The sequence below is a fragment of the Pseudomonas sp. NPDC008258 genome (assembly GCF_042956345.1).
In the GTDB taxonomy this organism is placed as follows: domain Bacteria; phylum Pseudomonadota; class Gammaproteobacteria; order Pseudomonadales; family Pseudomonadaceae; genus Aquipseudomonas.
The window spans coordinates 172816-228474 of sequence record NZ_JBIBGE010000003.1 but is presented as its reverse complement, the minus strand read 5'-3'; the positions used below and the strand labels follow the sequence as shown (position 1 = coordinate 228474).

The 55659-nt window shown below is 59.3% G+C and carries 53 protein-coding genes and 4 pseudogenes (1 of these 57 only partly in view); 44 read left to right on the top strand and 13 right to left on the bottom strand.

Going from position 1 to position 55659, the window contains the following annotated elements; all coding sequences use genetic code 11:
• Positions 1–116: 116 nt before the first annotated feature.
• The 3 genes and pseudogenes from ACFY9W_RS03930 to ACFY9W_RS03920 all read left to right on the top strand — a co-directional run.
• Positions 117–1073: pseudogene (locus ACFY9W_RS03930) on the top strand (dicarboxylate/amino acid:cation symporter); the annotation flags it as partial.
• 118 nt (positions 1074–1191) lie between these two features.
• The gene (locus tag ACFY9W_RS03925) at positions 1192–2115 is read left to right on the top strand and encodes a LysR substrate-binding domain-containing protein (protein ID WP_391126030.1); all 924 of its coding nucleotides are present in this window, start codon (positions 1192–1194) and stop codon (positions 2113–2115) included.
• A 277-nt stretch (positions 2116–2392) separates the two neighbouring features.
• Entirely contained in the window at positions 2393–3763 is a 1371-nt protein-coding gene (locus ACFY9W_RS03920; protein ID WP_391126027.1) for an MFS family transporter, read from the top strand.
• A 446-nt stretch (positions 3764–4209) separates the two neighbouring features.
• Here ACFY9W_RS03920 and ACFY9W_RS03915 read toward each other — a convergent pair whose 3' ends face one another.
• Positions 4210–4551 (bottom strand): hypothetical protein, encoded by a 342-nt coding sequence (locus ACFY9W_RS03915; protein ID WP_391126025.1) that lies wholly within the window; start codon positions 4549–4551, stop codon positions 4210–4212.
• A gap of 157 nt (positions 4552–4708) precedes the next feature.
• On the opposite strand from ACFY9W_RS03915, the gene ACFY9W_RS03910 reads away from it, so the two are divergent.
• Entirely contained in the window at positions 4709–4942 is a 234-nt protein-coding gene (locus ACFY9W_RS03910) for a hypothetical protein (RefSeq protein ID WP_391126022.1), read from the top strand.
• A gap of 14 nt (positions 4943–4956) precedes the next feature.
• Here ACFY9W_RS03910 and ACFY9W_RS03905 read toward each other — a convergent pair whose 3' ends face one another.
• Both ACFY9W_RS03905 and ACFY9W_RS03900 read right to left on the bottom strand, forming a co-directional pair.
• Positions 4957–5337 carry a helix-turn-helix domain-containing protein gene (locus ACFY9W_RS03905; protein ID WP_391126147.1) on the bottom strand — a complete coding sequence of 127 codons (381 nt, stop codon included), beginning with the start codon at positions 5335–5337 and terminating at the stop codon, positions 4957–4959.
• Positions 5338–5502: 165 nt separating this feature from the next.
• Positions 5503–5814 (bottom strand): annotated as a pseudogene (locus ACFY9W_RS03900) (isochorismatase family protein); the annotation flags it as partial.
• Positions 5815–6094: 280 nt separating this feature from the next.
• On the opposite strand from ACFY9W_RS03900, the gene ACFY9W_RS03895 reads away from it, so the two are divergent.
• Positions 6095–6556: a Rid family hydrolase gene (locus ACFY9W_RS03895; protein ID WP_391126019.1), complete on the top strand. Its 462-nt coding sequence runs from the start codon at positions 6095–6097 to the stop codon at positions 6554–6556.
• A 19-nt stretch (positions 6557–6575) separates the two neighbouring features.
• On the opposite strand, the gene ACFY9W_RS03890 is transcribed toward ACFY9W_RS03895, so the two are convergent.
• Positions 6576–7562, bottom strand: a complete 987-nt coding sequence (locus ACFY9W_RS03890; protein WP_391126016.1) for a LysR substrate-binding domain-containing protein — start codon at positions 7560–7562, stop codon at positions 6576–6578.
• Between the two features lie 215 nt (positions 7563–7777).
• On the opposite strand from ACFY9W_RS03890, the gene ACFY9W_RS03885 reads away from it, so the two are divergent.
• The 6 genes from ACFY9W_RS03885 (at position 7778) to ACFY9W_RS03860 (ending at position 14681) form a co-directional block, all read left to right on the top strand.
• Positions 7778–8143 carry a hypothetical protein gene (locus ACFY9W_RS03885; protein WP_391126013.1) on the top strand — a complete coding sequence of 122 codons (366 nt, stop codon included), beginning with the start codon at positions 7778–7780 and terminating at the stop codon, positions 8141–8143.
• A gap of 911 nt (positions 8144–9054) precedes the next feature.
• Positions 9055–10983, top strand: a complete 1929-nt coding sequence (locus ACFY9W_RS03880; RefSeq protein ID WP_391126010.1) for a Mu transposase C-terminal domain-containing protein — start codon at positions 9055–9057, stop codon at positions 10981–10983.
• Between the two features lie 436 nt (positions 10984–11419).
• Positions 11420–12322, top strand: coding sequence for a TniB family NTP-binding protein (locus tag ACFY9W_RS03875; protein WP_391126007.1), 903 nt, complete (start codon positions 11420–11422; stop codon positions 12320–12322).
• Positions 12322–13188 carry a hypothetical protein gene (locus ACFY9W_RS03870; RefSeq protein ID WP_391126004.1) on the top strand — a complete coding sequence of 289 codons (867 nt, stop codon included), beginning with the start codon at positions 12322–12324 and terminating at the stop codon, positions 13186–13188. Before ACFY9W_RS03875 ends, ACFY9W_RS03870 begins: the two co-directional genes overlap by 1 nt.
• A complete protein-coding gene (locus tag ACFY9W_RS03865) occupies positions 13163–14164 on the top strand; it encodes a hypothetical protein (protein WP_391126002.1) in 1002 nt (333 codons plus the stop codon). The genes ACFY9W_RS03870 and ACFY9W_RS03865 overlap by 26 nt, the downstream gene beginning before the upstream one ends.
• 118 nt (positions 14165–14282) lie before the next feature.
• Positions 14283–14681, top strand: coding sequence for a hypothetical protein (locus ACFY9W_RS03860; protein ID WP_391125999.1), 399 nt, complete (start codon positions 14283–14285; stop codon positions 14679–14681).
• A 123-nt stretch (positions 14682–14804) separates the two neighbouring features.
• Here ACFY9W_RS03860 and ACFY9W_RS03855 read toward each other — a convergent pair whose 3' ends face one another.
• Positions 14805–15194 (bottom strand): helix-turn-helix domain-containing protein, encoded by a 390-nt coding sequence (locus ACFY9W_RS03855; RefSeq protein ID WP_391125996.1) that lies wholly within the window; start codon positions 15192–15194, stop codon positions 14805–14807.
• A 315-nt stretch (positions 15195–15509) separates the two neighbouring features.
• On the opposite strand from ACFY9W_RS03855, the gene ACFY9W_RS03850 reads away from it, so the two are divergent.
• From ACFY9W_RS03850 to ACFY9W_RS03805, 10 genes are all read left to right on the top strand, one after another.
• The gene (locus tag ACFY9W_RS03850; protein ID WP_391125993.1) at positions 15510–16244 is read left to right on the top strand and encodes a metallophosphoesterase; all 735 of its coding nucleotides are present in this window, start codon (positions 15510–15512) and stop codon (positions 16242–16244) included.
• On the top strand, positions 16244–16567 hold the full coding sequence (locus ACFY9W_RS03845) for a hypothetical protein (protein WP_391125990.1): 324 nt from the start codon (positions 16244–16246) through the stop codon (positions 16565–16567). The genes ACFY9W_RS03850 and ACFY9W_RS03845 overlap by 1 nt, the downstream gene beginning before the upstream one ends.
• Positions 16568–16744: 177 nt before the next feature.
• Positions 16745–17239, top strand: coding sequence for a hypothetical protein (locus ACFY9W_RS03840; RefSeq protein WP_391125987.1), 495 nt, complete (start codon positions 16745–16747; stop codon positions 17237–17239).
• Positions 17240–17308: 69 nt separating this feature from the next.
• On the top strand, positions 17309–17938 hold the full coding sequence (locus tag ACFY9W_RS03835) for an HAD-IA family hydrolase (protein ID WP_391125984.1): 630 nt from the start codon (positions 17309–17311) through the stop codon (positions 17936–17938).
• Between the two features lie 435 nt (positions 17939–18373).
• Complete coding sequence (locus ACFY9W_RS03830; RefSeq protein WP_391125981.1) at positions 18374–20461, top strand: AAA family ATPase; 2088 nt, start codon at positions 18374–18376, stop codon at positions 20459–20461.
• The gene (locus ACFY9W_RS03825; RefSeq protein ID WP_391125978.1) at positions 20461–22449 is read left to right on the top strand and encodes a UvrD-helicase domain-containing protein; all 1989 of its coding nucleotides are present in this window, start codon (positions 20461–20463) and stop codon (positions 22447–22449) included. The genes ACFY9W_RS03830 and ACFY9W_RS03825 overlap by 1 nt, the downstream gene beginning before the upstream one ends.
• 151 nt (positions 22450–22600) lie before the next feature.
• Positions 22601–22864 (top strand): IS66-like element accessory protein TnpA, encoded by a 264-nt coding sequence (gene tnpA / locus ACFY9W_RS03820; RefSeq protein WP_391125975.1) that lies wholly within the window; start codon positions 22601–22603, stop codon positions 22862–22864.
• A 141-nt stretch (positions 22865–23005) separates the two neighbouring features.
• Positions 23006–23536, top strand: a complete 531-nt coding sequence (locus tag ACFY9W_RS03815) for a DMT family transporter (RefSeq protein ID WP_391125972.1) — start codon at positions 23006–23008, stop codon at positions 23534–23536.
• Positions 23537–23679: 143 nt separating this feature from the next.
• The gene (locus ACFY9W_RS03810) at positions 23680–24399 is read left to right on the top strand and encodes a hypothetical protein (protein WP_391125969.1); all 720 of its coding nucleotides are present in this window, start codon (positions 23680–23682) and stop codon (positions 24397–24399) included.
• A 62-nt stretch (positions 24400–24461) separates the two neighbouring features.
• Positions 24462–24884, top strand: coding sequence for a VOC family protein (locus ACFY9W_RS03805; RefSeq protein ID WP_391125966.1), 423 nt, complete (start codon positions 24462–24464; stop codon positions 24882–24884).
• A gap of 7 nt (positions 24885–24891) precedes the next feature.
• Here the strand turns inward: ACFY9W_RS03805 and ACFY9W_RS03800 are convergent, their stop codons facing one another.
• Positions 24892–25797: a LysR substrate-binding domain-containing protein gene (locus tag ACFY9W_RS03800; RefSeq protein WP_391126144.1), complete on the bottom strand. Its 906-nt coding sequence runs from the start codon at positions 25795–25797 to the stop codon at positions 24892–24894.
• Between the two features lie 601 nt (positions 25798–26398).
• On the opposite strand from ACFY9W_RS03800, the gene ACFY9W_RS03795 reads away from it, so the two are divergent.
• The 5 genes from ACFY9W_RS03795 (at position 26399) to ACFY9W_RS03775 (ending at position 29244) form a co-directional block, all read left to right on the top strand.
• A complete protein-coding gene (locus ACFY9W_RS03795) occupies positions 26399–26944 on the top strand; it encodes a hypothetical protein (protein ID WP_391125963.1) in 546 nt (181 codons plus the stop codon).
• 172 nt (positions 26945–27116) lie between these two features.
• Positions 27117–27581, top strand: a complete 465-nt coding sequence (locus ACFY9W_RS03790; RefSeq protein WP_391125960.1) for a hypothetical protein — start codon at positions 27117–27119, stop codon at positions 27579–27581.
• 361 nt (positions 27582–27942) lie between these two features.
• On the top strand, positions 27943–28083 hold the full coding sequence (locus tag ACFY9W_RS03785; RefSeq protein ID WP_391125957.1) for a hypothetical protein: 141 nt from the start codon (positions 27943–27945) through the stop codon (positions 28081–28083).
• Positions 28084–28246: 163 nt separating this feature from the next.
• Positions 28247–28615, top strand: a complete 369-nt coding sequence (locus tag ACFY9W_RS03780) for a hypothetical protein (RefSeq protein ID WP_391125954.1) — start codon at positions 28247–28249, stop codon at positions 28613–28615.
• A 320-nt stretch (positions 28616–28935) separates the two neighbouring features.
• Positions 28936–29244 (top strand): hypothetical protein, encoded by a 309-nt coding sequence (locus ACFY9W_RS03775; protein ID WP_391126141.1) that lies wholly within the window; start codon positions 28936–28938, stop codon positions 29242–29244.
• Between the two features lie 252 nt (positions 29245–29496).
• Here the strand turns inward: ACFY9W_RS03775 and ACFY9W_RS03770 are convergent, their stop codons facing one another.
• From ACFY9W_RS03770 to ACFY9W_RS03760, 3 genes are all read right to left on the bottom strand, one after another.
• Positions 29497–29718, bottom strand: a complete 222-nt coding sequence (locus ACFY9W_RS03770) for a hypothetical protein (RefSeq protein WP_391125951.1) — start codon at positions 29716–29718, stop codon at positions 29497–29499.
• 90 nt (positions 29719–29808) lie between these two features.
• On the bottom strand, positions 29809–30627 hold the full coding sequence (locus ACFY9W_RS03765; RefSeq protein ID WP_391125948.1) for a phosphatase PAP2 family protein: 819 nt from the start codon (positions 30625–30627) through the stop codon (positions 29809–29811).
• Positions 30628–30629: 2 nt separating this feature from the next.
• The gene (locus tag ACFY9W_RS03760) at positions 30630–31319 is read right to left on the bottom strand and encodes a histidine phosphatase family protein (RefSeq protein ID WP_391125945.1); all 690 of its coding nucleotides are present in this window, start codon (positions 31317–31319) and stop codon (positions 30630–30632) included.
• Positions 31320–31615: 296 nt separating this feature from the next.
• On the opposite strand from ACFY9W_RS03760, the gene ACFY9W_RS03755 reads away from it, so the two are divergent.
• The 5 genes from ACFY9W_RS03755 (at position 31616) to ACFY9W_RS03735 (ending at position 36759) form a co-directional block, all read left to right on the top strand.
• Positions 31616–32635 carry a substrate-binding domain-containing protein gene (locus tag ACFY9W_RS03755; protein WP_391125942.1) on the top strand — a complete coding sequence of 340 codons (1020 nt, stop codon included), beginning with the start codon at positions 31616–31618 and terminating at the stop codon, positions 32633–32635.
• Positions 32636–32702: 67 nt separating this feature from the next.
• Positions 32703–33482 carry an AP endonuclease gene (locus ACFY9W_RS03750; RefSeq protein ID WP_391125939.1) on the top strand — a complete coding sequence of 260 codons (780 nt, stop codon included), beginning with the start codon at positions 32703–32705 and terminating at the stop codon, positions 33480–33482.
• Positions 33475–34425 carry a PfkB family carbohydrate kinase gene (locus ACFY9W_RS03745; protein ID WP_391125936.1) on the top strand — a complete coding sequence of 317 codons (951 nt, stop codon included), beginning with the start codon at positions 33475–33477 and terminating at the stop codon, positions 34423–34425. Before ACFY9W_RS03750 ends, ACFY9W_RS03745 begins: the two co-directional genes overlap by 8 nt.
• 56 nt (positions 34426–34481) lie before the next feature.
• The gene (locus ACFY9W_RS03740) at positions 34482–35774 is read left to right on the top strand and encodes an MFS transporter (protein WP_391125933.1); all 1293 of its coding nucleotides are present in this window, start codon (positions 34482–34484) and stop codon (positions 35772–35774) included.
• 10 nt (positions 35775–35784) lie between these two features.
• Entirely contained in the window at positions 35785–36759 is a 975-nt protein-coding gene (locus ACFY9W_RS03735) for an NAD(P)-dependent oxidoreductase (protein WP_391125930.1), read from the top strand.
• 34 nt (positions 36760–36793) lie between these two features.
• On the opposite strand, the gene ACFY9W_RS03730 is transcribed toward ACFY9W_RS03735, so the two are convergent.
• Positions 36794–39310 carry an excinuclease ABC subunit A gene (locus ACFY9W_RS03730; RefSeq protein ID WP_391125928.1) on the bottom strand — a complete coding sequence of 839 codons (2517 nt, stop codon included), beginning with the start codon at positions 39308–39310 and terminating at the stop codon, positions 36794–36796.
• Between the two features lie 154 nt (positions 39311–39464).
• On the opposite strand from ACFY9W_RS03730, the gene ACFY9W_RS03725 reads away from it, so the two are divergent.
• The 5 genes from ACFY9W_RS03725 (at position 39465) to ACFY9W_RS03705 (ending at position 45305) form a co-directional block, all read left to right on the top strand.
• Positions 39465–40286 (top strand): RHS repeat-associated core domain-containing protein, encoded by an 822-nt coding sequence (locus tag ACFY9W_RS03725; RefSeq protein WP_391125925.1) that lies wholly within the window; start codon positions 39465–39467, stop codon positions 40284–40286.
• Between the two features lie 161 nt (positions 40287–40447).
• Positions 40448–41623, top strand: a complete 1176-nt coding sequence (locus ACFY9W_RS03720) for an amidohydrolase (protein ID WP_391125922.1) — start codon at positions 40448–40450, stop codon at positions 41621–41623.
• Between the two features lie 81 nt (positions 41624–41704).
• Positions 41705–43015 carry an MFS transporter gene (locus tag ACFY9W_RS03715; protein WP_391125919.1) on the top strand — a complete coding sequence of 437 codons (1311 nt, stop codon included), beginning with the start codon at positions 41705–41707 and terminating at the stop codon, positions 43013–43015.
• Positions 43015–44469 carry an amidase gene (locus tag ACFY9W_RS03710; protein ID WP_391125916.1) on the top strand — a complete coding sequence of 485 codons (1455 nt, stop codon included), beginning with the start codon at positions 43015–43017 and terminating at the stop codon, positions 44467–44469. Before ACFY9W_RS03715 ends, ACFY9W_RS03710 begins: the two co-directional genes overlap by 1 nt.
• A gap of 65 nt (positions 44470–44534) precedes the next feature.
• Positions 44535–45305, top strand: a complete 771-nt coding sequence (locus tag ACFY9W_RS03705) for a helix-turn-helix domain-containing protein (RefSeq protein ID WP_391125914.1) — start codon at positions 44535–44537, stop codon at positions 45303–45305.
• Between the two features lie 107 nt (positions 45306–45412).
• On the opposite strand, the gene ACFY9W_RS03700 is transcribed toward ACFY9W_RS03705, so the two are convergent.
• Positions 45413–46285 (bottom strand): helix-turn-helix domain-containing protein, encoded by an 873-nt coding sequence (locus tag ACFY9W_RS03700; RefSeq protein WP_391125911.1) that lies wholly within the window; start codon positions 46283–46285, stop codon positions 45413–45415.
• 177 nt (positions 46286–46462) lie between these two features.
• Here ACFY9W_RS03700 and ACFY9W_RS03695 point away from each other — a divergent pair, with 177 nt between their 5' ends.
• The 4 genes and pseudogenes from ACFY9W_RS03695 to ACFY9W_RS03680 form a co-directional block, all read left to right on the top strand.
• Positions 46463–47290 carry an SDR family oxidoreductase gene (locus ACFY9W_RS03695; protein WP_391125908.1) on the top strand — a complete coding sequence of 276 codons (828 nt, stop codon included), beginning with the start codon at positions 46463–46465 and terminating at the stop codon, positions 47288–47290.
• Positions 47287–49006: pseudogene (locus ACFY9W_RS03690) on the top strand (FAD-dependent oxidoreductase). Before ACFY9W_RS03695 ends, ACFY9W_RS03690 begins: the two are co-directional and overlap by 4 nt.
• Positions 49006–49329 (top strand): NIPSNAP family protein, encoded by a 324-nt coding sequence (locus ACFY9W_RS03685; protein WP_391125905.1) that lies wholly within the window; start codon positions 49006–49008, stop codon positions 49327–49329. Before ACFY9W_RS03690 ends, ACFY9W_RS03685 begins: the two are co-directional and overlap by 1 nt.
• A gap of 57 nt (positions 49330–49386) precedes the next feature.
• A pseudogene (locus tag ACFY9W_RS03680) lies at positions 49387–50769 on the top strand (MFS transporter); the annotation flags it as partial.
• On the opposite strand, the gene ACFY9W_RS03675 reads toward ACFY9W_RS03680, so the two are convergent.
• Both ACFY9W_RS03675 and ACFY9W_RS03670 read right to left on the bottom strand, forming a co-directional pair.
• Entirely contained in the window at positions 50705–51616 is a 912-nt protein-coding gene (locus tag ACFY9W_RS03675) for a LysR substrate-binding domain-containing protein (protein WP_391125902.1), read from the bottom strand. The pseudogene ACFY9W_RS03680 and the gene ACFY9W_RS03675 overlap by 65 nt on opposite strands.
• 281 nt (positions 51617–51897) lie before the next feature.
• The gene (locus ACFY9W_RS03670; RefSeq protein ID WP_391125899.1) at positions 51898–52554 is read right to left on the bottom strand and encodes an HAD-IA family hydrolase; all 657 of its coding nucleotides are present in this window, start codon (positions 52552–52554) and stop codon (positions 51898–51900) included.
• A 92-nt stretch (positions 52555–52646) separates the two neighbouring features.
• On the opposite strand from ACFY9W_RS03670, the gene lexA reads away from it, so the two are divergent.
• The 4 genes in view from lexA to ACFY9W_RS03650 are tightly spaced (at most 6 nt apart) and all read left to right on the top strand, a layout consistent with a single transcriptional unit that may run on beyond the window.
• Positions 52647–53264: a transcriptional repressor LexA gene (gene lexA / locus ACFY9W_RS03665; RefSeq protein WP_391125896.1), complete on the top strand. Its 618-nt coding sequence runs from the start codon at positions 52647–52649 to the stop codon at positions 53262–53264.
• Positions 53264–53884, top strand: coding sequence for a translesion DNA synthesis-associated protein ImuA (gene imuA / locus ACFY9W_RS03660; RefSeq protein WP_391125893.1), 621 nt, complete (start codon positions 53264–53266; stop codon positions 53882–53884). The genes lexA and imuA overlap by 1 nt, the downstream gene beginning before the upstream one ends.
• 6 nt (positions 53885–53890) lie before the next feature.
• Positions 53891–55309 (top strand): Y-family DNA polymerase, encoded by a 1419-nt coding sequence (locus ACFY9W_RS03655; protein WP_391125890.1) that lies wholly within the window; start codon positions 53891–53893, stop codon positions 55307–55309.
• Positions 55306–55659, top strand: the beginning of a protein-coding gene (locus tag ACFY9W_RS03650; RefSeq protein ID WP_391125887.1) for an error-prone DNA polymerase. The gene runs 2724 nt beyond the window's last position; 354 of the gene's 3078 nt are visible here — the first part of the coding sequence; the start codon lies at positions 55306–55308; its stop codon lies off the right edge, out of view. Before ACFY9W_RS03655 ends, ACFY9W_RS03650 begins: the two co-directional genes overlap by 4 nt.

The window sequence follows — 55659 nt, the reverse complement described above, 5'->3', positions numbered from 1 at the left end:
GCTGCCTCTATAGAAAGCGGGCATAGCTGATAGACACATGCAGCGCTTATGGGCCGGTGGCGAAGCCGTTAGGTTGTGCACTCGGTTGCGGCGGTGCCGCTGTCGAATCAAAACAACTGGCGCTGCCTTTGCCGGACGTGAGTGAAACCACTTCGCTGCAGACCTCGGCCTTTACCCTCAAGGCCTTTGTCACCCACCTGGTACCCAGGTCGTTCGCCGAGGCCCTGGCCAACAACGAAATCCTGCAAATCGTGGTGTTCTCGCTGTTCTTCGGGGTGGCCCTGGCGGCACTGGGGGAAAAAGCCAAAGGCCTGGTGCGCCTGGCCGATGAACTGGCGCAGGCCATGCTGCTCATCACCGGCTACGTCATGAAGCTGGCGCCGTTGGCTGTGATGGCGGCGATGGCTGCCACGGTGGCAGTCAATGGCTTGTCGATCCTGGCCACGTTCGCCGTGTTCATGCGCGACTTCTATCTGGGCCTTGTCTTGTTGTGGGTGTTGCTGGTGCTGGCCGGGGCGATGTTCCTGGGCCGACGGGTATTCGCCTTGCTGGCACTCATCAAGGAGGCATTTCTGCTGGCGTTCGCCACGGCCAGCTCCGAATCGGCCTACCCGAAACTCCTCGCGGCTCTGGACCGCTTTGGCGTCAGCCGCAAGATTTCCAGTTTCGTGATGCCCATGGGCTACTCCTTCAACCTCGACGGCTCGATGATGTACTGCACCTTTGCCGTGCTGTTCATTGCCCAGGCGTACGGTATCGAGATGACACTCGGCACGCAGATCCTGATGCTGCTGACCTTGATGCTGACCTCCAAGGGGCTGGCAGGGGTGCCTCGGGCATCGTTGGTGGTGATTGCCGCGACGCTTGTTCAGTTCGATATTCCCGAGGCGGGGCTACTGCTGATTCTGGGCATCGACACCTTCCTCGACATGGGGCGCTCGGCCACCAATGCCGTGGGTAACTCGATCGCCACTGCGGTGGTGGCCAAATGGGAAGGGGAGTTGCAGGAACCGGGCGTGGAGCAGGCAACGCCGCGCGCTCCTCAACCGCAAGCAGATAAGTCAATGGCTTGAGCCAGGCGCGCAGGTTCTAACTGCTATGCTCAAATGCTATAGCTGCTGCCGGACGCTGTCTTTAGACTGCCTGATACGCCGCTCCAGCGGCTTCCCTTTCCCTGCCAGTGGTTGATCAATGGACGTAACGCAACTTAAAACCCTGATCCACGTGGCGGAACTTGGCAGCTTGAGCAAGGCATCGGACCGGCTGCATGTAGCGCAACCGGCATTGAGCAGGCAGATTCGGCAGCTGGAAAAGGAACTGGGCGTTTATCTGTTCGAGCGCCATGGGCGTGGGATGGAAATCACCGCGGCGGGGCTGGAGGTACTTGAGCGGGCCACCCGCATCATGAACGAGCTGGAGTCCATTCGTACTTCGGTAGCCGGCGGGCGGGCGGCCTTTCGCGGCATGGTCGCCATCGGTACCACGCCGACAATCGCCGAGATCGTCACGGTGCCGCTGGTCAAGCGCATCAGTGACACCCACCCGGACCTCTCCATCCGCTTTTCATCGGCCTTCAGCGGCTATCTGCTGGACTGGTTGCAGCGGGGCGAACTGGAACTCGCCATCTCCTACGACCCGCAACCGCTACATACCCTGCGCATCGAACCGGTGATGATGGAGAACCTGGTACTGGTTGGCCCTGCCGATTCGGGGCTCAACCTCGATACAGCGATCCCTTTCGCACAGTTGGCCAGTGAACCGATGGTTTTGCCCAGCCCCCGTCATGGGCTGCGCAAGATCATGGACCAATGTGCCCTGGAGCGCGGCTTCAAGATCACCACCAGCGTCGAGGCGGATTCGTTCGGCGCAATGATCGACCTGGTGCGCAATGGCTTTGGCTACACCGCGTTGCCCTTGGCGTCGATCTACTCGCGCTTGAACGACGGCACATTGTGCGCGGCACCGCTGGTCGACCCCACGCCCATGCGGAAACTGGTGCTGGTGCTGCCGGCCGATCGCCAGGTGAGCCCGGCAACCCGCTACGTTGGCCAAACCTTCGTCGACATTGCCTCGGAGCTTGTGGCCGAAGGTATCTGGGCCGGGCACATGCTCTGATGCAGCAGCCAAGCTATTCAATCCCGGCATAGCTGCTAGAGGTTAGCGTGTCTGGCCGCTATCCAGGGGAGGGCGTAGTTTTCTCGGGAATAAAAGCCAGTGCGCTTTCGCTGACTTGTAAAATAATAGATCCCAGAAGGTACCCCCCATGATGCGCGTTTCATCGCCTTGCGTTTTGCCGCCTGCTTTTTCCCACCACGACTCCAAACCGATCAAGCGAACGTAAACCGACGCTGTCGTTCCTGCCTTGCGTTTGCCTTAGATCTGGAGTTGCCCCATGCACGCCAACAATAACAATCCCGCTGCGCCTGATATCCATAACCTGACCAACCGCCAACGGATCCGCGCCATTCTCGGTGCCTGCTCCGGCAACCTGGTGGAGTGGTACGACTTCTTCATCTATGCCTACACCTCGATCTACTTCGCGGCCCTGTTCTTCCCCCAGGGCGACCAGACCACACAGTTGCTGGCCACCGCCGGGATCTTCGCCGTGGGCTTCTTCATGCGCCCCTTGGGCGGGTGGATCTTTGGCTACCTGGCCGACACCCGTGGTCGCAAGTTCTCCATGATCATCTCTGTGTTCCTGATGTGTGGCGGCTCGCTGATGATCGCCGTACTGCCCACTTATGAGTCCATCGGCATGGCAGCTCCGGTCCTGCTGTTGGTAGCCCGCCTGATGCAGGGGCTTTCCGTCGGTGCTGAATACGGCACCGGGGCCACCTACATCAGCGAGATTTCCCGCAAGGGCAAGCGCTGCTTCTTTGGCTCGTTCCAGTACTTCACCATCATCGCCGGCCAGTTGCTCGCGCTGCTGACGGTGGTGGTGCTGCAAAATGTGCTGCCAATCGAGGAGCTCAAGGCCTGGGGCTGGCGGATTCCGTTCTTCATCGGTGCGGTCAGCGCACTGGTAGTGGTGTACCTGCGCCGCTCGATGCTTGAGACCGCCCATGCCCAAGGCGCGAAACACAAGGAAGCCGGCTCGATCAAGGCACTGATGAAACACAAGAAAGCCGTGCTGCTGACCATTGCCATCACGGCCGGTTGCTCGCTGCACTTCTACACCTTCTCCACCTACATGCAGAAGTATCTGGTGGTGTCGGCTGGCTTCGACCCCTCGACGGTCAGCTTCATCATGACAGCCGCCTTGGTGGTGTTCATGTGCCTGCAGCCGGTGTTCGGGATGATGGCTGACCGGATCGGCTCTCGTAACAGCATGATTGCTTTCGGCCTGCTGTCGAGCGTGTTGATCGTGCCGTTACTCACGGGCCTGAAAAGCGTTAGCAACCCGTACGAGGCCTTTGCGCTGGTGATGCTCGGGCTGCTGATTGCAGCGTTCTACACGCCCGTGACCGGCGTGCTCAAGGCTGACCTGTATCCCGCCACTGTGCGCGCGCTGGGGGTAGGCTTACCTTATGCTCTGGGCAATGCGCTGTGCGGGGGCACGGCCGAGTACGTCGCGCTGTCATTGCGGGGCGCGGGAGTGGAGTCGTACTTCTACTACTATGTGGCGGCCATGAGCGCCATCACCTTGTTGGCTGCCGTGCTTATGCCTGACTTGCGTAAGCATGGCTACCTTGACGGCACCGGCGCGGTTGAGGAGAACACCGGCCTGCGCGGCGGCCAAGCCTACTCAAGCGCAAGCGGCTGAGCCAATGCCTGGGCAGCCGCTGCCGGCTGCCCAGATATCTTCACGATCACACTACCCGGTACTGCATGTGCTGCCAGGTCAGCTGCGGGTTCGCATGAAGAAGCCTTCGCTTCGTGTCCTGGTGAGTCAATGACTGGAGCCCTGGCGTGGGGTGTGCTTGATGCCTTGCGACCAATCAGCAGTCTGCTGTACAGCAGTTAGCGTAACGCTTGGTCTAAGCAGTTGGTAGCGGCGACTTACTGGCCGCCCCCAGGTGATTCCAGTCGCTATACGCCGACTTCAACACTTGTGGAAGGCGGTGAAGCTCATACGTGATTTCGCTCAACGCTTCAGGGCTTCGAATCCATTCAGTTAGCCATGCGATCAGCAGCGGTCGAGTAGTGGGGCAAGGCGCTACCTGCTGTTCAAGCTCGTCGGCTATCTTGGCAAGGAGCTCCAGGTGCGCATCAAGCTCTGAAATCTGATTTGTCATGGACATCACCCTCTTTCAGCTTCTGGCGGGAGCTTGCATCGCTGCCCTTTTTGCCGATATCAGCCAGGGAGCGTCCTCTGTCTGCTCCCCATACCATCGCCCGCGTGACCGTCTCTCCAGGCCGCTTGGCGTAAGCTTCTTCAATCCGGGCTAAGCCAGAGCGCTCATAAATCCCAATGAACAACTGTGTGTCGCCGGTACGGGAAAGCCTTACCTGGACATCCAGCCGTGCTACGTCCACGAGTATTTCCTCATGGGAATGGTGTAGCAGGCTTGGATCGGCCCATGCCCAAAATACAGCTCCGCGATGTCGCATCCTTGCCTCCTTATTACATCTCCATCAGGACAGCCTAGACCGTTTCGTCTGTACGGGAGCTTTCGACATCCCGGGACATTTCAAGCCCAATCCACTACGAGTTGCCTTGATGCTTTCACAGGGTGGGACTAATACTAAAGGACTGCTACGAAGAGGGATGGTCATGCAGACACGCTTTGTTGTAATCCCCGCCATGCCCCAAGAGAGAGAGCGTTTCCCTCGCCGCATAGGTGTCCCGGCTGCCATCGGTGCTGGCTATGACCTCTACGATACGCATGGCAAAACACGGCTGGTCTTGAACTACCCCACTCGGGCGGAAGCGGAGTACGCCTGTGCAAGTCGGAATAGCCAGGAAGGTGCTTGCGGCGCTTGCTTAGTAGTACAGGGATAGCAAAGCTGACCCTGCTAAATGGCCTGCTGCTGCCATGCCTGAGGTGTCATCCCTACAGATCTCATAAACGTCCGACAGAAATGCGGCTGGTCGTAGAAACCACACTCCAGGGCGATCTCGGCGAGCATCAGCGTCGAAGCCTCCAGCAATTCTTTGCTCTTCCTGAGCCGCTGCTCACGCAACCACTGCTGCGGAGAGACCTGTGTGGATTCCTTGAACATTCGCGAGAAATGGCTGCGCGACAGTCCGCATGCTTCGGCAAGTGCGGTGACCGATATGCCGGTATTCAGATGAGCCAACATTATCTGTTTGGCTGTTGTGACTTGCCAGGGTTTGAGCCGCCCCGTCGACTTAATCGCGACGGTGGCTATAACGATGCCGTTAGCACTGTTCATGGGGATCAATTCATCCTGAAAAACCTGAATACGGTTTGATCCGGGCAGCACGGTTCGCTGAAGCCTCTTCTGAGGCTTCAGAAACATTCCCGTCACGATTGGTCACCCGGGTCAGATTGTGCCAGCCCCCGCTTGTTGATCAGAAACCAAGGCTGGGCTGATGCCTCAGATAGATGCGGCCACAGGGGCCAGGGTGGGGCCGTGCTGAACGCGCTCTGGTGCTTTGTGCACCATGGTGTAGGCATAGTCGACGCCCATGCCGTAGGCACCCGAATGCTCTTTGACCAGTTCCATGACTGCATCGTAGGTGTCGCGGTTTTTCCAGTCGCGCTGCCACTCCAGCAGCACCTGTTGCCAGGTTACTGGCACCACCCCTGCCTGGATCATGCGCTGCATGGCGTAGTCGTGAGCCTCCTTGGTCGTGCCACCGGAAGCGTCGGCAACCATGTAGATCTCATAGCCTGCATTGTGCATGGCAGAGGCGGTTGCTGATCGATAAAGATCAGTTGGCTGTTGAGCGGGGTCAGGACTTCAGTGTGTGGATTGCTCATTGTTCTTCCCTATTGCTGAACGGTGGCGAGAGTTTTCGGCGGTTCGTCGCCGAGTGCCAGCACAAGATAGCGAAACACTGAGCGAAGCGGTGGCGCACTTTTGCGCCCTTGGAGTCGCATTAATGCGCCGCAGATGGCGTCCGATCCGGTGCTAGGATCTCGGCCAGTCGGATCACGTCGATCCATTTTTCGCCAAGGAGAATCCAATGGCCGCTTCACGACCTTTCAACGACGACACCGCCTACTGGGGCGTTTCATGGGAGGAGGGCTATGGCTACCCGCAATCGCGGCGAGTTGGGAGCGAGATCTTCATCTCGGGCCAGTTCAACCATGACGAGGATGGCAATCTGGTGGCGCCGGCGCCACTGGATGCTGACGGTCGTCCGAGCGATTTCTCGTCGATGGGGGAACAGATGCGGGTTTCCTACGACAACATTGCCAAGTTGTTGGCCCTGCATGGCGCCACGATGCAGGATGTCGTTGAAGAGACGCTGTATGTGTTGGACATGGACGCGGCCTTTGCCGTTGTCGGCAAGGTGCGCAAGGAGGCCTATGGCACCGAGCGCCCGCAGGCGGCCAGCAACATCATCGGTGTGTCGCGGCTCGCCCAGCGTCCACAGCTGATCGAGATCGTGTGCCGTGCTGTGGTCGGCGCCCAAACCAAGTGACCGGCTTTCCCGGTTTCGACTAAGAAGCCGGGTTGGGCTGCTGACCTTCGACCAGCGGTTTGAGGTCGGCCACGGCAGCCGCGCAGAATGTCATGAATGCTTTCACCCGCCAAGACTTTCTGATGTCCTGGTGGGTAAGCAGCCACAGCTCATCTTGGAGCTCCTGCACCACTGGCCCGACCCGAACCAACCCTGGGGTAATATCGCCCAGCATGCAGGGGAGGAAGCCATAACCGAGGCCCGCCGCAATAGCGGCGCTGGCTGCCGCCACGGAATCGGTGCGGTAAGAAATATTTTCTGGGGGCACCCGACATTCGACGTAGCTCGTTGCCTTCAAACCGGACAGGCCTCCCGAGTAGGATACCCACGACCGCCCCTCAGCGAAGGGGTCGGCAATCGCCGCCTGCCTGACACTGCCATATGGCGCCCAGGCGATGTTGGCGAGCTTGCGACCCACAAGCGTATCTGCCGGTTTTGTGGTCGCACGTATCGCGATGTCCGACTCGTCCCTGGCCAGGCTCAACGTCTGGTTGCCAACCAGCACCTCAATGGTGACTCCCTCATTGAGAGATTTGAAGTCTGCAATGATCGGCGTCAGGAAGTACAGCAACAGCGAATCGCTGGTGGTGATTCGCAGTTTCCCCAGCGGGCCTTGGCCGGCACGGGAAACCCTGCGAGTTACACTGACGATGTCCAGCTCGACTCGCTCGGCCAGAGCTCGCAGCTCAGCACCTTCGGCAGTCAGCAGATACCCCGCCTTGCGATGATCGAAAAGTGCAACGCCAAGCGTCTTCTCAACCTGCGCTACACGGCGCGAGACCGTGGACACATTGATGTCGAGCTTCTTCGCGGTGGCGGCACGGTTGCTACAGTCACTAAGTGTCTTGATGATCCGCAAGTCGTCCCAGGACAGCTGACTGACAGCTTCGCCGACATCCCACTTCGGGCCGTTGGCATTTTCAGGGATGGGCTGTGCACTTCCAGGTGACGGCTTCACGAAAATCATTCCAGGTTGGGAGGGCTGATGATACGAGAAGGTGCTTAGCCAACCAAGGTGTGGTTTGGCGCATGCCAGGAGTGCGGGCAAAAGAAAGCCCGCTGCTAGGCGGGCGAGGTATATCACGTGCTGAAATGCCCTTGCATTGCCGGGTGGGAAGAGCAGGGGTCACCTGATAATTGGCTCCACCAGGGCGCGCGGAGTATCAAGAGGATGCGCAGGCGTTGGTTTCTCAACTTTGTCGCCTGATCGTGCGTCCGAAGAAATTTGATGCGCTTGATGCTCTCAGGCAGTGGAGAGCCAAAAACGCTTATAGTAGACAGAGAAAAATGAAGAGTAAAACCATGAGGATTATCGATACGGATCGCAGAAGCTATATCCCACTGAGAATTGCCTATTTGCTCGTAACGGCCGTGATACTGGTGGGTTCTGCGATGCTGCTGCTTGGCAAAGGAGCGTGGGGTATATTGGCATTTTTCTGCTTGAACACGCCTTTTGTAGTGGTGTCCGTTTACTTGAAGGACGGCAGGCTGAAGCGTTTCAATGATGGCGTTTCTGACTTGGCTGAATTTTTTCGACCCTTCAACTAACTCCGAATTGAAAAGGCGTGAGGATGGACGCCCGCGAGGGCCGCAACGTACCAGGTACTCATGAACGGCTGGCACTCAGTCTTGAGTTCGCTCAGGCGTTCGGAGACTTGGAGGTTGCCAGCGAAACTGGTTGCGCTTTTTGGGCGCTAGTGATGGTAGGGAGGAAAGATCGGGGATGGCATTAACCGCCGCGTCGTGCATCTGCGTTTAGCAGAGATAAGGAAGGGAACCGGCGATCGCTGAATGTGACCTTCGCGAATCGTGGACACTCCCCGCAAGCCCCGAAATCCATGGCCTCCAGCATTCCAATTTGCACTCAGGACACTTTTTGACGGAAAGTGTCCAGGTTGTTTGCAAAGTTTTTCCAGAAAGTGTCCGATTTAACTGGTAGATCCAACTGAAAGTGTCCGCATTAGCCGCGCAAACTGCGGAAAGTGTCCGAATTACCTTACGCTTTTTTTGCCGTCCTGGCCAAGAAGATAGAGTCTAAAGAAAAATTTTGCACAAAAATGATTTGTGATTTCGATGCGAATGTGGCGAGATCACTGAGAACATATCGAAGGCATAGATATGATTTTTGTCAATATATATAATAATACTCCATTATTCGTCTCGTTTGGCAAATTTCTCATAAGCCCAGCTCAACCCATCAAAGCCTGACGCCATCGGGCCCCCAGTATTTTTTTAGGCGTTGACAGCGGTCAAAATAAAATCGCCTAAATTGCCAGTCAATATATGACTAATTCAACTTTCACGCTCTTCGGAGTGGGGCTTGACCTTGCCGGTCTAGGAAGTAAAACTAGCTCGGCTTTCGCAGTGCCGCTCTTTAAAAACCATCAAGTGATAACCACTACCCATAACCAACGGGCAGATGCCATTTACCAATGGCAACTCGTCAAATGGTAGGCGGAATGACAAATCGCAATAAAAAATCTGAAATAGACAGTCAGCCAACGATAGCGCCCGTGCTGGTCGCAAAATCCAAATCGAGCTCAAAGCTAAACCTGGATAGTTCGGATAAGACCATTGCTCGATTCGATCTTGCCAGCGACCGGATTCCGACGATTAAGCTTTATCTTTCCGGTCAAATCAGCGCTGTTGATGCAGCGAGGGCGATCGGTATGAAGCCATCAGGCTTCCATAAAATTATCCGGCGAGTGAGGGCACGTGGCGGTGATCTAAGTGCCGTTACGTCCAGCATGCCCGGACGTCGTCCGACGCCGTCCGAGCTTGGGGGAGAACTTGAGGAGTTGATCGTTGACTCCATCAAGGCCTATGCAGGGAAGGCAGCAACCATCGAACGTGTTTGGGTGACCGCCCAAATGCTTGCTGACGAGCGTGGTCTCAAACGGCCTAGCTATCATGCTGTACGACGGCGGCTTTTGAAGAAGGGCAAGCGGTTCCTGGCTAACATGAAGCTAGGGAAGGTTGATGCTGCTGACATCTTCGAGGCTCGCCCCGGGTACAAGGTTACGTCTCGCCCGCTTGAATGGGTTCAGATCGACCATACCCGTGTCGACATGATTGTCGTGGATGAGCATGATCGGACGGTGATTGATCGCCCTTGGGTTAGCTTTGCTATCTGCATTCATACGAGGGCGATTGTCGGGTTTTACCTGAGCTTACTTCCGCCCAATTCTGTAACAGTAGCGATGCTGATCGAGAACTGCGTCCTTCCCAAAACGGCCATGCTCGCCAGTCTTGGGCTGGATGCAAGCGTCTGGCCTATGCACGGCGTGCCCGAGGTCATACACGCGGATAATGCGGCTGAGTTTCGCTCAGAGGTGCTGAAGGCGAGGTTAAAACGTTTTGGTGTGAGAGTTGAACACCGTGACGTCGGTAAAAAACATCAGGGAGGGCACATCGAGCGCTTGATAGGTACGATGATGCGATCTCATATCCATTTCTTGAGGGGGACAACCTATTCCAATACACAGCAGCGAGGTGATGAGAACAGTGTGGCTAGGGCATCCATCTCTATCACTGCACTTAGGAAGTTCTTCGTCTGTGCCATTCATGCTTATAACGATCGCAAGCATCCGGCGATAAAGATGTTTCCCTCCCAAAAGTGGGATGAGCATTTTGGGAAGCATTCACAGCCTCGTCAGATCGACGATTCTTTGCATGAAGGATTTCGGTACGCACTTTACCCAGAAAGGCCGAAGCTCATCCGCGCAGGCGGGATCGAAATGCACGGACGGTTCTACTATGCACCGTGCCTGCAGAACAAAGTGCGAGAAGAACTAGTAGTTAAGTACGACCCAAATGATCTTTCGAGGATATTCGTAGACCTTGAAGGAGATGGTAACTACGTAAGTATACCAGAGTACAGAAATCAGATGCGGCGTAGCCACGACTATGCCCTGTACAGGGTTGAGCGGCAGGCGAAGGGTGAGCGGGATGGCACCTACTCTGCTGACGCGACCGCGTCTCTTGCTTTGGGCAATGCAATCGTCCAAGAAGAGTATCGGCGGACTGCTCAAAGCAAACGCCAAGCTGCCAAAACGGCAGGCAAACGCGATCAGCGGAATTATACCGAGTCGCTTGATTCCAGGTCTCAAGTCACCACGCAAGCCGAACCTGAGCTTAGGGATCAAACGGAACACTTGGATAGCTTCCTTGACAATGCTGCAACTGCCAAGCCGGCCAGCAACGCAAACCCCAAAACGCCCAACAACACCACAAATCCCAAATCCGAAGGTTCCAAAGTTCGGAAAGGGCGTGCAGCACTTCGATCTGTTGGGGGAGGGCCAAAGGCCTCGGAGCGTTCCTGGCACGGCTTTTCGAGGAGTAACGTGGCAGAGCAGATCGACTTTGATGCGCCACCGACTCTCTACTGAAGCTGGCTTGAGCTGATGAACGACAGGGACTAGGCCTCAGACTGGGATTCAGTCAAGACTCAGTCCCAGACTCACCCCAAACCCAGTCCCAGAATTCAAAATCAGATTCCAAATCCCCGATCCAATCAACAAGTGTGAGGTAAAGAAACCACAATAGTTACTTTCCAACTTCTACACCCTGCATGCAGGGTGCTTAAGATCGTGGTTATCACCTATTCGGCCTGCTTGCGCAGCCCATGCTGCTGATTAGATACAGAATAACTATAAGAATTAGTAAGCATCTAGTCAACGCATCTGCAGGGCGCTACAGAGTGCTACAAAAATAAGCCCGGCAACTTACTAGTACAGCCTAAAACTTTAGTTCAAAGGTATAGCTTGGGCTTCAGCGTGCCTTGTAATCATCAATACCTATTACACATATATCTGGAGATAAATTATGGATCTTTCTCATGTGCACCTCAGCTGCCACAAACTATTTGAACTGAGCAATCATGATCGGGCTATGTCCTGCCTGAAAGATTTTTTCGTTCCGCACTCCTCCGCCGAGCTGTTGTTCAAAAAGATGGACATGATTATGTCCATGCCAAGGAAGGTTGTTGCCCCTTGCTTGTTGGTTTTGGGTAACGGGGGCGTCGGAAAGACGAGCATGATCGAGGAGCTTGGGCGCAGGAATATCACCTCTGTGAACCGAATTGTCACCGTAACGATGCACCAAAACGCGGACAATATGGGTCTGAAGGAGCTGATACTTGCCGAGATGGGGTTGGACACGAGCCGGAGAGCCCGCCAGTCTCGGAGGATCAGTCCGGATCTCCAGCATCTCATCAAGAGCCAGAACATCAAAGCCATTGTTATTGATGAGGTACATGATGCGCTTACGCTCTCGCCTTTCCAGCGAAAGGTCAACCTGTCGCTGCTGAAGAACCTCTCAGGTTCCACTTATGGCCTGTCGGTATTCGCCTTTGGTGTGCCTGACGCCGCCCGTTTCTTAAGGGAGGATCCGCAACTCGCTCGTCGTTATGCAGTTCACGACTTGGAAACTTGGTCGAATGGCCAAGATGTTCGGAATTTCGTGTTCAGCTATATCCACCGGCTGCCCCTGAAAAAGCCGACGGATTTTCGTGACCAGGAGCTCTGCTTGGCCATTGTCGAGAAGTCGCTGGGGATCACCGACAACATCGTCAAGATTCTGCAGGCATCGGCTTGGGCTGCGATCGCAGACGGTACCGAACGCATCACCCTGAAGCATGTCCGTGACGTAGAAGCCATTATGTCGATGGAGCTGGGAACGAGTTTGCAGGGCCTGCACGACGTGAGCATGGAGAAGGACTGCGCGTAATGACGCCCTCTCAAGCTAAAGCTCTAGCTCGGGAAGTATTGGAGGACGATTTCGTCCTCCCGTATTTTTCAGCGGAACAGCGGGACATGATCAAGACTTTAGAACAATCCATCTGCCCCAGAGACCCACTCCCTCAATCAAAGGCAGAGGCACATACAAAAACAGAGGCAAGTACAGAGGCAAACGTGATGCTGATGGATGGTATTTCAGGATGCGGCATCACAACGTTATTCAGAACGCTGCATCAACGTCACCCTAGTAGCATTCAGTTCCTGCAGGGTGATATGTATATCGGCGGATCTGAATTTTTGGATCATTTGTCTGATGCATTCCATGTCAGGCGCAAGTACCATCCCAAAAAGAGAGTGTTGGCGCCGAATTTGGTACGAACTTTGTCGCTCGCATCTCAAAAAATGATTCTGGTCGATGATCTAGATGTATTGGCAAGTGATATTGAGGACTATGACACGGTTTTCGGTGTTATCTGTCTTCTCACAGAAGAAATTCGAGATCTCAAATTTGTAATCTCAACGCGCAGTGCTCTACTCCAAAATAGGTTTGCCAGGTACTTGCGACTTGGTTGGCGCCGCTACACTTTTAGGCGGCGGCTGACGGATGAAGAATACCATGACTTCGCGAGGCGCCTATGGGAGGGATTGAATCGTGAGTACTCGCTCAGCCTTACTACAGAGAGCCTTAGAGCCCCTGAACCACAATTTGGCTTAGATATTCAGGACGTCAATAGGTCTCTCAGGCTGAAGCTAGTAGAGCAATTCCTTTATCAGCAAGGCGCAGTGGCGACACTCAGCACGACGAATGATTTAAATGAGTACGAAAACTATGTCCTCCAGTTTCTCTATACCTGAGCCTTATCCTGATGAAACGCTTTCGTCTTGGATGTACAGGGTGCGTGAGGTCAAGCCTGAGCCTGAAGTGCGAGCGCTTTGGAGCATGCCCTCCGACGCATGGGAAAGCTCAACGCTCCGCGCGCCCTACATCGAAGCTTTAGGAGGCAGAGGTAATGACTATGACTTTGATTTCAGTCTACCAGGGGTCAAGGCGTTTGCAGAATGCTATGAGATCTCGATGGAGTGGATCGAATCCATGTTCCGTCCTTCTGAGACTCAAATCATACCAATCTACTTTCGATCAGATTACTGCCTTGCTTGTATGGAAGAATCGGTGACGGCAACGGGCTTTCCAGTGTATCTCAAAAGCTGGCGATACTTATTGAAGCCCTTTTGTGAGGTGCATGGCTGTGTTCTGCGTAGTGCTGGGAATTATCTGCATGACTCAGTGGATTTTGCGATGGATGTTTTCGAATACGACAGCGCGCGCGGTCATGAGTTGGAGCGGGAAACGAAATGGCTCGAGAAGGACAGGGAAGTACAGCTACTTGCCAGAATGGTCGTTGAACGCGCAGATAAACTAATAAAAGGTTCTCATGATCAGGTAGTGCAGCGTAACGCTGAACACTTTCTGTTGACGCTTCTTCGTCTTACACTGACGGCCGAGGTCGTGGGCGATTACACGTCAGTGCTTAAGTTTAGGGTTCAGTCGAGTAGCGAGTTTGATAATGTAAGCGGGATTGCTCTGTTTCATCAGTTGCCATTGCGCGTAACGGCGATCGCTCGCGCTCGGGCGTTTTATCTGGTAGGCCTGCTGTTGGGGTGGATTACCGACGAGCAAGCTGCGGATGCTCGGCCAGATCATGACCTTTATCTGAGCACGTCGGGATCTTCTTTGTGGCGACGGATTAACTTGTCGCAGGGCCTTCGTACAATGCTACAGCTGTACAGCACTGATTTTCTGGGCGTGGCTTCTTTGAAAAGCTGGAAGTAAGCGCGTGTATAAATATCTCATACCCCTTTACTGGGCTCCCGGTTTGCGCGTCCGTACGGTGCCCGCTAACGACTACGCTATCACGCCAGTCTGTTTCTTGATTGATAGTGCAACTGGCATGATCATTTCATACAGCTTCAGCTATGGTCTGCCACGTTGCAAATTGCACGTCCTCGCACAGCTCGCATTTCAGGAAAAAATTATTCGCTCAGCAGCAGCTAAAAATTTGTACAGGAGTGCCTCAGGGGACATACCTTTAGCGAAGCGCAAGGTACAGACTGATGCGTACCAGTTATCTCTTGAAACACGCAGGTACCCTAGGCCTAATACGTTTGACTGGTCAAAAGCCGGTGTACTTATGGCCCATATGTTTTATGATTGGGACTATGCAGTGCTCAACGAGCTCGATAGTTTCCAGGTAATTAATTCGAGCCAGCTTGTCCGGATTTTGGATCGTCTAGTAGGTCGCTTCAATAGTGCGGTTGACTCCGGTGTCGTCAACTTTTTTGACGCCTGAGCCCGAGCGTCCCGACATGGGATCCCACCAGCTTGCTTGACTAATGTTAGGCTGTGCTGGCCTAGCTAATCTCTATGAGGGGTTCGCAAGATGGTTGACGCCGTAGCATCGGGCCAAGCGCCTTTACTGAATCAAACCACCCTCTGGCGTCTTCCACAGCTTGCTCACCGTCGATTTGGCAAGCCCCAGCAGCTCCGCAGTCTCCTTCTGCGTCTTTCCCTCAGCCTTGCACTGAAGCACCGCTGCTCGATTGGCAGCGCCTGATCGAATGCGACCGTGAACTGACTGAAGCTTGCCGTCGGTGAACTCGCCGTCGAGCTTGCCCAGGACACCTAGCTTCTCAAGCTTAGTGATCTCGCCGGCCAAGTCTTTCAATAATTCCCTCGGGGTCTGGCTACGGACATGAGCGCTGGCCACGGCCACGAGCGCTACAAGATCAACGTCCAATGCAATGGCGATGTCTTCGAGCGAGGACAGGGTAGGGCTGCTTTTCGCGCGCTCGATGTTGTTCATCTGTCGAGCTTCGACCCTGCCATGAAAGTCTTCTTGAGACAGGTTTCGGGCGGTACGTGTCAGCCTCAAGACTGCGGCCAGCGGTTCTCTCAACGACATTTGGAATATCCAAATGCGAGGATAAAGCCATATTGCGCGGTTCGACTCCATGCAATATAGTGCTGTGAAACGAACTGGCTGGCACGCTTGCGCGCTGTTCTGATCGAGGATGTGAAGACCGGGATGCTTCCGCTCCATTGCGCCGGTAGTCCCGGCACGCATGCGCCCTGTGATCCAGCTGCGTCAATTTATAGCTAAAGCTTCAAGGCCAGCGTTTTGCGAATCAGAATCTACTCAGACCTCCACGCCGAGTTCCGCCGTTTCGACCCGCCGCCCCTCGACGCCGGGGTTGACCTGGTAATCCTCGCCGGCGACATCAACAAAAAGGCCAGGGGCGTCCAATGGGCCAACGAGACGTTCGCCTCCCAGGTCGTGTACGTCGCAGGGAACCATGAATATTACGATGGGCACCTTGATCGCACCTTGCAGAAGATGAAGGACGCCGCGGCCGGCCACGTGCATGTTCTGGAAAACGAATCGCTGATTCTGGGGGATGTCAGAATCCTCGGCAGCACAGCATGGACTGACTTCACGTCAACAGGGAACTGGGTCGCGGCTAGCAGTGCCGCTAGGCAGTGCATGAACGACTTTAAGTACATTCGATGTGATTCCAACTACAGACGACTTCGAACGGACGACCTGATTACCCGGAACCGCATCGCCAAGGACTGGCTCACCCAAGAGCTTGCTCGACCATTTGACGGCAAAACGGTAGTGGTGACCCATCACTCACCATCTCCCGTGGTGATTGGTGAGCAGCATGAAGGGCATCTTACTGCAGCGTACACCAACGACTGGCCGCGCTTGATCGAGAAGGCCCATGTGTGGGTGTTCGGTCACACGCATGAGGCTACAGATGTTGAGCTGGCCGGCTGCCGGGTGATTTCAAACCCCCTTGGCTACCCTGGGGAGAGCACCGGTTTTGACCCTTATTTCGAGATCCAAATCTAATGGCCACTTCGGCGATGAAGCACTTTTTTGACCACGCCGTGGAGCCGATAGAGCTCGAGCGCGATCCTCCCTCAGAAGTCATTCAGGCACAGGGCATTTCCTGGGGTGTAATGGTAGACGCTTACCTTGTCAACGCAGCAAGGGCAGGGCAGAGCTACGCCGCGCTCGTTTACTACGATCAGTCCAACGTAAGCTCGAATGGAATGACGGTTGCCACCCCTCCACTTCAGCTGGTTGAGACAAGGGCGGGGTTTAAGCTAATGCGCAGCCTAAGTGGTAAAGATTACTACGTTATCGCTAGCGAGCTAAGCGACCCGGGATGAGCATCCACTTGGGTTGTCTCACTAGCCAGCCTGAAGGCGCTTTCAAGCTGTGGTACTAGGCCAGACGCGGCGAGCACCCCGGATTTAGAGTTCTGAATATTCCGCTGACAGAACCCGCTGGACGGCTTCGTGTGCGCTCGTATTCACGTTGCCTTTTAAATGCACTAAGGAAAATGCATGTCTCTGAAACGAATTGAGCTTACAGTCAAGAATTACAATGTTAAAAACGCTGCTGATATTGATACGCTCTATAGCCAGGTTCGGTGCGAAGACAGTGAAGGGAAGACCTTCTATTTCAAAGAAGTTTGCATGCTGGACTATCTGAAAAGGCACGGAGCGATTGTCACTGACAAGCCTCGTACTTGGTACTACAAGCATTTGAACAAGAAAACCATCGTTCTAGTAGCGTTTCAAAAGTCAGATGGAAAGGTCGAATACGACCTTGATCACCTGCGGCAGATTGCTAAATCCAGCTTTCTCAGAGGGATCGTGTTCGCGGTGGCGGCAATTCCAGCGGGGTTGATCATCGCAACAGCGACTTTTGGTGTCGGGCTACTGTTTACGCCTGTGTGCCTCTTCTATGCATACAGAAGCCTCTTTACAATTCCCCGAATGCTGCGTAGGAGCACGCTGGTAAACGATCTTGCTGCTCATGGAGTGGTTGTGCAGTAACTGCCAGCCTGGACTGCAGCGCGGCGGGGCTTGTTTGAAGTTTGAGTGCTTGCTGATGAGGAGCAATAAATGGCAGCAGCCGTAATCTTTGATCTCTTCGGTACGCTTTTGGAGATTCGAAACCGGCAGAACCCCTATCGGCGGCTTCTCCGCTTGGGCTCCCAGCAGGGGCGCGGCTCTTCACCGGATGACATTCGCTGGATCATGACCAACGCCTGTGGGTTGCAGGAGGCTGCAGATTTTTTTGGAATCAAGCTGTCCTCCATTCAACTCGCTGAGCTTCAAAGATGTCTCGACGACGAAATCGAATCGATCACACCCTTTGAAGATGCGCTGCCAGCGATCGAACTGCTGCGACACCGTAAAATCAGAATCGGTGTGTGCTCGAACTTGGGCGGCCCTTACTGCCCGGCAGTCAGAAGCTTGCTGCCGGGGCTCGATGGCTATGCGCTCAGCGCTGAGGTTGGGCTGATGAAACCTGATGTGGCCATGTACCAGCACATCTGCACCCAACTCGAGGTTGCACCGAGCCAACTCCCAGGATCGAATGCGCCTCAAGTCTTGATGATCGGAGATTCCCGACGATGTGATGCTGATGGCCCCCGGGCAGTCGGCATCGAAGGCCACCATTTGGATCGTAGTGAGGCGGGTCGCATTTGTGATCTTCGTGAGTTTGTTGCAGGCATCAGCAACGGTTGAGCCTTCAAACCGCTCCTTCGCGGTCAACCCCGGGCCAGTGGGCCAGAGAGGCAGCCGCCACTCTCTTCTCCGATGCGAGCCCGAACGGAGCGAGTGGAGAAAGAAATCACCCAGACACCGCTCAATTCATTGTCGTGGTGCCACCGTTGGCCTGGAGTACATTTGTGCTCCTGAGCAATGGGAGATCACCAGATCTGTCTCTGGCCTGTCCTGGAGAGGTTCCGCCCTGTCGAGGGTGGCGGGGCTGATCCTGCCTCCACCGATTAAGGTGGCGACCAAACTCCAGGTTTAAGGTGTAGTCGCCACTGCTCCCCGCTACCGCTACCCGTTGCTCGGGATAGCGCCTTGCCCCAGTCTGTGGCATATAGCCAGTCACATTGCGTTCGGCTTGGAAGCCCAGAGGCCGATAGAAGCCAGGCTTAGGGAGAAGTGGGGATGTACCTTTCAGCGCTGTCTATCCGTAATTTCCGCCAGTTTGGCGATCTGACTCCAGGCTTTGTCATTCACTTCAATGAGGGCGTCACTGCGCTTGTAGGGGAGAATGATGCCGGCAAGACCGCAGTGATCGACGCGATCCGGCACGTCCTGCAGACCCGTGACTCCGACTTCCTGCGCCTTGAACTCGAAGACTTCCATGTCGCAGGGAATGGCGAACCTGCGACTGACATCACTCTGGTTTGCACGCTGTCCGGGTTGTCTACGCTGGAACTCGGAGCTTTTGCTGAGTACGTAACCTTTGCGGGTGGCGTGGGCCAGCTTCATGTGCACTGGTCAGCACGTCGACTCGCGTTGCCGACGGCGTCACGTCGCTGGGTCGACATCCAAGTCCGCTGTGGCGCGCGCGGAGAAGGGCCTGCCTTGGACGTTGGAGCTCGTCAGTTACTGGCTACCGCGTACTTGAAGCCGTTGCGCGATGCTGAACGTGAGATGTCGCCGGGTCGCAACTCTCGCTTGTCCCAAGTCCTGTCCAGCTTTCCGGGGATCGAAACCGGTGACTCCTACGTCGGTACAGCTCCGCCGGAGTCAACAGCCGAGGCTTCTGGCCTGAGTATTGCCGGCATGGGCGATTACATGCGTGAGCTCGTCAGAGGCCACGGAGCAATCAGGGTTGCCCAAGCGACGATCAACGAACGCTACCTGGAACCTCTGTCACTAGCGGGACAGCCACTTCATAGCCATCTCGGCTTCGGCGATAGCGGCAGTGAGACCACAAAGCTCAAACAGATTCTTGAGCGCCTTGAGCTGGGGTTGTTGGACAAGGGCTCGGGGCTTGCAAAGGGCAGTTACGGCCTGGGCTCCAATAATCTGCTGTTCATGGCCTGCGAGCTCCTCCTGCTGGGCAAGGAGCCAGATGGTCTGCCACTTCTGCTGATCGAAGAGCCCGAGGCGCACCTTCATCCGCAGCGCCAACTCAGACTGATGGAGTTCCTGGAGCGAGCCTCGCAGCCTCAAGCCCAAGCTCAGGAACACGTTCAAGAACAAGTGCAGACAAGACCCGTCCAGGTCATTCTGACAACGCACAGCCCCAACCTGAGCTCCAAGATCGCCTTGGAAAAACTGGTGCTCATTCAAGGCCAGCGCGCGTTCTCCATGGCGCAGGGGCGAACCCAGCTGTCGGTTGATGACTATCGGTTTTTGGGTCGTTTCCTGGATGTCACCAAAGCCAGCCTGTTCTTTGCCAAGGGGTTGCTCATCGTTGAAGGGGATGCCGAGGCGATTCTTCTGCCGGCGCTGGCCGGGCTGCTTGGGCGCGACCTGACCGAGCATGGTGTATCGATCATTAATGTCGGCGGGGTCGGTTTGCGTCGGTATGCGCACATCATGCAGCGCGCCGATGAGTCTGAAGGCATCATTCAGATCCCCACAGCCTGCATCACCGACATGGATGTGATGCCTGATTGCGCGCCAGCCATCATGGGGCTGAACCCCAACAAGCGCAGACCCAATGGTAAGCCGGCGCCTCGCCGGTGGCGCATGCTGAGCGACTTCGGCGCGACTGATGTGGAGCGAGAACCCAAGCTAGCGGCTCATCGGCAAAAACGGACACGTGGCGATGGCCAGAACGTGAAAACCTTCGTGGCCAATCATTGGACGCTTGAGTACGACCTGGCTGTCGGGGGACTCATGGATTGGGTACATCGAGCCGCCGTGCTGGCTCTGCATGACGCCAAGATCAACGAGCGTAAGTTGACTCGGGAGAAAGTCCTCGAGAGGGCAAGCAAGGCGCTGGAGGCCCTCAAGACTCGGTACGCCAGCGTCGAGGAGCGTGCCACGGAGATCTACCGTCTTGTGGATTCCGGCTCCAAGTCGATCACCGCACAGCATCTGGTCGACCTGTTGCAACTGGCGGTTGATGAGGGTGAGCTCGATCAGGCGAGCTTGCGTACAGCGCTACCGACCTATGTCGTCGAAGCGATCGACTACGCCACAGGCGGCCCTCTCCTGGCTCAATCACCAGAGTCACCTGCAGCTCCTGCAACCACGGCCGATGTACAAGCAGCCGGCGTAGAGGAACCTGCGTAATGCGGCTCCAGGATCTTGTACCGCCAATCACGGATGCAGACATCGAATGGGTGAGCGGGCTTATGTCGCTGCGCGATCTGGATGAGCCTCGGAAGGCGTTTCTCAAACGTCTCGATACGCTTGATGTGGCGGCATGCCCAGGGAGCGGCAAGACCACCCTAGTGGTTGCTAAGCTCGCCATCCTTGGTCGTCACTGGCGTAGCCGTACTCAGGGGATTTGTGTGCTTTCGCACACCAATGCGGCCCGCGAGGAAATCGAGCGTCGATTGGGCTCCACGGAGGTTGGCCAGAGGCTGCTGCGATACCCCCATTTCATCGACACCATCCATGGTTTTGTCATGCGGTTTTTGGCGTCGCCCTGGCTGCGCTCGAATGGCCACCCGCTGGTAATGATCGATGACGAGGCGACCGGGCGTGCCAGGGGTAGGGCGCTGGGACACGAGCGGAGAAATATGGAGACTTTCCTTGGCAGAAAGGAAAAAAGGCTTGCTGATCTTCGTCTTCAAACGGCTGATTTTTCGAATCCGCTTGGGGGCGTACATTACATTTGCTCACCCGAGGCTCCCTCATACGGAAAGCTAGGGAGAGCCATGGGCGCTGCCGCTTCGGAAGGTTACTTTTGCTATGACGAGGTTTTCACGCTCGGCCATGCCATGATTGAGCAGGAGCCGAATGTCGCTCAGTCGCTGCAAGCTCGGTTCCCCTGTGTGCTCATCGACGAGATGCAGGACACGGATGTAGTGCAGAATCAGCTCTTGAACCACGTGTTTCCACGCGATGCCGTGAATACAGTCGTGGTCAGGGTTGGGGATCCCAATCAGCAGATCTTCGATGGGGACGGTGAATCCGATGGCGCTTTTCCTCATGGAGAGACAATCGATATCTCCACCAGCTTTCGATTCAACCAGGCTATTGCTTCCTTGGCGAACAACTTCGCAGTCGCTCCCATTGCCGGGGGATTGATCGGGAGGGGCAGGGCCGACGATGCTTGTCCAAATACGATCTTTGTCTTCCCTGACAACGATACGAGCGGCGTTCTCGATGCGTTTGCGCAGCTGGTTTCCCGGTGCCTACCTGTTTCGGATCGCAAGGATGGGGTGCATGCGATTGGCGCCGTTCACCGGCTGAAAAAATACAAGGAAGAGCAATTCCCGAAAGCTCTGGAGCACTACTGGAGCGCCTATCGCTCAGATGCCAATAGCTCGAGGTCTACGCCCAAAACATTCGTTGAAGGTATTCGCAGGGCGAGAGCGCATCTGGCCGTTAGCGGTCATGCACACGAAAGCGTTGAAATGATCGCCAAGTGTTTGCTTCAGCTGGCTGAGCGTGCAGGCTTGAGGAGACCTGTCCAGATCAGGACAAGGCTTCACCGCTTCATAGAGCGCGGGTTGGCGTTGAACACGACGCTTCTGGAGGCCTACCAGCGTGGCATCTACCTCTATTTGTTCCATGTCCATCCGCTGCGAGAGGAGCGTTGGGTTCAGAGGCATGTCGTGCTACTTAAGCGCCTAATTGCAGAGTTGCATCCTGGCGAGGCGATCTCCAACGAACCCGAGGTAGAGGCTTACCTGGCGTGGACAGAGCCGCGTCATACGGACGAGTTCGAGATACCCCGTGAAACCATCAACACATACCGATCCGACGAAGGTGCACATGACCCCGTCGACGTCCAACTGTCATCCATGCACGCCGTCAAAGGCAAGACTCATTCGGCGACACTGATCGTGGAAACGTTCAGTGGACAGCATGTCCTGGAAATGATGTTGCCCTGGCTGGAGGGCAAGCCGCTGGTGAAGAAGGAACATCAGGTGACTTACCGGAAGAACAGGATGCTCATGTATGTCGGGATGACCAGGCCTAAGCACTTGCTGTGCTTGGCTGTCCGAACCAGTGCACTGGGTGAAGGAGAGGCGAGAGCTGAGCGAAGGGCAGCGCTCGAAGCGCAGGGATGGGTGATCAATGAGCTCGGTGCGCGAGTGAGTCACTAACCTACGCTCCTGAATGTGGGGCACCGGGAATACTGCGGCGATCGCTGTACAGTAAGCGTCCGGCGAACTCACCTTCCGAACTCCAGCACTAAGGGTGATGGTGTCCGCGTATTTTTTAGCGGACGCGATCACCCTTATCGCCAGGATTTCCATGCGCCAACGAACCTCTTATCCAAAACCATTCAAAGCCCAAGTCGTTCAAGAATGCCTGCAATCTGGCGCAACGGTGTCCAGTGTCGCCATCAGCCACGGCATCAATGCCAACGTCATCCGCAAATGGCTGCCGCTCTATCGAGACCATACCGCAACACCTTCGCTGCCGGCATTTGTCCCGCTGAAGGCTGCACCTAAACGGCTCGCCGACGCGGATGCCGACGCAGCGAGCAACAGCAATATCACAGCTTCTTCCGCATAAATGGGTTTGCTTGACCAAGGACGGATAACTCCAGAAATCATTCACTAAGCGAATGTGTGACGTGCGAACTATCGATTTCCATTCATAGGCCATATAAATCAACATCGATCTCATCCAAACCGAGACACGAGAGGTGCGGTTATGTTTGGGAAGATTTCGATACTCGCATTGGCTCCGATGGGCTTGGCATTACTCGCCGGAGCACTGATTCCGCTCCAAGCCTCAAGCAACGGCGCACTGGGCCGCGAGTTAGGTCATCCACTCTGGGCGGCGCTTACTTCGCTGATCGTCAGCTCAGCGGTACTGATAGCGACCATCGCTGTACTCCGGATACCTCAGCCGAGTATCGCGGAAGCATTACGAGGCCCTTGGTGGCTGTGGATTGGCGGATTCAGCGGCGCGGTGTATGTCGCGATGGCCACCTTCCTGCCACCTAAGCTGGGTGCTTCGAACTACATCTTATTCGTCATGGTGGGCCAGGTGATTGCCGCCATGCTCATCGACCACTTCGGTCTGTTGGGCCTAGCAGTGAAGCCCGTCAACGTCATTCGGCTGGTCGGGATACTCATCGTTCTGTTTGGCCTGATTGTGGTTCAGGTCGGCTCAAACAGAGCGCCTGCGTCGGTGCTGACCAACACAGCATCGCACCCCGTAACCGCAGCCCTCAAATAAACAGATCCTCCCTTTCGGCTGGTCGTCGCTCCAATGGGGCCAGCCTTTTTTATTCAGGTCGATCCGGTTCGCCGATTCGCCCACCGCACGGTGCGTTCGAACAATGGTTCAGCACCCTATTTCCTTAAAACTGGAGAAGCGCTATGAACATCGTAAAACTGCAATTCAGCGATGGCCGTCCAAACGCCGTAGGCCTGGAAGACGTAAATGCTGTGCTCCGAACCGTAGGTGTTCGTGCCAGCACTGTCGATATCCCTGACGCTGCCAAGCCAATCTTGAAGGCATCACAGTCGCGGACTGTAACCGAAGCCGAGCAAGAAGAACTGATCAAGCTCTTCAGCCTGAACCGCGCAGAGCTTCTGGAACAGATTGAACTGGCTGGCCGAGTACCTGAAACGCCACGGGGCGGCCTGCTCAGCACCCGCCAACCCAATGTCGCTCCTTACCCAAAGGTTTACGACATGTTGGCCATCCCTGACGATTACCGCGCCACAGTGCTGGAAACTTTCGGTCGCTTCCACGTGAACATGGCTCAAAACGGCGTAGGTATCGATGAGGTGATGACGGTCGTTTCGGGTGGGCCGTTCACCTGGATGTTCGCGCTCCCGGACAGTGTCGTAGTACGGCTCACAGTAGGCCCGGCGAGTGAGGAAACAGCGATCCGCTTGAGTTATCCAGGCATGGGCATCCACGCTGGTTACATGGATGCCAAGCAAGGGCTAGTCGTGGCGTATGCTCATGGCCCCGAGGAGTTCGACATCCACTACGACGAGCCAACAGCTCCCAACGCGCAACTGTTGAACACCAATCCCTGGGTGGATTTCTCCGGCGACATGCCCACCCTGTTCGACAAGATCAACTAATCACGTTGTACCCGCCCTCGCACCGAAGGTACGGGGGCGCTTTCTGCCTGAGGAGCAACCCAGTGTCTATTTTCAAAGTTCAACACATCGACCACGTTGTTCTGCGCGTTGAAGACATGGAGCGAAGTCTTGAGTTCTACATTGAGGTATTGGGATGCTCGATCAAGAAACGAAATGAAGAATACGAGATGATCCATCTCGCGGCAGGGAGTTCGATGATTGATCTGGTAGATGTCCATGGCCCGCTAGGCGCGATGGGCGGCGGTGCGCCAGGCAAGGAGCGTCGCAACGTCGATCATTTTTGTCTTCGCGTCGAGCCCTTTGATGAGGATGCGATCCTTACTCACTTGGAGTGGCACGGCATCGCTGCCGATAACGCGATGACTCGCTATGGAGCACAAGGTGTCGGCCCCTCGATCTACTGCTTCGATCCGGACGGGAATCAAATTGAGCTTAAAGGCCCGGCACAGCCAGGAACAGCATGAGCCATAGTCAGGTGCTCTGACTGCAATCCAGGATCGCTTTTCGAAGCCATTGATTCGCGGGATCTGCCTCTTTACGCACGTGCCAGGCTTGCTGATATGACAGGACTGGGAGATCCAGAGGGGCCTCGAATGTTCGTAGGGTCGGATATCTGTCGAGCCCGCTCACAGCCCAACTCGCTACCGTCAAAATGAGATCTGTACCTGCTATCAGTTCGATTGCAGCGCTCCAGTGAGGAAGCGCAACGGCGATTCTTCGCCGGACACCCAGGTTGGCAAGAACTCTTTCGATCTCGTCATTAGCGTCAGGACGCAGGGCTAGCATCACATGAGGACGGTTTAGCCATTCCTCGAATGTGAGATGTCCGCATTCTGGGAGCGCACTTTTATCGGCGAGACTCACAAAGCGCTCTGGAAACAACTCTTGCACCTGGATGCCTTCGGGATACTCCGGAAAGATACCGAGGGCTACATCGAGTTCACCATCAGCCAGCTGCGCCATCATGGTCTCACGGCTCGCCTGGCTGACGGCCAGATCCACTCCCGGCGCTACGCTTCGGACATGACGTACCAAGCTTGGAAGTACACGTCGCGTAGCATAGTCCGACAGTGACAGCCGGAACCTCGCTTGCGATTTACCTGGATCGAATTCTGAAGCTCCTAAGAGATCGTTGAGGTGCCTCAGGGCCTGCTCAAGCGGGCCCAACAAGCTTTGCGCTCTAGCGGTCAGTACCAACTGGCCATCGCGACGAATCAGCAGCTGGTCGTCGAAGTGCGCCCGGAGCTGGGCCAGCGCATGACTGACGGCTGGCTGGCTCTTGTGCAGCCGAACCGACGCACGAGTCACATGTCGCTCCAGCAACAAGGCATGGAGGGTCAGTAGCAGATTGAGGTCGATTCTACGTAGCTCTTCCAGCATTTGACTCGAATCTTTGCATTGGGGTCAAAGGAGCCTATCAAACGGTAGCGAACGATGACAGATCGTTGCTTCGTAGCTGGATAAAGCTTCCGCGTCGATGGGGTACCCCATTTTGCGTTGCTGCTAGCAGTACGCAATTTCTGCCTGGTTTGGCAGGTGTCTTTACCGGACGGTTACGTTCGGCTCACCGGCTGCAATGGGTCGATAGCAGACTGTGGGAGGTGGGTGTACGTGGAGGCCAGGACGGATCATCGTCGGCAGAACGCCAGAGAGTCTAAAGCTGTTTGAAAAACCTTTCGGTTTCAGTGTGTGAAAATCCTTGAGTCCGCAATCATTAGAGGGAGTAAGTCCTGCTAGAGAAAAGCGTTGTCCGGCCGATACAGGCTTTCTGAAGATGGAACTCAAATAGGCTTAGATGATGCTCGACAAGGATAGGTACGATTTGGTTTACACGAGCGCAGCTGATCTTGGTGACGCACATAGGCCGCGCCTGAACAGCGTGGTGATCGATGGACTGGGCGGATCAGTGGGTGAAATGTTTCCTGGCTTTGCAGCAGCCTTTCCTCGTACCGTTACGGCGATCGAGCGTGAGTAGGCTTTGCCGGTAGTCTTGTTCGAGCGTTTTAAGGGTACCTGGATAGCATCGCTGGCGGCTGAAGCGCGGGCGCTCAATCTGTTTTTCCACCTAGTGCCCGAAACGCTTGAAACCGAAGGGCCTATATTCGAGCGCAACTGTGCGATGCTGCCCCCGCGCTGGAAGGAGCTGTATCGCTATTTCTGGTCTTTTATGTTGACCGAACGTTCCTATTGCTCCATGGATTGGACCAACACCCCGTTTTCCTACAGCGGACGCCTGACAATCGAGCGTTATCGAGTACTGCGCGGGGTGAAAAAGGTGTTGGTCAGGGATTTCGTCAAAAGCATCCAGGCGAGTTCCGTGCACTACCTGTATTGCTGGCTGTTGACTGATGCGGGCGATGCCCTGTTTCTTGACGAAGGCACGTGCGACGGAAAAGTCTATCACGTCAAGAACGGTGACTTGGCTGGTTATCGTTTGCTCGATGATCCGGAGACTGTGCTGGACAACTACTTGGCGCACTACGTGACGACGCAATCGCCAGAGGCTTTTGACTTCAGGGCGTAAAGGCGATGAGCTGCAGGTCTGAGGCAAGCGATACCAATTTGGAGCGGCAGCTTCTCCAACTCCCTTCAGCCCGAGGTGGGCTCATCTTTGCTCGGTTTGGGCATAAATGGGCAGGCGTTATCCTTTAACGAGGATGATATGCTCCGCCGTTTACCAGACAGGGAACGTGGTAATGGGCAAAAGGCTGGAAGCTGTTCGGGAGTGGATGACGCCACGGAGGCGTTTCTGGGCAGGCGTTACTTTGTACGCAGCCAGCATTATCGTGCCGGTAGTCAGCCCCGGCACGAGCGTAGGTTGGCTGATTGGGCCTGCCAGCGTTTTCATCGTGGGTAGCTTCATGTCCGTGGCGAATGGCAAACGAACCAGCCAGCCAGAGCCGCCGAAGCGGAAGGCCAAAAAGGGCTTTGGCAGCAGGGTCGTTGCTGGATTCTTTATTGCCGTGGTGTTGTGGGTGGCGTTCGGCCTCTATCTCTGCAACACGTCGCAAAGCAATGAAGATGCTCAGGTCCGGGAGGCAGTTGAAGGATGCCACGAGGAGGCGGACAGCTATTCTGGCCCGGCGCTGGGTAAGCACGTCATCGAAGACGTCTGCCGAAAGCTGGAGGCCGAATTGCGCAAGCCATTGAGCGAAACATGAAAAAAGTGAAAGCACCCGGAAACGCCAGGGTGCTGGAACAGTTATTGCTGTAACCCTGAGACATTGAGCACGCGGAGAGCGCCAAAATGACTCAGGATGACCGCTATTACATGGTTTTCGTTGTGGTTGCCGTGCTGGTCCTGGACCTGGCAGCGACCTTGGTGTTTCTGAAGGCTATCGCCTGACCCCGATAGTGGGCTCGGCAATACGCGAAGTTGGGGCTGTTTGCCATCAGCGCATGACGGCCGCAACATGAAATCTTGCAGTGAAGAAGACCAGCGGCTACCCGCCGGCTGAACATCCAGCCCTTGTGCAGTCCAACGTATGCAAGGCCTGGTTTCACCTGGCCGGAGGTAAGCACATGAAACGCAAGACTGCATGGGTCGTCGTGGTGTCAGGGTTACTGTTGCTCAGTGGATGCTGGCCGTATTGGCACGATGGCAGGCATCACCGTCATTACTATGACGGCGACCATCATGGTCAGGAGTACCGCCGCTACTGATGGTGTAGATAACGTTCAGGGCACCACAAGTTCTCCCTAACCCATATAGCAAACAAACATATGGCCTGCCCGTGCTTGAGCAGTAACATGGGCGAACGAAAACTAAAAAAGGGCTTGGCAACACTTTCCCAGATTTGCGATGGGGGCAGCAGGAGCGTGTCGCGTGAAGAGCTCAAGATCGCTAGCAGGTGCTTTACTTTTTCCCGCATTAGCCACATTGCTTATGGCCGGTTGTGCACAAAACCGTGACGTGCGAGACGGCCATGATTATACCTCTGGCTCCACCGAGAAAAGTCCACCCGCCTACCTGGGGTGCGTAAAGGGCGAACTTCCAGGCAATGTGAAAGCCTACGAGGTCGACGGCAACAACACGGTCAGATTGTTCATCGAAAGTACCGACCCCAGCAAGGCAGATGGCCTGGTCGAACTGCGCAGCACGGGAACCCGCCACCAGTTCACGGCTTATCAACGCGATGCCTGGTACGACCATGGCAGGTTGCTGGATGCCGCCTTGATGTGTTCCAAAGCGTGATCCAATAAACCCTATTGCACAAAAAGCCCGCCAGCGAGAGCGGGCTTTTTGTGCGGGTGCCGGTCGCAAAACTCGATTGGTGCCGGTTTGCCAGGTATCAGTATCGGCCACAACAGCGTAGTCGCCGCAAACAGCGTGGTGACCCAGGATGTCCCACCGAACGCGCTTTACGCCGGTTCACCGGCGAAGTTCAAGAAGTGGCTGGTATCGCCGGAGGTGGCGTAAGCTACGCTTCTTTTTGCTTTTGCCAGCCCCGCCCGTAATAATCCGGGCATTTGGATGGAGTAAAGCGGGTGGAAGCAAGAAGCGTTGTTGCTGAAATGTTCATCGGGATCCCGACGCATTTCTGGGTGTTGCCAGTTGCCGGCCTGGTTGCTTTCTACGGCCTGAAATGGGCCGGCAAATACCCTCGTCGTGCCACCCTGCTGCAGGTGCTCACCTACCTGTTGTTGCTTGTTCTGGCGGTGCTGCCCAACGGCTTTTATGCCCTGTTTCCGCCTGCTCCGGCACCTGAGGTGCTGCTGAACAACGCGCCTTTGACCAATTACGAAGGCCTGTTCTATCTGGATGCGTTTTATGTGTTCAGTGGGTGGGCGCTGAGCAAAGTGGCAAAGCTCAAGTTCAGTTGATTCGTTGCCCAGTCCCTTGAGGTAAACAATGGAACAGAAATTGCTGATCCATTGAAAACCGTTGCATTTGGGGGATACGGCAATGCTTCCTGAAGACCTGTACGTCATGTTTTTCTTTGTTGCCAGCGTGTTGGCCCTGGATGTTGCGGCCCTCAGGCTTTACCGGGGCGCCAGGCCCTGAACCCCATGTTTGGGGGCGCTGAGCCGGGTCAAGGCATAAAAGCATTCGGATGGCCAAACCGCTCGGGTCGTTCATTTGCGAGCACCGTCAATATCGTCGATCCTGGCGGCGACAGAGCGTAGTTCATCGGCCACTACATCAATGGACTTGATATGCGCCGTGACATCGATTTCGCTCTGCGAGGTGCCACGGGCTTCCATGAACCTGGCGTGCCCGCTCATGGCCTGACTGAGTTGGTCCAGGTGGTCAGCTGTCCTGACCAGGTCTGACTTGATGCTATGAAGCGATTCCATGCTGGTAAAGGTCTTCCCTGATCGTCACGTCAACGGTGCTGAAAGCATCGCCGCAGGCCAGGGTGAAACGCAACCTTTTTGTGGCCGAAACTACAACAGCTGTGGAACAGCCGCACCAGCCGGGGCAGGGCTGTTTGCCGGTGCCTGCAGAGCACTACGGCCATAGAAGAACATTGCGGTTACCCAAGCGCTCAGCCACACGAAGATACCGGCCCAGAACGTGTGAGACATATAGTGCCAGCCCTGCAATACCCGGGTAGTACCGTACACGAACCCAACCAGCAGAATGGCCACCAGCAGTTTGCGGGCATGCACCCAGCGGTGGCGCAGTGCTACGAAATACAGGGCCAGCAAGGTGAAGCCGCTGGAAGCATGGCCACCTGGCCAGCAACGGCCATCGCCGGCCTTGCTCCACCAGGAGAAGTTTTCGAACCATTCCACCCGGGCTTGATGGCCACCGTACAGCGTGGTTTCTACCGGGCAGTACACACTGGTATGGCTTTTCAGGTAATGAATGACGGTGGTGCTCAGCGCGAACGCCACTACGACGAACAGCAGATCGCGGCGGTGCCGGGTGGTAAAGCGGAGCACCGGCGCGATGCGGGCTTTTTCCAGTAGCCGGGTAACGCCCAGTTGCGGGCGGTTTGCCAGGCGTGGCCAGATGAAGGACAGCAAGCTGCCGATGACCGCCAGCTCACCGGTCCAGTCCGGCAGTATCCGTGGCCACTTGTGGGTGACTTTTTCGAACCATTGATTGTGCAGTAGCGGGAACTGGCCGGTAGCAGGGTCAAGCAGCAGGTTGCTGATCCACCGGTCGAGTTCTGTGAGGTCGAATGCCACGAATACGATGGCCGCCAGCAATAATGGCAGCAGCAGGTTGTTACGGTAGAAGGTGGCGCGGCCGGGCATGTTCAGAGTTCCTTCGCATCAACAAGTTTGCGCCATTGGCTGGCATCCATCTGGCCCAGGAGCTTCGCTTTACCATCGCTACCCTGAGTGATGAACAGGGCGCTGGCATAGCTGTTGGAACGGGCACTGTCAGGTACTTCAAGCGCCTGTTCCAACTGCTCCATGCAGCCGCTGTGGCTGACCAGCACCAGGTTATGCCCGCTTCGCTTGTGGGCAAAAGCGTTCTTTGCAAACTGGCCGTCGCACTGGGCAAGCCAGTCTTGCGTGGCGATGGTGTTACCGAACATGGCTTGTGCCGTTTGCCGGGTGCGCACCTCCGGGCTGGCCCATACATCGGCTGCGCCCAGGCCCAGGTGTTGCAGGCCGACGCCTACATCGGAGGCCGTACGGCTGCCCGCAACGGTGATACCGGTGGGGTCGCCCAGGCAGGCACCGCGGGAGCGGTCGCAGCGTTCGGCATGACGCAGCACGACAATGACCGAACCTTTCGACCACTGGGCATGAAGCCCGCTGCGCTGGAGTTGTTGCGGATTGCCAAGATCGGGAAGCGCCGCGCGGGTGTGGGCCCAGGACGCCGTCACGGCCAGTGCCAGCAACACGCACAACACTGCGATCAGCACGCTGCGCGAAGGCAGGCGCAAGGCCTGGCTAGCCCTGAGGTTCGGGGATTTGACGATGACGCCTTGCAGCATGCTACCACTCCTGTCAGCTCGTTCTGTTGGCGAGCGCCGGCACTGTAGGCAGCGGGATGTGAGCAGAGAGTGACCTGAATGTGAAAAATGCCTTGGGCCTGCGTTTGCGGGCAAACGGGGCCTCACATTTTTTGTGCGTTTAAAAAATCATGTATATCAACAAGATGAAAGAGATATCTAATGTTGATAATCCAGTTATTGGACGTGCCATGACCAACAGCAGGTTGACGAACGGACTTTGTTTTGCTGTATTGAAACCGGTTTCATCGCTATCACAATAATCATAAGGACTGCCCATGACCGACGCGCCTGCCCATGCCCGCGAACGGGTCACCATCAGCGAAGTAGCGCGTGTCGCTGGCGTTTCCAAGGCCACCGTCTCCCGTTACATCGGTGGCGACCGTCAGTTGCTGGCTGATGCCACCGCCAAGCGCCTGGAAGAGGTGATCGAACGCCTCGGCTATCGCCCCAACCAGATGGCACGCGGGCTCAAACGTGGCCAGACGCGGCTGATCGGCATGCTGGTCGCGGATATCCTCAACCCCTATTCGGTGGCCGTGATGCATGGCGTGGAAACCGCTTGCCGTCAGCATGGCTACAGCCTGGTGGTGTGCAACACCGACCGTGACGACGAGCAGGAGCGCCAGCACCTGGTAGCCCTGCAGTCGTACAACGTTGAAGGCTTGATCGTGAACACGCTCGGTCACCACCCCGGAGAACTGCTCAACCTGCAACGCACTGTCCCCATGGTATTGGTCGACCGCCAGTTGCCCGAACTGAATGTGGATCTGGTTGGGCTGGACAATACCGACGCGGTCGAGCAGGCCCTGGACCACCTGCAGGCCCAGGGCTACCGCGATATCCTGGCAGTCACCGAACCCCTCGACGGCACCAGTTCGCGCCTTGAGCGGGTGCAGGCGTTTGGCGCGTCGGTCAGCCGTCGCGTCGGTATGCGCCAGCAAGTGCTGGAAACAAACGCCCGGCTACACGGCGAACTGGCTTCTTTCCTCTGCGCCAATGGCCATGGCCCGCAGGCGATCTTTACCTTCAACGGCGTCGCCACCCTGGCGGTGACCAAGGCACTGCACCAGGCGGGGCGCAACATGTTCGCGGACGTCGGGCTGATTGCCCTGGACGACCTCGACTGGTACCCCTTGGTCGGCAATGGCATTACTGCGCTGGCCCAGCCCACCGAACGTATCGGTGTGGCGGCTTTCGAAAGCCTGCTCGGTCGCTTGCGCGGTGATAGCGGGGCCGCGCGACGCATCGACTTCAAGGCCGACCTGATCATCCGAGGTTCAACCCACCCACGTTAATCAGTGGCAGGTAGCTGCATGCCTGCTGTTTTCTAAAAATGAAACCGGTTTCATAAGGACAAGAACAATGCACCCGAACCCCGTTTCCATCAGCCTTTCAAGTTACGGCGCCGACTTTGTGCGGCAACGTGGCCAGGAGCAATTCCTGGGCCTGCTGTCAGCCGCTGGCGTCAGCCGCGTGGAGTTGCGCGAAGAATTGTTCGCCAGCGCTCCAGACGCCGCTGCGCTGGGGGCGGTCATTGCTGCGCTAGGCCTGGAATGCCTGTATTCCACGCCCCTTGAGTTGTGGACCGAGCAAGGTACTCCCGACCCGTTGCTGCTGCACAAGCTGGAAATCGCCAGGGCGCTTGGCGCGGTCGCGCTGAAGGTTTCCCTGGGGCACTACGGCAAGCGCTGCGATGTAACGGCGTTGGCGGCGCTACTGCCCGCCGATGGCCCGCTGCTGTTGGTGGAGAATGACCAGACCGCTCAAGGTGGCAGGCTCCAGCCAATGCTGGGTTTCTTTCAGCGTGCCGAGGTACTCGGGTTACGCGTGGGCATGACCTTCGACATCGGTAACTGGCAGTGGCAGGGCGAGTCTGCTCGGCAAGCCGCAAGACAGCTTGGCCGCTGGGTGCGGTATGTGCACTGCAAGGCTGTGCAGCGGCGGGTTGATGGTCGCCTGGTCGCCGTACCCCCACAAGCGGCAGACCTCCAGGCGTGGTCGGCGATGATGACCGGGTTCGCCCCCGGCGTGGTGCGCGCCGTCGAGTACCCCTTGGCAGGTGACGACCTGCTGGCGCTGACCCGCACCCAGGTGCGCAGCCTGTCTGCACTGGGCGCAGGAGAGGGGGTGAGCCATGCATGAGCATGATGTGCTGTGTTTTGGCGAGACAATGGCCATGTTTGTCGCCGAGCAGGCCGGGGGCCTGGCCACTGTCAGCCAGTTCGGCAAACGCATCGCCGGCGCGGACAGCAACGTAGCCATTGGCCTCGCCCGGTTGGGCTTCAAGGTCCGCTGGTTGAGCCGGGTGGGTAACGACTCGTTGGGCCGCTTCGTGCTCGAAAGCTTGCGCCGCGAAGGCCTGGACTGCTCCGGCGTCGAAGTCGATGGCAATTACCCTACGGGTTTTCAGCTCAAATCCCGCAGCGATGATGGTAGCGACCCGGTGGTGGAGTACTTTCGCCGTGGTTCGGCGGCCAGCCAGCTGTCGCCCGCGCACATCCGCGCAGACTGGCTGCAAGCCCGCCACCTGCACGCCACCGGCATCCCGCTGGCGCTGTCGCAGGGGTGTCGCGCATTGTCGCATGCCCTGGTAGACGCCATGCGCGCCGCCGGGCACAGCATTTCCTTCGACCCAAACCTGCGCCCGTCCCTGTGGCCAGACCAAGCCAGCATGGTGCGCGAAATCAATGCCCTGGCGGCCAAGGCTGACTGGGTTTTGCCGGGCCTGGAGGAGGGCCGGTTGCTGACCGGTCAGCGTTCACCCGCGGACATCGCTGGCTTCTACCTCGACCAGGGCGTTGAGTTGGTGGTGATCAAACTGGGAGACGCGGGTGCCTATTTCCGTAGCTCCAAAGGCGAAGGGCAGGTGGCGCCGGTACCGGTCAGCCGTGTGGTGGACACTGTCGGTGCCGGTGATGCGTTTGCCGTGGGTGTACTAAGCGCGCTACTGGAGGGCCGTGCCGTGGCCGAAGCGGTAGCACGCGGCAACTGGTGCGGCAGCCGCGCCGTGCAGTCGCGTGGTGACATGGAAGGGCTGCCGCTGCGCCATGAACTGGAGGCCACTGACCTGCGCACGAGTGCGTGAACCCACCCCCGAAACACCTGTTGCCACAAAAACAACAAGCTCAGGAGAGTCAAACCATGCAAAGCCAAAGCCTGGCACCGCGCCGCTGGTGGTACATCATCCCGATTGTGTTCTTTACCTATAGCCTGGCGTACCTGGACCGCGCCAATTACGGTTTCGCCGCAGCGTCCGGCATGGCCGAAGACCTGCACATCACGCCCGTGCTGTCTTCGCTGCTGGGGGCGCTGTTCTTCCTCGGGTATTTCTTCTTCCAGGTGCCTGGCGCCATTTACGCCGAAAAGCGCAGTGTGAAGAAGCTGATCTTCGTTTGCCTGATCCTCTGGGGTGGCCTGGCCACGCTGACGGGCATGGTCAGCAACGTCTACATGCTGATCGGTATCCGCTTCCTGCTGGGGGTGGTCGAGGCCGCAGTCATGCCGGCGATGCTGGTGTACCTGTGCCACTGGTTCACCCGTGCCGAGCGCTCGCGCGCCAATACCTTCCTGATGCTGGGCAACCCGGTGACCATCCTGTGGATGTCGGTGGTTTCGGGCTACCTCATCAAGCATTACGACTGGCGCTGGATGTTCATCATTGAAGGCCTGCCCGCCGTGATCTGGGCGTTCTTCTGGTGGCGCCTGGTGGATGACCGCCCGGCCCAGGTCAGCTGGCTGAGCGAACAGGAAAAGCAAGCCCTTCAGCAGGCGCTGGCTGCCGAACAGCAGGGTATCAAACCGGTGAAGAATTACCGGGAGGCGTTCCGCTCGCCGCAGGTAATCATCCTGGCGCTGCAGTACTTCTGCTGGAGCATCGGCGTGTATGGCTTCGTGCTCTGGCTGCCTTCGATCCTCAAGCAGGCGGCCAACGTCGATATCGTGCAGGCCGGCTGGCTGGCTTCGGTGCCTTACCTGGCCGCAGTGCTGGCCATGGTGAGCGTGTCCTGGGCGTCCGACCGCCTGCAAAAGCGCAAGCGTTTCGTCTGGCCGCCGCTGCTGATCGCCGCCGTGGCGTTTTATGGCTCGTATGCGCTGGGCAGCGATCATTTCTGGCTGTCCTACGCGCTGCTGGTGGTGGCCGGCGCTTGCATGTACGCCCCCTATGGCCCGTTTTTCGCCATCGTGCCAGAGATCCTGCCGGCCAATGTCGCGGGCGGCGCCATGGCACTGATCAACAGCATGGGTGCGCTGGGCTCGTTTGGTGGTTCATGGCTGGTGGGCTACCTCAACGGCGCCACGGGCGGGCCGGGTGCCTCTTACCTGTTCATGTGCGGTGCGCTGCTGACAGCGGTGGTGCTTACCGCCGCACTCAATACTTCCCAGACGACTGGCCAGGCCAAGCGCGGCGGCTCGCGTTTTGCGATGAACCCTTAGGAACCCTGCAATGAAGAAACGAATCGTCTTGTACAAACGCTTGTCCGATGACCTGATGGCACGCTTGCGCGAGCAAGTCGAGGTGACGTGGGTGGACACTGCCCAGGCCGATGGGCTTGCCCGCCTGCGCGATGCCTTGCCAGGTGCACACGGGCTGCTGGGGGCCAGCCTGCGCCTGGACGCCAGCCTGCTCGATCTGGCGCCAACGCTGGAAGTGGTGGCCAGCGTGTCGGTAGGGGTGGACAACTACGACATCCCTGAACTCACACGGCGTGGCGTGATGCTGACCAACACGCCCGACGTGCTCACCGAGACCACCGCCGACACCGGTTTTGCCCTGATACTGGCCACCGCCAGGCGTGTAGTGGAGTTGGCAAACTGGGTACGCGACGGCCACTGGCAGGCCAACCTCGGCCCGGCGCATTTTGGCAGCGATGTGCATGGCAAGACGCTGGGGATAATCGGCATGGGCCGCATCGGCGAGGCGCTGGCCCGGCGTGCCGCCGCCGGGTTTGGCATGCGCGTGCTGTATCACAGCCAGCGTACCAAGCCTGACGTGGAGGCACGCTATGGCGCACGCCAGTGTAGCCTGGCTGGCCTGCTGCAACAGGCGGACTTTGTTTGCCTGACCGTGCCGTTGAATGCCGCAACCGAAGGCTTGATCGGCGCCCGGGAACTGGCATTGATGAAGCCTGAGGCGATCCTTGTGAACATTTCCCGTGGGCGCGTGGTAGATGAACCCGCACTGATCGAAGCGCTGCGCACCCGGCGCATCCGTGCGGCCGGCCTGGATGTGTTCGTGCAAGAGCCGTTATCGCAGACCTCGCCACTGCTGCAACTCGATAACGTAGTGGCAACGCCGCATATCGGTTCTGCCACTGAGGAAACCCGCCATGCCATGGCGCGTTGCGCCGTGGACAACCTGCTGGCCGCGTTGGCGGGAGAGCGGCCTGCACACCTTGTAAACGAGGTGCGTGGGCGCTGAGATCAATGGGCCGCCACGCGGCCCATTGACGGCTTTACAAGGCCTTGGCCAAAAACGCTGCGGTGCGGCTTTGCGCGCAGCCAGCCACCTCCCGGGGAGGGCCGCTGACCACCACCTTGCCCCCGGCATCCCCGGCCCCCGGGCCAATATCGATCACCCAGTCACTTTGCGCCACCACCCGCATGTCATGTTCGACCACCACCACGCTGTGCCCGGCATCGACCAGGCGGTTAAGCTGCACCAGCAGGCGGTCGATGTCTTGTGGGTGCAGGCCGTTGGTAGGTTCATCCAGCACATACAGCGTCACCCCGCGGGCCATGCGTTGCAATTCGGTGGCCAGCTTGATGCGCTGGGCCTCGCCGCCGGACAGCTCGGTGGCAGGCTGGCCCAGGCGCAGGTAGCCCAGGCCGATATCCTGCAGCACTTGCAGGCAGCGACGTGCCGCCGGCAGCTCGGCGAACACTTGCAGAGCATGGTCGACAGTCAATTGCAGTACTTGCGCAATGTTCATGCCCTGCCAGGTCACTGCCAGGGTTTGCGGGTTGTAGCGCGCACCATGGCAGGTCGGGCAGGGCGCATAGACGCTGGGCATGAACAGCAATTCGACGCTGACAAAGCCTTCACCCTCGCAGTTGGCGCAACGGCCCTTGGCCACGTTGAACGAAAAGCGCCCGGCATCGAAGCCTTGCGCCTTGGCCTGCTCGGTAGCGGCAAACAGCTTGCGCACAGTGTCGAACAGGCCGGTGTAGGTGGCCAGGTTGGAGCGGGGCGTGCGGCCGATCGGCTTCTGGTCGACCTGCACCAGGCGTTTTATGGTGCCCAGGCCAGCGCTGACCTGCCCGCTGCCGGCCTGTTCAGGCTCATCCTCCAGGCTCTGCTCTTCGGGCTCGCTGGGTTGCTCGGCATGGCCCAGGTGCGCACCTACCAGCTCAAGCAGCGCCTGGCTCACCAGGCTGGACTTGCCCGAACCGGAAATACCGGTCACGGCAGTGAAGCAGCCCAGCGGGAATTCTGCGCTGAGGTTAACGAGGTTGTTGCGGGTGATGCCTTCCAGCTTCAGCCAGTCCAGGGCCTGGCGTGGTGCACGCGTGGCCTGGGCCGTTGCAGCGAACAGGTAGGCGCGGGTGGACGAATGCTCGACCCCCGCCAGGCCTGCAGGTGGCCCGCTGTACAGAATGGTGCCGCCGTACTCACCGGCAGCAGGCCCCACATCCACCAGCCAGTCGGCGCGACGCATGGTGTCCAGGTCATGCTCAACCACATAGACCGAGTTGCCGGCGCGCTTCAACCGTTGCAGGGCTTCGAACAAGGCCTCGCTGTCGGCGGGGTGCAAGCCGGCCGAGGGCTCGTCGAGCACGTAGATCACACCGAAAAGCTGCGAATTCAGCTGGGTGGCCAGGCGCAAGCGTTGCAGCTCACCGGAGGACAGGGTCGGTGTGCTGCGCTCTAGCGCCAGGTAGCCCAGGCCCAGGTCAAGCAGGGTGTCGATGCGTTCCAGCAGCTCGTTGGCGATGCGCTGGGCGGCCAGGCGTTTTTCCAGGGTCAGCCCTTCCTGCTGTTGCTCCAGGTAGTCCGCTGCCGCTACGTTGCGCAATACCTCGGCCAATGCCTGCAGCGGCAGGTGCGACAGTTCAGCGATATCCAGCCCGGCAAAGGTTACCCCCAGTGCCTCGCGCTTAAGGCGTTTGCCCTGGCACATCGGGCAGGGGCTGGGGCGCATGAACCGGGACACGCGCTTGCGCATCTGTGCACTTTGCGAATGCATGAAGGTGTGCAGCACATAGCGGCGCGCGCCCATGAACGTGCCCTGGTAACTGGGCTCCTGCTTGCGCTTAAGGGCGGCGCGGGTCTGGGCCGGGGTCAGGCCGGCATACACAGGGGCGGTTGGGGTTTCTTCGGTGAACAGAATCCAGTCGCGTTGTGCCTGAGGCAAATCACGCCAGGGGATATCAACGTCATAGCCCAGCGTCACCAGGATGTCTCGCTGGTTCTGGCCCTGCCAGGCCATCGGCCATGACGCAACTGCACGTTCACGAATCGTCAGCGATGGGTCGGGGACCATGGTGGCTTCGGTCACTTCGTAAACCCGGCCCATGCCATGGCATTGCGGGCAGGCGCCTTGCGGTGTATTTGGCGAGAAGTCTTCGGCATGAAGCATCGCCTGGCCAGCCGGGTAGTGGCCGGCACGGGAATAGAGCATGCGAATGGAACTGGACAACGTGGTCACGCTGCCCACTGAGGAGCGCGCACTTGGGGTACCACGTTGTTGTTGCAAGGCCACCGCAGGCGGCAAGCCTTCGATGGCATCCACGTCCGGCACGCCAACCTGGTCGATCAGGCGTCGGGCATAGGGCGCCACCGATTCGAAATAGCGGCGCTGAGCCTCGGCGTACAGCGTTGAAAAGGCCAGCGAAGACTTGCCTGAGCCAGACACGCCTGTGAACACCACCAGTGCATCGCGAGGGATATCGACATCGATGTTCTTCAGGTTGTGCTCGCGGGCGCCGCGCACGCGGACGAAACCGGTCGGGGGCGTTTGGCGTGGGGGCATGGCGCGGTCCTTTGCAGTTGAACAGCGCGCCACGTTAACAGTAAAAACACAAGGCTTGCCGGGATATTGCGTGTGCCAGACAGATCTGAGAGTTAGCGCCGAGCACCGAGCGCGTTAGTTTGGCCGGGGAGTTAGCAATCACGGAAATCAAAGCATGCGAAGTTCACAACTCATGGCCCCGAATCGGCAATTGACAGCCCTGGCTTCTGGTCATTTGCCGCGTCGCCCCTACATGCCCTATGGCTATCAGCTTGCGCAAAAGGGATACCTGCTAGGCTTCGCCGCCGAGCCAGACGTGTCACTGCGTCACTGTTATCTGCTTGGCAATGGCAAGCGTGCCTACGGTACGGTACTGATGCGATTTCACAGCCCGGACACGCTCAGCCCTTTTGCGCGTGGCGGTATCAATGCCTACGCCTATTGCAAGGGCGACCCCGTGAACAACGTGGACCGGGATGGGCATTCGCCTACGCGTATTGTGAGCCAGGGGGCGGGGCTTGTGTGGGGGACGGTGGGCATGCTGTCTTCATTGAACAAGGCCTCCAGAACAATCGTCAAACGATCGGTTGCCAAGGCCAAGGGGTTGCCAGTGCCTGGCGAGTTCGATGCTGCAAGCCGAACCAACAATTCAATGATCTTCAATGGTGGTTTTGCCGCGACCCTGAGCAAAGTGCCTGGTGTGGCAATGGCATATGCGTTTCCGTCAGCTTCTTTGGCAAGTGAAGCACTCAACGTGGTGGCAATGGGAGGCGCGGCAGTCGCCGGGGTGGGCAAACTGAGACAGTTGTTCAGCGACATGAAATTGACGTTTCAGGAAGCCAGGCTCAACAGGCTCCCATTGAGAAAACTGGCACTGGAGTCAGTGAAAGAGGCTACCGGCTGGAACCGTATACGTGGCAGGGAGTCGGCCATCCTTGAGCCCATAGCAGAGCAAGTATTGCTGGTGCGTATAGCTGCCGGCAGTGTGACCCCGTAGCCAACGTGCATGGGTACTTTCGGTTCCACACGGTGAAACCACATTAGATTGTGCTTCCAGCCTGCTCGCGGTTACCTGTCACCAAGCACGACCTGCCTTACCCGTCGTGACCTCAAGGCGAACAACAAGAACGGGAAACCACCCGCGCGAGGAGACTCTGCATGTCCCGACATCAGCACATACGGGCCTGGCTGAACGAAGTAGCCAGCGACCTGCACGCTATCCGTCATGATATCCATGCCCACCCCGAACTGGGCTTTGAAGAAAGCCGCACCTCTGCATTGGTCGCCCGGCTGTTGGAGGAGTGGGGCTATGAGGTGCACACCGGCATCGGCAAGACCGGCGTGGTCGGCGTGCTGCGCAATGGCAGTAGTCCACGTCGCCTGGGTTTGCGCGCAGACATGGACGCGCTGCCCATCCACGAAGCGACTGGCGCCGCCTACAGCAGCCAGCACCAGGGTTGCATGCACGCCTGCGGCCATGACGGCCACACCACCATGCTGCTGGGCGCTGCCCGCTACCTGGCGGCAACCCGGCAGTTCGACGGCACGCTTACGCTGGTTTTCCAACCGGCCGAAGAGGGCCAGGGTGGCGCCGAGGCGATGCTGGCCGATGGGCTGCTGGAGCGTTTCCCCTGCGATGCACTGTTCGGTATGCACAACATGCCGGGGCTGCCGGCCGGGCACCTGGGCTTTCGCGAAGGGCCGATGATGGCTTCGCAGGACTTGCTCACCGTCACCCTCGACGGGGTTGGCGGGCATGGCTCGATGCCCCATCTGACCGTGGACCCGCTGGTGGCGGCGGCCAGTGTGGTGATGGCGCTTCAAACCGTGGTGGCGCGCAACATCGATGCGCAGGAGGCTGCCGTGGTTACGGTAGGCGCCTTGCAGGCTGGCGAAGCAGCCAACGTGATTCCGCAACAGGCGCTGCTGCGCCTGAGCCTGCGTGCGCTCGATGCCGAGGTGCGGGCGCAGACCCTGGAGCGGGTGCGGGCGATCATCGTCAGCCAGGCCGAAAGCTTTGGCTGCCGTGCCACCATCGAGCACCGCCCGGCCTACCCCGTGTTGGTCAACCATGCAGCGGAGAACGCCTTTGCAACCCAGGTAGGGGTGGAGTTGCTGGGTGCCGAAGCGGTGGATGGCAACACCCGCAAGCTGATGGGCAGCGAAGACTTTGCCTGGATGCTGCAACGCTGCCCGGGCGCCTACCTGTTCATCGGCAACGGCGTGGGGCGGCCGATGGTGCACAACCCGGCCTACGACTTCAACGACGACATCCTGCTGACAGGCGCCGCTTATTGGGGCGCGCTGACAGAGCGCTGGCTCGCGCCCGCCTGACCTTGCGTTTTTACCACTGCCGCTGGAACCCGGGCGCAACCGCGCCTGGGCGATCACCCAATCATCGTGTGGAGTGTTTCTATGCAGAGTTCGAGCACCGGCGTGTCGCGTACCCGGCAGGTTGTGGCTGCCGTCATTGGCAACGCCCTGGAGTGGTATGACTTTATCGTGTACGGCTTTCTGGCCAGCATCATCGCCCGACAGTTCTTCCCGTCCGACGACGAGTACGCCTCGCTGCTGATGGCCTTGGCCACCTTTGGCGTCGGCTTTTTCATGCGCCCGGTGGGCGGTGTGTTGCTGGGCATGTATTCCGACCGCAAAGGCCGCAAGGCGGCGATGCAGATGATCATCCGCCTGATGACCGTGTCCATCGCCATGATCGCTTTTGCTCCCGACTACCTGGCCATTGGCATGGCCGCGCCGATGCTGATCGTGGTGGCGCGCATGCTGCAGGGCTTTGCCACCGGTGGCGAGTACGCCAGTGCCACGGCATTTCTGGTGGAAAGCGCACCCGCGCACCGCAAGGGGCTGTATGGTTCGTGGCAACTGGTGGGGCAGTGCCTGGCGGTGTTTTCCGGAGCGGCGATGGTGGCCCTCGTTACACACCTGTGTTCGCCTGAGGCGCTGGACAGCTGGGGTTGGCGCATCCCGTTCGTGCTCGGCCTGCTGATCGGCCCGGTGGGGCTGTGGATCCGCAAGCACATGGAAGAGCCCGAGGAGTTCGTCGAGGCGCGCCGGCAGGCCAAGGGCCAGTCGCCCAGCCTGTGGCAGGTGCTGCGTGAGCATCGGCGCAGCGTGCTGGTGTCGATGGGGCTGGCCTGTGGTGCGACGGTGTCGTTCTATGTGGTGCTGGTGAACATGCCGACCTTCGCTCACAAGAATCTCGGTCTGCCGCTGGATCAGGTGCTGCTGATACAGATGTTCGCCGTCGGGCTGATGACGGTGGTCATTCCGTTGGCCGGCGCATTGTCTGACCGGGTGGGGCGTCGGCCGGTGCTGATGGCCTTCACTCTGGCGTTTTTCGTGATGGTCTATCCACTGTACATGTGGGTGGCTGCCGCGCCTTCGCTGGAACGCCTGCTGGTGATGCAACTGCTGCTGTGCACGGCCATTGGTGGCTTCTTCGGCCCGGCGCCTACTGCCCTGGCCGAGCAGTTCCCGGTCGAGGTGCGCTCTACCGGTGTGTCTGTGGCCTATAACGTGGCGGTGATGGTGTTCGGCGGCTTTGCCCCGTTGATCGTTACCTGGCTGAGCAAGGTACTCGGCACCCCTGTGGCACCGTCGTTCTACGTGCTGTTCGCCTGCTTGCTGACACTGCTCGGCACCTATTGCCTGAAAGAGGCCCCCCGAGCGGGCAAGCCTGCCGCTTTCAACCTTGGAGTAAAACCGTGATGCCCCTAGCCATCGACCCCATCGTTGCCCTCGATGCCGAGGCATTGTCCCAGGCCATCCATGCCCGGCAGGTATCGTGCCGGGAAGTGATGCAGGCCTACCTGGCGCATATCGAGCGCTACAACCCGCACGTTAACGCGCTGGTGTCATTGCGCCCGGCTGAGGCGCTGCTGGCCGAAGCTGATGAGCGTGACCGTGAACTGGCCCGTGGTCACTCGCGCGGCTGGATGCACGGCATGCCGCAGGCGATCAAGGACCTGGCGGCCACTGCCGGGCTGCGCACCACCCTGGGTTCGCCGCTGTTCGCCGAACAGGTGCCCGAGCATGACGCGATCAGCGTGGCGCGGGTGCGGGCGAGCGGGGCGCTGATTGTTGGCAAAAGCAACGTGCCCGAGTTCGGCCTTGGCTCGCAAACCTACAACACCCTGTTCGGCACCACTACCAATGCCTATGACCCACGACGCGTGGCCGGTGGCAGCAGTGGCGGCGCGGCGGCCGCGCTGGCCATGCGCCTGTTGCCGGTGGCTGACGGCAGCGACATGATGGGCTCGCTGCGCAACCCGGCGGCGTTCAACAATGTGTTCGGCCTGCGCCCGTCGCAGGGCCGCGTGCCTCATGGGCCTGCGCCCGAGCTGTACGTGCAGCAGTTGGCCACCGAAGGGCCGATGGGGCGTAGCGTGGTGGATGTGGCGCGGCTGTTGTCGACCCAGGCGGGTGTTGATGCGCGTGTACCGCTGTCGCTGAGCGAGGGCCGCCGCGATTTTGCCGCAGGGCTTGAGCGTGACTTGCGAGGCGTGCGGGTTGGCTGGCTGGGCGATTACAACGGCTACCTGCCGATGGATGACGGCGTGATGAGCTTGTGCGAATCAGCACTGGCCGATTTCGCCGAACTGGGTTGCCGGGTGGAGGCTTGCCAGCCGGCTTACGACCCGGCGCGCTTGTGGCAATGCTGGCTGACCCACCGCCACTTCCTGGTGCACGGCAACCTCGGTGCGGCCTATGCCGACCCGTCCAGGCGTGCATTGCTCAAACCTGAGGCACAGTGGGAAGTGGAAGGTGGCTTGCACCTGAGCGCCGCTGCGCTGTACCAGGCTTCGCTGGACCGCAGCGACTGGTACCGTGCCTTGGCCGACTTGTTCGAGCGTTACGACTACCTGCTGTTGCCGTCGGCCCAGGTGTTCCCTTTCGATGCAAAGCAGGCCTGGCCCACGGTGGTCGGGGGGCAGGCGATGGACACCTACCACCGCTGGATGGAAGTGGTGATCGGCCCGACCCTGGCCGGTCTGCCGAGCATCAGCATACCCATCGGCTTCAACAGTGCCGGGTTGCCCATGGGCCTGCAAATCATAGGCCCGGCCCAGGCCGACCACGCCGTGTTGCAACTGGCGTATGCCCATGAACAGCTCACCCGCTGGGTCGAGCGGCGCCCGCCAGCTTGCCTGCTGGCTTCATGAAGTCACTGGGCAGGCGCGGTTCTTGCTGGTTATGCTGACCATCCAGCTACAAGGAGGTCATACCCATGGGCATCACGGCAGACAGTGGCGGCGTGCGTTCGGTGGAGCGGGCGCTGGCCATCGTCGACCTGCTCGGCGAGCACCAGGCACTGGGCCTGGAAGAACTGCATTATCTGACTGGCCTGCCCAAGGCCACGGTGTCGCGCATGCTGGCCACCTTGCAGGAGCAGGGTTGGATCTACCGTGGCCTTAGCGACCGGCGTTATCGCCTGTGCGCGCGACGCCTGTTCGGTGACCGGCAGATGCGTTTCAAGCGGCGCCTGGTGGAAAGTGCTGCACCTATGCTGCTGGAGCTGAGCGAGCGCACCGGGTTGGTGGTGGACCTGTCGTGCTTCGACGGCGAGCGGCTGGAGGTAATGGAGAGCGCCATCCCCCAGGTGTTGCGCAAGCGCTACCCGCATACCTGCCAGATCGTCGGGCACCATGCCAGCCTGTTTCACTCGGCGATGGGCCGGGCATGCCTGGGAGAGTTGGCGGGGGATGAAGTGCAGCGTCTGGCGGCCCATCAGCGCCTGGGCGATGACACGCTGCTGCGTGATATCGAGGAAGATGCACACAAGGGCTTTGGCCAGCGAACCGAAGGGCACTGGGAATACCCGGTGCGCTTGCCGTTCCTGATTCGCGCCATTGCGCTGCCGGTGCATGCCGAAGGGCGCCTGGCCGGGAGTATTGCCTTGCACTGGCCGGTGGACCAGGCGCCTGTCGAGCAGGTGCTGAACCTGCACCTGACCAGCCTGGCCACCACCGTGGGCGATGTGCAGCGGGCCTTGGCCTGAATGCCCGCTTCCACAGGCTACGCGTGTTGCATGGGGTTGCACAGGACCTGTGGGAGCGGGCGAGCCCGCGAAGAGGCCGGTGCAGGCCACAACAAAGCATGCAGGTGTTACTGGCCCTCGCGAAACGCGCTAGGGCTCACCCCTGCCTGCTTGCGAAAAAACCGGCTGAAATACCCCACATCGACAAACCCCAGCTCATGGGCAATTTCCTTCACGCTCAGGCTCGAATGCCCGAGCATGCGCTTGGCCTCCAGTACCAGCCGGGCATTGATCACGTGCATCGGTGTCATGCCCAGATGTTCCTGGCACAACCGCCCCAGCGTGGCCAAGGTCATGCCCAGCTCGGCAGCGTAGTCGCCCAGAGGCCGATGGGTGCGGTAATGCATGTCTACCTGCTCACGAAACCCGGCCAGTTGTTGGCTGCGCCTGGATGGCGGGCGCTGTTCACCTTCAGCCGCCTGGGGTTCATGGCGCAGCACCTGGATCAGCAGCGTCAGTAGCAGTGCCATGCTGCTGGCCACATGTTCGCGGGCGCGGTTGTGGTACTCCTCGCGCAACGCATGGCATAGCGGCAGCAACGGGTCTTCGTCGGCGGCCCATGAGGGCAGGGCGATCACCTGGGGTTTGCGCACCTGGGGCAACAGCCCTGGTGCCAGCACCTGGGCGATGCTTTCCAGCGGGTGTTGAGTGGCGGTGATGACCTGGCCCTCGACGTGGCCGGCCCAATGGAAACCATGCACCACCTGCGCAGGTACATACACCACGCAAGGCGCCTGCACCTGCAGCCGGTCACTGTCGAACAGCACTTCACCCCCGCCGCTCTGCAGGTACAGCAGTTGTAGCAGGCCATCGTGACGGTGTGCGGCAATCTCCCAGTTGTGGGCGCCGGAGCGCTGGGAGATCTGCTCCACATGCAGGGCTTCGTGCCACACCGGTTGTGCGGTCTCGCCGTACAGGGCGTAGTTAGGGATCTTGTTCATGTTGTTGTAATTGTTCTGTTCGGTACCAGGCTACTGTGCCACAGCCGCCCGCAGGCTTCAGGTGGCAGAGGCAAAATTGTCGGGAATGTGGGGCTGGTTGCAGGTTTTGTCCATTCTGTCGGCGTGCCTGCCGGCCCTAGGCTGTGGCCCAGATGAAGCGACACTCTGGAGAGCAGCATGTACAACAACACTATTCCCTCTCAGTGGCTGGGCCTGGGCTCGACCGTATGTGTGGTAACCGGTGCAGCCGGTGGTATAGGGGCGGCCCTGGCAGCCGCCCTGGTCGAGCAGCAGGCCCATGTGGTGTTGCTGGACCGTGACCTGGACAAGTGCCGTGAATTGGCTGCCACCCTTGGCGAGCACAGTGTTGGCGAGGTCAGCGCCCTGGGCTGCGACATTGCCGACCCGGCCAGCGTGGAGCAGGCCGCTGCCCAGGTGCAGGCACTGCATGGGCGCTGCGATGTGCTGGTCAACAATGCCAGCGTGCTGCGGCCCGGCGCGCTGGATACCCTGAGCCTGGAGCAGTGGAACCAGGTGCTGGCGGTCAACCTCAGTGGCTACCTGCTGTGTGCCCAGGCCTTTGGCCGTTCGATGCTGGCGCGCGGTCAGGGCCGTATCGTGCACGTGGCCTCGATTGCCGCGCACTATCCGCAACCCAACAGCGGTGCCTACAGTGCGGCCAAGGCCGGGGTCAGCATGCTGTCGCGGCAGATTGCCGTTGAGTGGGGGCCAAACGGCGTGCGCAGCAACACCGTCTGCCCAGGGTTGATCCGCACGCCCTTGTCGGCGGCGTTCTATGCCGACCCGCAGGTCGAGCGCCAGCGCAGCGCCATGACCGCCAACCGGCGCATCGGCGAACCCCAGGACATCGTTGAAGCCGTGCTGTTCCTGGCCAGCCGGCGTGCCGACTACATCAACGGTGCGGAGTTGACGGTGGATGGCGGGCTCGAAAGCATGCCCATGGCGCTGATCCCGCGTCCAGGCTTCGAGGGGGTGCGCCCATGAACACGCGTAGCTGCGATGTGCTGGTGATCGGCGCTGGCGCCGGTGGCCTGGCCACGGCGATAACTGCCAAAAAGCACGGCCTTGATGTGATCGTCATCGAAAAGGATGACTGCTTTGGCGGCACTACGGCGTTTTCCGGCGGTGTGTTGTGGGTGCCTGGCAACAGGCATGGGGCCAACGACAGCCCTGAGGCTGTAGTAACCTACCTGCGTAACGAAGCGGGAGCCTGCTTTGACGCGAAGGGGGTCGAGGCGTTCTTGCGCTTCGGGCCGCAAATGGTGGACTTTTTCGAGCGGGAGACCGCTGTCAAGTTTGTGCCCACCCTGTACCCCGACTATCACCCACAACAAGAGGGCGGTGTCGATGTCGGCCGCTCGATACTGGCCGCACCTTACGACATTCGTGGCTTGGGGCCAGACATGGCCCGCCTGCGTCCGCCACTGAAAACCATCACCTTCATCGGCATGATGTTCAACTCGTCAAATGCCGACCTCAAGCATTTCTTCAACGTTACCCGCTCGCTGACTTCGTTCGTGTACGTGGCCAAGCGCCTGCTCACCCACCTGAAGGAGCTGGCCCTGTACCGCCGTGGCACCCAGGTCACCAGCGGCAATGCCCTGGCGGCCAGGCTGGTGCGTTCGGCGCTGGACCTGGGCATCCCGATTCTGACCGGCACACCTGCGCGCCAGTTGTTGCGCGAAGGCGGGCGGGTGGTGGGCGCACTGGCAGGGCAAGCCGACAGCGAACTGCGCATTCAGGCCCGGCGCGCTGTGGTGCTGGCCTGTGGCGGCTTCTCCCATGACCTGCAACGAGTCCGTCAGGCCTACCCGCACGTGCGTCGTGGCGGTGAGCATTTTTCACCCGTGCCTGCGGGGAATACCGGCGATGGCGCACGCATGGCTGAGGCGCTGGGTGCCAAGGTGGATATCCGCCTGCAGGCACCTGCGGCCTGGATGCCAGTGTCGAAGGTGCCGGTGGGCAGCGGGCGCCATATGGCCTTTCCGCATTTGCTCGACCGTTACAAACCGGGCGTGATCGGGGTGCTTCGTTCAGGCCGGCGTTTTACCAACGAGTCGAATTCCTACCATGACGTGGGCGCAGCGTTGATCGAGGCCTGCGCCGGGCAAGCGGAAACAGCCATGTGGCTGGTGTGCGACCGCCGCACCCTGGCCAAGTACGGCCTGGGTTTCGCCAAGCCTGCGCCCATGCCGATGGGGCCGCTGTTGCGTAATGGCTACTTGCTAAAGGGCAAGACCCTGGCCGAACTTGCAGGCAAGGCAGGGATCGATGCGCAAGGGCTGGAGCAAACCGTGCGCGAGTACAACCTTGGGGCCGAACAGGGTGAGGACCGCCAGTTTGGCCGCGGCACGACCAGCTTCAATCGCTACCTGGCCGACCCGCAGCAACGGCCCAACCCGTGTGTGGCGCCAGTGGGCGAGGGACCGTATTTTGCCGTGAAGGTCATCATGGGCGACCTGGGCACGTTCGACGGGTTGCGCACCAGCGTGGTCGGCGAAGTGCTGGCCGCCGACGGGCAGCCCATCGAGGGGCTGTATGCGGTGGGTAACGACCGCGCCAGCATCATGGGCGGCAACTACCCGGGGGGTAGGTATCACCTTGGGGCCGATCATGACCTTTGGCTACATCACCGGGTGCCACTTGGCAGGTGTCGAGCTGGGGCTTGCGGCTGCGGGCAATGCACGGGAGGTGGCCTGATGGACAAGGCCGTGGTCGATCACCGCATCTATACCATCCGCCCGCGCTGCATGGCGGCCTTTCTCGAAGCCTTCGACCAGTTGGCAATGCCCATCCTGCTGCGTCACCTCGGTGCGCCGCTGGCGTTCTACACCAGCAGCATCGGGCCGCTGAACCAGGTGGTGCACTTGTGGGGATATGACAGCCTCGATGACTTTGAAAAGCGCAGCGCGGCACGGGATGCCGACCCGGACTTTGCCGCTTACCTGCACGCTACCCGGGATCTGGTGGTGGCGCAGGAGACACGGATCATACGACCCGTACGTTTGCGCAGCCTGGGTTGAAACGCCCAGGCACGCATTGCACTGCACCTTCATAACAACAAAAACAGGTGATACCCCATGACCAACACGCTCGACGTGCGCCAACTGATAGACCAGCAACCCATCGGCCGCTACCAGAAATGGGTCGTGTTCCTCGGTTTTCTGATCATTGCCCTGGATGGCCTGGACGTTGCCATCATCGGTTTCATAGCCCCACAACTGAAAAGCGACTGGGGCCTGGGTGCGCAAAGCCTGGGGCCGGTATTGAGCGCAGCGCTGATCGGCCTGGCCCTCGGTGCCCTGATCGCCGGCCCACTGGCAGACCGCTACGGGCGCAAGGTGGTTTTGCTGTGCAGCGTGCTGTTGTTTGGCATCTGGACCTTGGCCTCGGCCTTTTCCCCAAACCTGGAAACCCTGGTTGCGCTGCGTTTTCTCACCGGCCTGGGCCTGGGTGCTGCCATGCCCAATGCCAGTACGCTGGTCAGCGAATACGCGCCGGCCCGTAGCCGCTCGTTACTGATCACCCTGGCTTTTTGTGGGTTCTCCCTCGGCGCAGCCCTGGGTGGCTTCGTCAGCGCCTGGATGATCCCCAACCTGGGCTGGCGTAGTGTGCTGGTGCTGGGTGGGGTACTGCCGCTGATGACCTTGCCGTTGCTGTACTGGCGCTTGCCGGAATCGGTGACATTCCTGGTCAGCAAAGGCGCAGACCGGCAGCGCATACTGGCCATTGTTCGCCGCCTGGCACCCGAGCAGGTCAACGCCGACAGCGCCTTCGCCATGCCCGCCAACCCGCAGGCCGCAGGTGGTTCCATCGGCACCATCCTGTCACCGCGTTACCGCTTCGGCACGTTGATGCTGTGGGCGGGCTATGTGCTGGCGTTGTTCCTGGTCTACCTGTTCAGCGGCTGGCTGCCGACGCTGGTGAAGGAGGGGGGTGGTTTCTCGGTGGCTGAAGCGGCCATTGTCACCGCCTGCTTCCAGATTGGCGGGCCGGTGGGCGCAATCAGCGTAGGCTGGGCCATGGACCGTTACCGGGCGCAACGTGTATTGGTCCTGACTTTCCTGTTCAGTGGCGCGGTAATTTTCGCTATTGGCCAGGTGAACGGGGACTTTGCCTGGTTGTGTGCAACTGCATGGGCCGTGGGGTTTGGCCTGAACGGGGCCAGTGTGGGCATGAACGCATTGGCGGCGGGCTTTTACCCGACCGAGGCACGGGCGACCGGCGCCAGCTGGATGAGCGGCATCGGCCGGCTGGGGGCGATTCTAAGCGCGTTTGCCGGGGCGCAGATGCTGGCACTGGGCTGGAGCTTTACGCAGGTTTTTGCCTCGCTGCTGCTGCCGGCCGGGCTTGCAGCCTTGGCCGTGTGGCTGCAAGGTTGGCAGGCCGCACGGCAGCTTAGCGCTCCAGGCTGTACATCCGGCACTCTGCCAGCAGCGCCAGCAGGTTCGGCTCCCGCTCCCGCGCTTTCAGAAACACCACGCCAATATGCTGCTGCAAGCGATATTGCGGCTTCAAGGCAATCAACCTGACGCGGTTTTCATACACCGCCGCGATGCGCCCGGGCAGCAGGGCAAAGCCCACGCCCGAGCTGACCATGCTCAGCAGGGTGAAGATGTCGTTCACCTGCATGGCCACTTTCGGTTCGAAGCCGGCTTGCTGGAATACCCGTGCGCCATCGCGGTGGGTGGCAAAACCCTGGGTCAGGGTGATGAAGGTGGAGTCGGCCAGGTCGGCCAGGTCCACCTCGGCTTGCCCGGCGAAGGGCGAGTCAGTGGGGACCGCGAGAAAGATGTCGTCGGAAAATAACGGCAGCTGCTCGCAAGCCGGGTCGCTGGCGCTTTCATCGAGTGAAACCAGAATGGCCTCCAACTCGTGGTTTTTCAGGCGCTGCAGCAGGTCGACGTTGGAGCCCAGAGTGAGGTCGATGTTCAGCTCGCTACGGCGCAGTTTCAGGCCCATGACCAGTTTGGGCACGGTTTTTACCGTTAGCGAATAGAGCGCACCCAAGCGGAAGCGCTCGGCATAGAACCCGGCGGCTTCGCGGGTGTGGCGCACCATCTGCTCGGCGTCCTGGATCAGTTGCCGGGCTTTCTTCTCCAGCACGTAGGCGCTTTCCAGCGGGATCAGCTGGCGGCCTTCGTGCTTGAACAGTGGGCAGCGCAGGGCACTCTCCAGCGAGTGGATGGCGCGGTGCACGCTGACGGCGCTGGTGGACAGTTCGACGGCCGCACGACTGAGGTTGCCGGTGCGCATGAAGGCAAGGAAGGTTTCCAGCTTCTTGAGGGTCAGTTCTTCGTCGATGAGCATGGGGGCCTTGGGTGCATGGCTTGGAGGTTGTAGGGGCATTGAGATCGAGCGCCGCCCGCGCGGCGCATCGCGAGCAAGCTCGCTCCTACATTTGTTTCGGGCCAGTAACGCCTGTGCGAGGCGCGCACGACCGCCTTGTTCGTTCGACGCAATATCGAGTCATGCGCCAAAGCGTTCGCGCGCAAATCCCACAGGAATGATTGGCCCGAAACAAATGTAGGAGCGAGCTTGCTCGCGATGCGCCGCGCGGGCGGCGCTCGATCTCTCAGGCAACAAACAACTTAAGCCATACGCTCGACCAACGCCCACAATTCAGGATCATCAAAATCTGCAATCACCAACCCGGCCCCCGCCGCCAGCAACCGCTCCGGCGTTTGGGTGGTAGCCACGCCCACGGTAAATATCCCGGCACCACTGGCCGCTGCAACACCCGGCAGCGAGTCCTCGAAGGCTAGCGCCTGCCCGGCTTCGGCACCCAGCCGTTGCAGCCCGGTGAAGTAGGGCAGAGGGTCCGGCTTGGGGCGCGCCAGTTCTTCGGCCACCAGCACATGCTCGAACCGCTGGGCCAGGCCCATGGCGCTCAACATGTGCTCGGCGTTCAGCCGCGGCGCGTTGGTCACCACGCACATGCCCATACCCTTGGCCTCGGCATGGGCCAGCAGGCGCAACAGCCCTGGCATTGGCTCCAGCTGCGGCGACATGTCCCGGAACAGCGCTTCCTTGCGGTCGGCCAATGCCTGGCACTGCTCGGCACTGGCCCCTGTGAACAGTTCTGCGAACAACTCGCCGTTGGCGCGGCCGCTTACCTGGGCATCGAACTGCGCCTGGCTCAGCTCGCGGCCGTCATGCTCACGCAGCAGTTGGCGAAAAGCCTGCAAGTGCAGGGTGTCGGTGTCGGTCAAGGTTCCGTCGAGGTCGAACAGCAGCGCAGTCAGCATGGGATATCCAGATCAGAAAAACACGAGCCAGGGGATGATAACCAAAGCTGGCGACAAGGGGGGCTGTTCAGCGTGCTCCGAAAGGAGTACAAATGTGCTCCATGGACAATCTTACTCCCAAACGTCGCGCCATTTTCGAGTTCATCCGTGAGCGCATTGCCGATCATGGCCAGCCACCGAGCCTGGCCGATATCGCCACACGCTTCGGTTTTGCTTCGCGCAGCGTAGCCCGCAAGCACATCACCGCCCTTTGCCAGGCTGGCTATATCGATGTCACGCCCAACCAGGCGCGGGGCATTCGCCTGGCCGAACCGTTACGTCGACCAGAAATTCTCGAAGTCCCGGTGTTGGGCCAGGTAGCAGCTGGCGCCCCCATCGGCCCGGATCTTGATATCCACGAACAGTTGCTGCTCGACCCAAGCCTGTTCCGCCGTACCCCCGACTACCTGCTTAAAGTGCGCGGCGACTCGATGATCGACGACGGCATCTTCGACGGTGACCTGGTTGGTATCCTTCAGCAGGCCGACGCCCGCGACGGGCAGATTGTGGTTGCGCGCCTGGACGGCGAAGTGACCATCAAGCGGCTGCAACGCCAGGGCAGCAATTACCGGCTGCTGCCACGCAACCCGGCCTATGCGCCTATCGATGTGAAGCCTGAACAGGAATTCTTTATCGAAGGCGTGTTCTGCGGCTTGCTGAGGCGCGACTGATGGGCGCGGTGGTCGATCTCGACAGGCTGCTCGACCAGCGCCGTGTATGGCGCGGCCGGCAGGCCCAGGCCCGGCCACTCGGGTTGCAGCCTACCGGGCATGCCAGCCTTGACGAGCGCCTGCCTGAAGGCGGCTGGCCGGCAGCGGCACTCAGCGAACTGTTGTTGGCCAGCCCCGGTTGCGGCGAACTGCAACTGCTGTGGCCAACGCTGGCGCGGCTCAGTGCGCAAGCCAGCCGGCTAGTGCTGGTAGCGCCGCCCTTTATTCCCTACGCCCCTGCGTGGCAAGCGGCAGGCGTGGACCTGCGCTGGCTGGTACAGGTGGATGCCGAGCCTGCCGATGCCCTGTGGGCTGCCGAGCAGTGCCTGCGCTCCGGCAGCTGCGCAGCGGTGCTGTGCTGGCCTGAGCGTGCTGATGACCGAGCCCTGCGGCGTTTGCAGGTAGCTGCGGAAACCGGCCAGGCCCTGGCCTTTGCCTGCCGGCCGCATCAAGCGGCGCACAACCCGTCGCCAGCAGCATTGCGCATTGCCATCGACACGCGTCCGGCGCAGTGGCGCGTGCTGAAAAGCCGGGGCGGCATGCCGCCAGCGCTGCCCATCGCCTGCTCAGGGCGGGGCTGATGCACCATGCTCTGGGCCTGTATCCTGCTCCCTCAGCTGGCGCTGGACACAATCCTGCGTGAGCGTGAAGACCCCGACACACCCTTGGCGCTATTGGGTGGCCCTACCCAGCGTCGGGTACTGCAAGCAGTCAACCCGGCAGCAGCTGCACTCGGGTTGCGGGCAGGGCAAACCCTGACGGCAGCACGTGCCCTGGCCGATGGTTTCACTTGTGTCGAAGCCGACCCCGGGCGTATCGAGCAGGTGCAGCAATTGCTGGCGGCCTGGGCCTATCGCTTCAGCGCCCAGGTCAGCCTGCATTACCCACGTGCGGTGCTACTGGAGGTGGGCTCCAGCCTGCAACTGTTCGGCCCCTGGCCCTTGTTTGAAGCACGCTTGCGCCAGGAGCTTGCAGGCCTGGGCCTGCGCCATCGTATCGTCATGGCCAGCAACCCGGTGGCGGCACGCATGCTTGCCAATGGGCATGATGGCCTGGCCGTGGGTGATGCCGACGCCACCCGTGCAGCGCTGTCAGGCATGCCCATCACACGTATCGGCTTGCCGGCCGAGGCCGCCGAAGCCTTCAACCGCATGGGCTTGCGCCAGCTTAGCCAGGTGCTGGCCTTGCCGCGTGATACGTTGGCCAGGCGCTTTCCGGCCCAGGTACAGCTGCACCTCGACCAGCTACTCGGCCTGCGCAACCCGGGGCTGGACTTCTACCTGCCACCGGACCGCTTCGAGACTCGGCTGGAGCTGAACTTCGACGTCGAGTCGCATCAGGCGCTGTTGTTCCCGCTGCGGCGCATGCTCAACGACCTGGCGGCGTTTCTCGCCGGGCGTGACTGTGGTGTGCAACGCTTTTGCCTGCATCTGGAGCATGCCGATGGGCCGGACACTCTGCTCAAGGTAGGCCTGCTGGCAGCCGAGCGCGATGCAGGCATGCTGTTCGAACTGGCCCGGGGGCGCCTGGAGCCGCTGCGCATTCCTGCACCCGTGCGCAACCTGCGGCTGGTTGCTGACGACCTGCCACCTTTTGTGCCCCAGCACCAAGCGCTGTTCGACCCACGTGCGCAGCAGGCGCAGCCTTGGGAGCAGTTGCGCGAGCGGCTGCGCGCCCGCCTGGGGGACGACGCCGTCAAGGGGCTGACCGCCGCAGCCGATCACCGCCCTGAATGTGCCTGGCAACTGGCTGAGCAGGGGGCACAAGGCAACATGCCGGTTGCCCCGGGCAGCCGCCCAGGCTGGCTGCTGCCGGCGCCGGTAGCACTGGATGATGCCGGCTACCAGGTACACGGCCATGCCGAACGGATTGAATCAGGCTGGTGGGATGGTGGGGACGTTCGCCGCGACTACTACCGTATCGAAACCCGTGATGGCCTGCGTGGCTGGGCCTATCGCGACCTGGGCCAGGCCGGGCCTATGTGGCTGCAAGGCTGGTTTGCATGAACACCCCGGGTTATGCCGAGCTGCATTGCTTGTCCAACTTCAGTTTCCAGCGCGGTGCATCGAGTGCCGACGAGTTGTTCCGGCGAGCACGTGACCAGGGTTACCAGGCCTTGGCGATCACTGACGAATGTACCCTGGCCGGGATCGTCCGGGCCTGGCAGGCGGCCAAGGCGCACCAACTGCGGCTGATCGTAGGCTGTGAGGTTCAACTCCAGGACGGCCCCAAGCTGGTGCTGCTGGTAGAGAACCTGGCCGGTTACCAGAGCTTGTGTGCGCTGATCACTCGGGCTCGGCGGCGGGCACGCAAGGGCGAGTACCAGCTGCTTCGCGATGACCTGCAGCACTCTGAT

Bases quoted from the DNA above. Each gene is read 5' to 3' on its own strand.
- ACFY9W_RS03925 (WP_391126030.1), top strand. From the start codon at position 1,192: ATGGACGTAACGCAACTTAAAACCCTGATCCACGTGGCGGAACTTGGC.
- ACFY9W_RS03920 (WP_391126027.1), top strand. From the start codon at position 2,393: ATGCACGCCAACAATAACAATCCCGCTGCGCCTGATATCCATAACCTG.
- ACFY9W_RS03915 (WP_391126025.1), bottom strand. From the start codon at position 4,551: ATGCGACATCGCGGAGCTGTATTTTGGGCATGGGCCGATCCAAGCCTG.
- ACFY9W_RS03910 (WP_391126022.1), top strand. From the start codon at position 4,709: ATGGTCATGCAGACACGCTTTGTTGTAATCCCCGCCATGCCCCAAGAG.
- ACFY9W_RS03905 (WP_391126147.1), bottom strand. From the start codon at position 5,337: ATGAACAGTGCTAACGGCATCGTTATAGCCACCGTCGCGATTAAGTCG.
- ACFY9W_RS03895 (WP_391126019.1), top strand. From the start codon at position 6,095: ATGGCCGCTTCACGACCTTTCAACGACGACACCGCCTACTGGGGCGTT.
- ACFY9W_RS03890 (WP_391126016.1), bottom strand. From the start codon at position 7,562: ATGATTTTCGTGAAGCCGTCACCTGGAAGTGCACAGCCCATCCCTGAA.
- ACFY9W_RS03880 (WP_391126010.1), top strand. From the start codon at position 9,055: ATGACAAATCGCAATAAAAAATCTGAAATAGACAGTCAGCCAACGATA.
- ACFY9W_RS03875 (WP_391126007.1), top strand. From the start codon at position 11,420: ATGGATCTTTCTCATGTGCACCTCAGCTGCCACAAACTATTTGAACTG.
- ACFY9W_RS03870 (WP_391126004.1), top strand. From the start codon at position 12,322: ATGACGCCCTCTCAAGCTAAAGCTCTAGCTCGGGAAGTATTGGAGGAC.
- ACFY9W_RS03865 (WP_391126002.1), top strand. From the start codon at position 13,163: ATGTCCTCCAGTTTCTCTATACCTGAGCCTTATCCTGATGAAACGCTT.
- ACFY9W_RS03860 (WP_391125999.1), top strand. From the start codon at position 14,283: ATGATCATTTCATACAGCTTCAGCTATGGTCTGCCACGTTGCAAATTG.
- ACFY9W_RS03855 (WP_391125996.1), bottom strand. From the start codon at position 15,194: ATGAACAACATCGAGCGCGCGAAAAGCAGCCCTACCCTGTCCTCGCTC.
- ACFY9W_RS03845 (WP_391125990.1), top strand. From the start codon at position 16,244: ATGGCCACTTCGGCGATGAAGCACTTTTTTGACCACGCCGTGGAGCCG.
- ACFY9W_RS03840 (WP_391125987.1), top strand. From the start codon at position 16,745: ATGTCTCTGAAACGAATTGAGCTTACAGTCAAGAATTACAATGTTAAA.
- ACFY9W_RS03835 (WP_391125984.1), top strand. From the start codon at position 17,309: ATGGCAGCAGCCGTAATCTTTGATCTCTTCGGTACGCTTTTGGAGATT.
- ACFY9W_RS03830 (WP_391125981.1), top strand. From the start codon at position 18,374: ATGTACCTTTCAGCGCTGTCTATCCGTAATTTCCGCCAGTTTGGCGAT.
- ACFY9W_RS03825 (WP_391125978.1), top strand. From the start codon at position 20,461: ATGCGGCTCCAGGATCTTGTACCGCCAATCACGGATGCAGACATCGAA.
- tnpA (WP_391125975.1), top strand. From the start codon at position 22,601: ATGCGCCAACGAACCTCTTATCCAAAACCATTCAAAGCCCAAGTCGTT.
- ACFY9W_RS03815 (WP_391125972.1), top strand. From the start codon at position 23,006: ATGTTTGGGAAGATTTCGATACTCGCATTGGCTCCGATGGGCTTGGCA.
- ACFY9W_RS03810 (WP_391125969.1), top strand. From the start codon at position 23,680: ATGAACATCGTAAAACTGCAATTCAGCGATGGCCGTCCAAACGCCGTA.
- ACFY9W_RS03790 (WP_391125960.1), top strand. From the start codon at position 27,117: ATGGGCAAAAGGCTGGAAGCTGTTCGGGAGTGGATGACGCCACGGAGG.
- ACFY9W_RS03785 (WP_391125957.1), top strand. From the start codon at position 27,943: ATGAAACGCAAGACTGCATGGGTCGTCGTGGTGTCAGGGTTACTGTTG.
- ACFY9W_RS03775 (WP_391126141.1), top strand. From the start codon at position 28,936: ATGTTCATCGGGATCCCGACGCATTTCTGGGTGTTGCCAGTTGCCGGC.
- ACFY9W_RS03770 (WP_391125951.1), bottom strand. From the start codon at position 29,718: ATGGAATCGCTTCATAGCATCAAGTCAGACCTGGTCAGGACAGCTGAC.
- ACFY9W_RS03765 (WP_391125948.1), bottom strand. From the start codon at position 30,627: ATGCCCGGCCGCGCCACCTTCTACCGTAACAACCTGCTGCTGCCATTA.
- ACFY9W_RS03760 (WP_391125945.1), bottom strand. From the start codon at position 31,319: ATGCTGCAAGGCGTCATCGTCAAATCCCCGAACCTCAGGGCTAGCCAG.
- ACFY9W_RS03755 (WP_391125942.1), top strand. From the start codon at position 31,616: ATGACCGACGCGCCTGCCCATGCCCGCGAACGGGTCACCATCAGCGAA.
- ACFY9W_RS03750 (WP_391125939.1), top strand. From the start codon at position 32,703: ATGCACCCGAACCCCGTTTCCATCAGCCTTTCAAGTTACGGCGCCGAC.
- ACFY9W_RS03745 (WP_391125936.1), top strand. From the start codon at position 33,475: ATGCATGAGCATGATGTGCTGTGTTTTGGCGAGACAATGGCCATGTTT.
- ACFY9W_RS03740 (WP_391125933.1), top strand. From the start codon at position 34,482: ATGCAAAGCCAAAGCCTGGCACCGCGCCGCTGGTGGTACATCATCCCG.
- ACFY9W_RS03735 (WP_391125930.1), top strand. From the start codon at position 35,785: ATGAAGAAACGAATCGTCTTGTACAAACGCTTGTCCGATGACCTGATG.
- ACFY9W_RS03730 (WP_391125928.1), bottom strand. From the start codon at position 39,310: ATGCCCCCACGCCAAACGCCCCCGACCGGTTTCGTCCGCGTGCGCGGC.
- ACFY9W_RS03725 (WP_391125925.1), top strand. From the start codon at position 39,465: ATGCGAAGTTCACAACTCATGGCCCCGAATCGGCAATTGACAGCCCTG.
- ACFY9W_RS03720 (WP_391125922.1), top strand. From the start codon at position 40,448: ATGTCCCGACATCAGCACATACGGGCCTGGCTGAACGAAGTAGCCAGC.
- ACFY9W_RS03715 (WP_391125919.1), top strand. From the start codon at position 41,705: ATGCAGAGTTCGAGCACCGGCGTGTCGCGTACCCGGCAGGTTGTGGCT.
- ACFY9W_RS03710 (WP_391125916.1), top strand. From the start codon at position 43,015: ATGCCCCTAGCCATCGACCCCATCGTTGCCCTCGATGCCGAGGCATTG.
- ACFY9W_RS03705 (WP_391125914.1), top strand. From the start codon at position 44,535: ATGGGCATCACGGCAGACAGTGGCGGCGTGCGTTCGGTGGAGCGGGCG.
- ACFY9W_RS03700 (WP_391125911.1), bottom strand. From the start codon at position 46,285: ATGAACAAGATCCCTAACTACGCCCTGTACGGCGAGACCGCACAACCG.
- ACFY9W_RS03695 (WP_391125908.1), top strand. From the start codon at position 46,463: ATGTACAACAACACTATTCCCTCTCAGTGGCTGGGCCTGGGCTCGACC.
- ACFY9W_RS03685 (WP_391125905.1), top strand. From the start codon at position 49,006: ATGGACAAGGCCGTGGTCGATCACCGCATCTATACCATCCGCCCGCGC.
- ACFY9W_RS03675 (WP_391125902.1), bottom strand. From the start codon at position 51,616: ATGCTCATCGACGAAGAACTGACCCTCAAGAAGCTGGAAACCTTCCTT.
- ACFY9W_RS03670 (WP_391125899.1), bottom strand. From the start codon at position 52,554: ATGCTGACTGCGCTGCTGTTCGACCTCGACGGAACCTTGACCGACACC.
- lexA (WP_391125896.1), top strand. From the start codon at position 52,647: ATGTGCTCCATGGACAATCTTACTCCCAAACGTCGCGCCATTTTCGAG.
- imuA (WP_391125893.1), top strand. From the start codon at position 53,264: ATGGGCGCGGTGGTCGATCTCGACAGGCTGCTCGACCAGCGCCGTGTA.
- ACFY9W_RS03655 (WP_391125890.1), top strand. From the start codon at position 53,891: ATGCTCTGGGCCTGTATCCTGCTCCCTCAGCTGGCGCTGGACACAATC.